The organism is Collinsella aerofaciens, from assembly GCF_015560135.1.
GTDB lineage: Bacteria > Actinomycetota > Coriobacteriia > Coriobacteriales > Coriobacteriaceae > Collinsella > Collinsella aerofaciens_AN.
In genome coordinates this window covers 115,343-173,013 of record NZ_JADMRH010000002.1, presented here as the reverse complement: position 1 = coordinate 173,013, position 57,671 = coordinate 115,343, and the positions used below count along the sequence as shown (strand labels likewise).

Below are 57,671 nucleotides of genomic sequence, written 5' to 3'. Positions count from 1 at the left end.
CACGTTGGTGCGGCGGCTGGAGCCGGACTTGTGGCCGGCAAGACCGCCAGGGCCGAGTGCGGACAGACGACGCTTGTGGGTCAGACCGGTCAGGGGGTTCGCCTGGTCCATGAACTGCGAGAGCTGCGAGGAACCGAAGAACTCCTTGATGGAGGCCACGATCGGGCGGATGTTGATGAGCGACTGCGGGGTGATCTCGTCGATGTCCTGGGAGCTCATGCGCTCACGGACGACGCGCTCCATACGGCTCATGCCGATACGGAACTGGTTGGCGACGAGCTCGCCGACGGTGCGGATACGGCGGTTGCCAAAGTGGTCGATGTCGTCGACCTTGAAGCCCTGCTCGCCGGCAGCGAGGGACAGCAGGTAGCGCAGCGTCGCGACGATATCCTCGTCGGTGAGCACCGTGACCTCTTCCTCGGTGGTGAGGTTAAGCTTCTTGTTGACCTTGTAACGACCGACGCGGGCCAGATCGTAGCGCTGCGGGTTGAAGAGCAGACCCTCGAGCAGGCTGCGGGAAGCATCCACGGTGGGAGGCTCGCCCGGGCGCAGGCGACGGTAGATCTCGATAAGGGCATCCTCGCGGGTGAGGGCGGTGTCGCGCTCCAGGGTGCGCTTGATCACATCGGAGTTGCCGAGCAGCTCGATGATGTCGTCGTTGGTGACGGCAATGCCAAGGGCGCGCAGGAACATCGTGGCGCTCTGCTTTCGCTTACGGTCGATGGAGACCATGAGCTGGTCGCGCTTGTCGACCTCAAACTCAAGCCAGGCACCGCGGGACGGGATGATCTGGGCCTTGTAGATCTGCTTGCCCGAATCCATCTCGGAGCTGTAGTACACACCCGGGGAACGGACGAGCTGCGAGACGACGATACGCTCGGTACCGTTGATGATGAAGGTGCCCTGATCGGTCATCATGGGGAAGTCGCCCATAAAGACGAGCTGCTCCTTGATCTCGCCGGTCTCCTTGTTGGTGAGACGGACGTCGGTCAGAAGCGGGGCCTGATAGGTCATGTCCTTCTCGCGGCACTCCTCGACGGTGTGCGCGGGGTCGCCGAACTGATGCTCGCCGAAGGTAACCTCGAGAACATGGTTCTGGCTCTGGATGGGGCTGGATTCCTTGAACGCCTCACGAAGGCCCTCGTCCTTAAAACGCTCAAAGGATTCCCTTTGAACAGAGATAAGGTTGGGGAGCTCCATGGCCTCCGGGATTTTCCCGAAGCTGACGCGCTTGCGCTCAGTGGCAGTGTATGCGTAGGTCACCAGGTTTTTCCTCCTTCACGGAAATGCTCGGTGGGTTGGCGAGGCATAGCTTCGCCAGTTATCGCAACCTAATAGTTTATCAGGTAGCGACCGTTGGGCAAGAAAAGCCTTGACGCGATTGAGTTTTTGGAGTAGCAAAGTTTTTCGACAGAAAACACGCAGGTAGATGTATGTGTATCGAACATCTGTTCATATATTTTCTGTGAACAGAGAGCCGGCAATCGCAGCTCTTATAAAAAACGGGCGCGAACCGAGGTCCGCGCCCGTAAATGTCGATGTCCGAAGGCTTACTTGCGCATCAATCCGCCGCGCTCGTCGATGGCGTCCCAGAAGGCATCGGCAAAGCGGGGATCGCTTGCAGCCATGAGGGCGTTGGTGGCCATCCAGCCAGAGGGAGTGCCGGTGTCGTAGCCCGACAGCGGGTCGATGACGACGGCATACATGGCCTCACGGTCGAGCGAACGGGCCATGGCGTCGGTGAGCTGGATCTCGCCGCCCTTGCCGGCCTGCTGATCTGCCAGCAGGTCCATGACCAGCGGGCTCAGCAGGTAGCGACCGACGATGTACAGGTTGGACGGAGCCGCCTCGGGAGCGGGTTTCTCGACCAGACCGCCGATACGCCAGACAGCGCCCGGCTCTGCATCGGCAACGTCCTCGGCGCCCTCGAGCGAACCGACGCGCTCGCCGGCGATAACGCCGTAGCGGCTGACTTCCTCGGGCGAGCAAGCAGCGACGGCGATAACCGAAGCTCCACCGTGCTCCTTGGAAACGGCGAGCATCTTGTCGCAGATGTCGCGATTAGGCACAACGTAGTCGCCCAGAAGAACCAGGAAGTTCTCCCCTGCCACGGCGTCGGCAGCAGAGCGAATAGCATGGCCGAGGCCCTTGGGCTCGTACTGATAACGGAAGTCGACCGGCATACCGCCAGCGTGGGCGACGGCGTCGGCATAGGCGTTCTTGCCGCGCTCGCGCAGCAGGTTCTCGAGCGAGCGATCGGGCTGGAAGTAGTTCAGTAGCTCGGGCTTACCGGGAGAAGTAACGATGATAGCATCGTCGACTTCCTCGGGGTCGAGCGCCTCCTCGACGACGTACTGAATGACGGGCTTGTCGAGCACCGGCAGCATCTCTTTGGGCGTGCACTTGGTGCCAGGCAGAAAACGCGTGCCAAGACCGGCGGCGGGGATGATTGCCTTCATGTTATTCAAAGATCCTTTCGCAGGCGCAAAAGCGCCCCATGCGTGCGGCACACAGCCGCAGACCAAATTGCGATACCCAAGCATCTTACCGCTGGAACTATATGTCGCTACAAGGCAGAGACAATTCTTCAGCAGGTCAACGCAAATTATTGCTCGAATGGTGCAATTTTATTGCCCAACGGTAGGGCACCCGATACGACGCAAATCACAGAACATGGCAGTTTGAGCTACCGATGTCGAGGGACCGAAAAACAAAAAAGACGGGGCTCGCAATGCGAACCCCGTCTGCAAAGAAATCTGGCGAGAAAGCCTGATTACTTGAGAGTGACAGCAGCGCCAGCAGCCTCGAGCTTCTCCTTGGCAGCCTCGGCGTCCTCCTTCTTGGCACCCTCGAGAACAGCCTTGGGAGCGCCCTCGACGACCTCCTTGGCCTCCTTCAGGCCAAGGTTGGTGAGCTCACGGACGGCCTTGATGACCTGGATCTTGTTGTCGCCGAAGCCCTCGAGCACGACGTCAAACTCGGTCTTCTCCTCGGCCTCAGCAGCGCCAGCAGCGGGAGCGGCGACAACAGCGGCAGGAGCAGCGGCGGAAACGCCGAAGGTGTCCTCGATAGCCTTGACGAGCTCGGAAGCCTCGAGAAGGGTCATTTCCTTAAGAGCATCGATGATCTCATCGGTGGTAAGCTTAGCCATTTCTAAGTCCTTTCGGTTTCCGTGTCTGTGCACGGAGATCAGTTAAAACACGACGCGAATGCGCCAGGGGTGCGGCGTTGCCGCCGCGGGTGAAAACAGCAACTAGGCTGCCTTCTGCTCGGAGACCTGCTGGATCGAACGAGCGAGACCAGAGGAAACGCCGTTGACGCAGACAGCGATGTCGCGAGCGAAACCGGAGATGAGACCGGCGATCTGGCCGAGAAGCTGATCCTTGGTGGGCAGCTCGGCGATAGCCTTAACATCATCAGCGGAAACGGCCTTGCCGTCGGAGATACCGCCCTTGATCTCAAGGACGCCCTTGGACTTAGCGGAGAAGTCCTTAAGGGTCTTAGCGGCCTCGACCGGCTCGGTCTCGTAGAACACATAAGCGACGGGGCCGGCGAGGATCTCGTCGAGCTCGGGCTGCTCCTGGTTCTTGAGAGCGATCTTGACCAGGTTGTTCTTGTAGACCTTCATCTCGGCGCCGCACTCGCGAAGCTGATGACGCAGCTCCTGAGCCTGCTTAACCGTCAGACCGTTGTAGTTGACGACGAACAGACCGGCGTTCTCGGCGATACGGGACTCGATCTCTGCAACCTTGTCGATTTTGTACTGCTGGGGCATGAATTACACCTCCTCGAATTCTTTCCGGGCACGGTCCGCCACAAGGACGTGACGGGGGCATGTCCAAAAAGAAAGCCCCCGCGCTGCATGAGCGACGGGGGCGAGAAGACATATCTACTCGACCACCTCGGCTGGCGGGAAGTCCCATTAAGCTCGCGGGCGATGCCCGGTTGCGCCGGCTGTCTCTGGCAGCGGATTCGTGCGTGAACCGAAAGTATTATGGCGGGGACCCCGGCGTCGGTCAACGGGAAACCGGGCTGCACACAATTCCACCATCCGGCCGCGCCGCCGAAGGCCAGGCGCAAGGTTTTCGCTCGGTCAGGTCCTGGGCTCGCACGAAGAGCACATTAAGTGCTCTTCGGCTCGTGCGGAATCTACGAAAACCTTGCGCCTGGCCTTCGGCGGCGCGGCCTGCGGTGACTTTGGGGCAGCCCGGTTTCCCGTTGGCCGACGCCCCCACTCATAAGCCTTAAGTCGGTGGGCTGATGTGTTGCATCCCTGAGGGCTACAAGGTTGAAATGAAGGTGGACAGGCGGCGGAGGCCTTCGTCCAAATCTTGGTCGGAGACGCAGTAGCTGAGGCGGACGTGGCCTTCGGTGCCGAAGCAGTCGCCTGGGACTAGGGCTACGTTTGCCTCTTTGATGGCTTTGATGCAGAAGTCTTCGCTGGTTAGGTCGAACTTTTTGATGCTCGGGAAGGCGTAGAAGGCTCCCGCCGGTTCAACTACGTCGAGGCCCATGGCGTCTAAGGCTGCGAGCACGCGTTTGCGACGGGTTCGGTAGACTTCGAGCATGGGGGTGGGGTCGACGGTCAGGGCTCGAGCTGCGGCGTCCATTTCGAAGGAGACGGCACTCGATACTAAGTATTGGTGAGCTTTTGCGATCTCGGCGATGACGGGGGCTGCGGCTGCGAGCCAGCCCAAGCGCCAGCCGGTCATGGCCCAGGGCTTGGAGAAGCTCTCGATGACTACCGTCTGCTCACGCAGCTCCGGGTGGCGCTGGGCAAAGCGCTCGTAGCCATCCACATAAACCAGGCGGTTGTATACGTCGTCGCAGACCACGTAGATGCCCGCCTGCTCTGCCACGCGCGCCACGGCGTCGAGTGACGCCGTGTTGAGGATGCAACCCGTAGGATTGTTGGGCGAGCAGATGACGATGGCCTTGGTCGCCGGCGTCACGCAAGTACGAAGTGCGTCCTCGTCAATCTGGAATTGCGCAGGCTCCGTATCCAAAAAGACCGCTTTGGCGTGATTGGCCACGACGATGCTCTCGTACAGGCCAAAGGCCGGCGTGGGGATAATGACCTCGTCGCCGGGGTTGAGCATAGCCATGAATGTTGCCGACAGTGCCTCGGTCGCACCGTCGGTCAGGATGACCTCATCGGCGGAAAACGCCAGGCCCGCGTCATCCATATATTTGGACAGTGCCTCACGCAGGGCGGGGCGACCGTTGTTGGGCGGATAGTGCGTGTCACCGCGGTCCAGTGCGGCGGTCACCTCGGCGCTAATCACATCGGGCGTGGGAAAATCGGGCTCGCCAAGCGCAAGCGCGATGCACCCCGGGTGCTGGACGGCGAGCGCGTTGATTCGGCGGATACCGGAGGGCTTGAGCGTGGCAAGCGAGGTATTCATGAGCAGTCGCATGGCGTTCCTTTCGTAAGGGTTGCACTAGGATAGCGCGGCGGAGCGCCACCAGACGGTGTAACCTAAACGGAAACCAACCGGAAAGGAGGCGGCATGGAGACGACCGCACGCGGCGATGTACCAAAAACGTTGCAAACCATTGCGTATATCAGCATTCCCAATAGCGCCGATCTTGAGTTTTTGCTCTGGGACCTGCAGGATGCCATCGCCGCCTATGCTCAGCTTTCTGGCACCGCGCTCCCCCGCCCGGTTGACTTGGAGGCGGATGACGCCGGTGTAGTCGATGGCATGGTGCTCGCTGTTGATGATGCATTTGACGATGAGGCTATGATCGCTGTCGAGGAGATACTCAATCGCTTTGGAAATACAGAGACACGCATCTATGTCGTCGTCCAGGCCGCGTCCAAAAACAACAAGCAGGCGGACGAAGTCCTCGACCGCCTATACCGGGCATGTATTCTACGTGACCTACCATGGTGTGACGGTGTTGTCATCTGTGCCGGCAGCGGCATCGCAGCGCTTCGCCATTCCCCACGCATGGGTCTCTTACGCCGGCCTTTTTCGGAAGCGATGGATAAGCTTGTGGGCGCTGTGCGCATGGGCTGCTCCATTGAGCATGCGCAGCTGCTTGGCGGTGGCAATGCCGAAAGCGTCGATGCCGACGGCATGGTGCGCGCCAAGCCCGCGCTGCCCGCACCGATCTGGCATGCCATCATGAAACGCCTCGGCACCCGCGCCCAATCAGATATCTAAATTACAGCGCGCCCCAATCAACGGCCTCACGCCAGCGCTCTACAAGGCGTTCCAGGCGCCATGCCGCATTGGCGGGACTTGTCGACGGCAGAACGATGGCCGGCAGCCCGGTGCGCTCTTGTAGATAGCGCTTGTAGAGCCGGCCTGCCGTGCCGCCGTTACAGACAACGACCTCGATAGGAGCTGCGCCGGCAATGCGCTCGACATGCGCCGGAACGACGTTTTTGATGCTGGCGTCACTCGAACCCTTAATGTCGCAGCTCTCGATCACATCCCACAGGGCTACGCCGCTGTTAAGCAGCATGGAGCGCTTGGCGGCAATCGAGGCGTCGAGCGTCGCAGGCTCGCTGCCTGCCAAAGGGTCGCCCTCGTTGGGCGGCACGGGCACACCGAGGCACGCAGCCATCACGCGCCAAAAGCGGTTCTGGGGGTTGCCGTAATAAAAGGCATTGGCGCGCGAAAGCACCGAGGGAAACGACCCAAGCACCAAAACGCGCGAGCGCTGGTCGAACACGGGCTCAAACCCATGCTCAATATGTTGATAGCCCTCGTCGGACGCAGCCATGGCCTAGGCCCTCAGCAGATAACGCACCTCGTAGGGCGCAAGCTCAAGGGCACCCGTCAGCTCGACCGTGGGCGCATCGTCGGCAAGCAGGTCGACGAAGGAGCCGTTGAGCTCGCCGGCTCCAAAGGTATAGGGCTCGTTCACGGCGTTGACCGCCACGAGCACCGTCGCGTCATCGCAGGCGCGCTCGAACAGCAGCTGCTTGTTCTGGATCACCACGTTGCGATAGGCACCGTAGTTGAGAGCACGGGCGGCCGCGTCGTCGGCCGAGCGAAGGTGCGTGAGCTGCGTGATGAAGGCCGTCAGCTCGTTGGGCGCAGGCTCATCGAGCGCAGGGCGCAGCGCCCAGTCGCCATCGGGGCCGCCCTTTTCGCCAGCAATTCCCCACTCGCTGCCGTAGTAGACGCACGGGATGCCCGGCATGCCAAAGAGCATGCCGTAGGCGGGACGCAGGCAGAACTTGTCGGTAAGGATGCTCGCCAGGCGCGGCACATCGTGGTTGTCGACAAACGACAGCAGGTGCTTGCCGCGGTAGATGCACCACGGATCGCCGCCAAACTGGCGATGCAGCGAGTGGGCGATCTCGAACATGTTGACCGAATTAAAGCTGGAGTAAAGGCCTTTGTAACACTCGTAGTTGGTGCAGGAATCGAGCATCTCGTCGTTGACGATCTGGTTGTAGTCGCCGTGGAGCGTCTCGCCGATGAGCGCAAAGTCGGGCTTGAGCTCACGGGCAAAGCTATGCAGACGACGCATGAAATCGCGGTCGAGCATGTAGGCGACGTCCAGGCGCAGACCGTCGACGCCAAAGACATCGGCCCAACGGCGCACGGACTCGAGCAGGTAATCGACCACGGCGGGGTTTTGCAGGTTGAGCTTCACAAGCTCAAAATGGCCTTCCCAGCCCTCGTACCAAAAGCCGTCGCCATAGCACGAGTCGCCGTCAAAGCTGATGTGGAACCAATCCTTGTAGGGCGAGTCCCACTTGCGCTCCTGCACATCGCGGAAGGCCCAAAAGCCGCGACCGACGTGGTTGAAGACGGCGTCGAGCACCACGCGGATGCCGTGGGCATGCAGTGTGTCGCATACGGCGGCAAAGTCGGCGTCCCCACCCAGGCGGCGGTCGATGTGGCGCAGGCTGCGCGTATCGTAGCCGTGGCTATCAGACTCGAGCGGCGGGTTGATGAGCACAGCGCCAACGCCGAGTTCCTGCAGGTAGTCTGCCCATTGGGCGATTTTCATGATGGGCGCATCGGGGTTGGGCGCGGCGTTGGCAGCCTGGGCGAGCTCATCCTCGGCAACGGGCGCGGCGTTTTCGCGCGGAGCTCCGCAGAAGCCCAGCGGATAGATCTGATAGAACGTCGTCTCGTATACCCACATAGCAACCTCCCGGTAAGCTCAACACAACGACATCCATTGTATGCCCGGCGTGCACCCCCCCTTCCCCAAAATAAGTTGCGGTGGAATAGTTCCTGTCTGGGCCTTCAGAAGCCTTAAACAGGAACTATTCCACCGCAACTGATGAGGGGACGTGATTAGGCGACGGGCTTGGCGCGGCGGATGGCCGGAAACAGCACGGTGATGGCGAGGATGACGCCCACGACGGCAATCGCCCCGCCCGCGAAGCCGATCCAAGCGATACCGGGACCCGAAACCACGGCGCCGCCGATTGCGGTGCCCGTGCCAATACCGAGGTTAAACAGGCCCGAGAAGATCGACATGGCGACGGCTGACGAATCTGCCGGCGTGTGCTTGATGAGCTCGGCCTGGAACGCCACGTTAAAGGCCGTGGCGCAGCAACCCCACAGTGCGCACACAGCGAGAACCGCAGCGAGTGACGATGCGGCCGGACCCATGAGCAGCAGGGCCACCGGCACGCCGGAGAGCGTGATAGCCAAGAACGGGAAGCGATGCCCATCGAACAGGCGGCCAAACAGCCAGCTTCCGAGCAAACCAGAGCAGCCAAACGCCGTCAGCGTCATGGTAATGGCGCCCGCATCGACGTGCGCGACCTGCGCCAGGAAGGGCTCGATATAGCTGTAGCTTGCGTAATAGCCGGTCGCCATGAAGACCGTGACTGCGTAGAGCGCGATGAGGAGCGGGTTCTTGAGCAGCTCGGGCAGCTGTTTGACGGTAAAGCGCTCACCCGCCGGCATGGCCGGGAACACCGCTACCTGGTAGACGACCGCGATGGCTGAGAGGCCCCCGACCACGGCAAACGTCATGCGCCAGCCCACGGCCAAGCCAATGGCGCGACCGAGAGGCAGGCCAAAGATCTGCGCGATGGACGAGCCCGTAGCGATCATGCTGATGGCGAGCGCGCCGTGGCGAGTGTCGACCAGGCGCGAGGCCATAATCGAGGCGACTGACCAGAACACGGCATGTGCGCAAGCGACCACCAGGCGCGCGCAGACCAGGATGGGATAGGTCGGCGCCACAGCGGACAGAAACTGGCCCAACGAAAACACGGCCAGCACGCCCAGCAGCATCCGCTTGAACTCAAAGCGCGAGGCAAACACCATAAGCGGCAGCGACAGCAGCATGACGCCCCAGGCATAGACCGAGATCATGATGCCCGCCTGGGCCTCGGTGAGCGAGAACGACGCGGCGATATCAGCCAAAAGGCCGATGGGCATAAACTCCGACGTGTTGAACACGAACGCACAGCAGGTGAGCCCGACGAGTGGGAGCCACTGCCTGAGCGTGATGCCGTCTTGCTTTGTTTGAGCCATATAGGAAAACCTCTCCGATTATCTTGAGCGGTGGGCGATTATAGCAATGAGAAGTCTATAAAATGAGCAACAAAAGAATTCCTGGAAAACGATCGTTAACAGACGGCGCGCCAATTCTGCTTAGAAAGCAAGGTACGCAGGAACTCAATGTCGAAAACGCGGCTTCATCTTCGGGCTATCGCGCCTGCTCGGATACGCACAAGGACACCCCCATGAGCACGTCAATTTCGAGCCAACTCGCAACCGCACAATGAACTAGCAAAAGCAGCATATAAGCAAACGCCCCATAATAAAGTCCCTCATGCACAAGCGCCGTCACTGAAAGTGCCGACGGCAGCGCTGCACTCGAAACTACCCATCCAACAAGAACCTGGATAGCGCAACTTGCAACCAGGTTCCATGCCACCAGCAGCGTTGCGGGACGCGCGATTTCTCTCCAGGAGGAACGAAGCACCGTGACCGAACGCATGATGTAGCGTGGTGCAAACCGAATGCCTCGTAGTCCCCTCTGCTCCACGTCCGCATCTTCAATTAACACGAATACGAACGACGCGGAAAGAAGCGTCACGATTACTGCCACCACAAGCGAGCACAACACCCCGAGCTGACTGCTCGCAAGCGAGGCAAAGACTACAATTGCCGATAAAACCAAGTGAACCAAATAAATTAGCAGCGCCCCAGAAATCTGGAGGGGAACCGTCGAGGCCAAGAGATAAACCGGAGGGGTTCGAGCAGGTTGCACCGTCTCTTTGGACCGGTCGACGGCAAATAATGAAAAAGCCACATTCGATAGAAGCAGGTTTAAAAAGGCCGCGACCACAGTGCAAATAAGCGTAATGGACGGATTGATATAGGCGAGCTCAGTTGCAACGTTTGATACACCAATTTGAAGCGCGCTCATAACAAACAAGGGGATATATAACGCCATCGTGCAGCCACTCCGGCATTCCTTCGCCCGATCGCCCGATTCCAGAAAGACATTGAAGTTCTCTCGCAAGTTCACTCTATACCCGTTTTCTTACTAAGCAGGGCGAACGGGCGCCAATATAAACGCCGGTCCGCCCATCCATAATTTCTAGTTTTAACGTCCAGACTAGTCTGTCCAGCCGTCGATGTAGTCGCGGTTAAGCTCAAAGTACTGCGCGGCGATATCTTTCGCCAAGGAGTACGAATTAACGAGCGGGTGCATCGCGAGGCTCTCGACAATGTCGCGCTTCGATCGGTTAACGATGCCACGCGCCACGGTGCGCTCGTAGTACTTGACGCGACGAATCAATTCGAGGTTTCCCGCGGGCACAGAATCGGCTTCGACGCGATGCGGCACGCAGCCATCGGTGGAGATATCGCACGTTGACTCAATGACATCTGTATCGAGAAGGCCGGGGATGGCGCCATTGTTGGGGGTGCACAGGATCATCTGCTGCGTCTTGCCAGAGCGAGCAATATCCATGAAGCGGAGCGCGACACCTGCGTATCCGCCAGCATCTTTGCCGTACACGTCAAACGTCCACGGCTTGTCGCGATGAATACCCGTCTCGGCCGCCATGTAGTTGTTTTCGCGCATTCCGTACCACTTCTCAAAGCACGCGAGGCCTTTTTCGAAGTCGTTCTCAATATCGATAGATGCAAGCTCGCTCGTCATTTCTCGATTAATTTCTTCGATTAGTTCGCCGCGCGTCTGGGGCGAAGAGAGAACGTTGGCAACGGCGCGCTCGCGATAGTAGAAATAGTATAGGTACTCATTTGGCACGCATCCGCGATTTAGGACGAGGTCCTTCTCGAAGAACCTAAGATCTGTATGAGCATATGCCCCGTCGTCGTGGATCAAGTCGGACATGATGTCCTCGCCGTCAACCGTCACATTGCGGAAGAACGAGAGGTGGTTGAGTCCATAGCACTCGCCCTGAACCGATGCGGGATCAACGCCTTTATACTCGGCAAACTGATGCAACATGCCCGAGGGGGCATCGCAAATGCCATAAGTAAAATCATAGCCCATATCGCGCAGGGCCTGAGATACGACGCCAGCGGGATTAGTAAAGTTAAACACCTTGACGTCCGGCTTTGCGTACTTCTTGATTAACTCGCAATACGAAGCAAGCGCAGGGACGGAGCGCATGGCAAAAGACACGCCGGCTGCGCCAGTCGTCTCTTGGCCAAGAACCCCATGCGAAAGAGCAATGCGCTCATCGCGAACGCGCATATGGTCCCCACCGACGCGAATCGTCGTGATCACGTAATCGGCGTCCTTAACGGCTTCGACTGCATCGCCCGTCAGTGAAAAATTAAGCGTGGGGCAAAGCATGCCCGAGACATGGGCGGCAAGGCCACCGTAGATGCGCAGCTTCTCGGGATCATTGTCCATAAACACAAGTTCGTCGATTCCAAGCGATGACGCCTGCTGGGCTATGCTCTTTGCCAAAAACATGGAGCGGACGCCACCGCCACCTATGACCGTAAGTTTCATATCGAAACCCCCAATTAGCACATTCAATATTGCATGGTTCGCCTGTGTTTGGATATTGTATCCAGCATGGAGGGCCGCTTCCCGCCCCGGTTGCAAGGCGGGAAAGGAATTCCCCAAGGAGTTATTATTTACGCAACGGAAGCGGCCACACACGTCCGGCGGGAAGGAAGCACCGATGGTTGATAAAAAGCAGATTTCCAAGCTCTACTCAGCCGCAAAGCTATCCGAAACCGAGCAAAGCGTACTCGAATACCTACTCAACAATATCGACACCCTCGATGATATTGGCATAAAACCCGTCGCCATGGCATGCTTTACCAGCATGACGACAGTCATCAGGCTTTCGAAAAAGCTCGGCTACCGTGGCTACCGCGAAATGATGTACGATCTCAAGCACCTTCAGCATGTCTCCCGCGAAATGAATCAATCACTCAAAGACAGTAGCGTCCACTTCGTATGTCACACCGGAGATGTAGACGTATTCATCGCCGCACTGCATCGCAACAGAATGATCGGAGTAAACGGAGAGGGCTTCTCACGCATCGTTGCGCAGTACATGGCGACTAAGCTCGTTGGACTTGGCTTTTTGGCCGTCATACAGGACTTCCTAGAAACCGATCAGTTTGTCGAATCCAACCGAAATACGCTCAGCTGCATGATGCTCATATCCAAATCGGGCCAGACAGAAGCCATCCTGGAAACCGCAAGGGCATGCCACGACGCGGGCATTACGACCCTCGCGTTTACCGGCAACGAAGACAGCGAGCTCGCCAAGACGGCAGACGCGATCTTTACGATACATGACGATCACCCAATGGATCTTAAGAACGTTAAGCCTAACTGCTTTACCGGAAGTTGTATTCTCGCATTCGAAGAACTATTGAGTATCTGCCTTGACAATCTAAAACAAGAAGGCCTGGCCCCCTAAATCATGCGATAGGAAGCCAAGCCCTGGAATTGCGCTATGCAATTGAAAGCCACTTGCGCGTTTTACTCGTCACCGAGAACTTCGTGCACCTCAGAAGCGACTTCGCCGACACGAGGACCGTAAATGACCTGGATTGCCTTGTCGCTCAGGCGGATAACGCCCATAGCTTCAAGATTCTTGGTGAACACCTCGTCGTCTGCAACCTTAGAACCATCCTTGACAATCACGCGAAGACGTGAGATGCAGTTGTCAAGATCATCAATGATATCGGCTCCACCAAGCGCTTCGACAATGCCAACAGCAAGCGCGCTGTCCTTGGTCGCACGGCCCTGGACTGCCTTCTCGGGAGTGCTATCAGACTCGCCCTTTGCCTCAGCGGCCTTTGCCTCGAACTCGGCTCTGCTGTTGATCAACTCAATATCGTCACCATCGTCTCGACCGGGCGTCTTGATATCGAACTTAGTAATAAAGAACCGGAAGAGGAGGAAAGCTGCCAGGAAAAAGGCGGGGAGCAGGATAAGGTACGGAAGCAGATTAAGCTTCTCGGGGCGGAATAAGAATGGGATCAGGTCCTTGATATTTCCCTGGTACACCGAAACGCCCATTGCCTCCGAGAGAACTTCACCCAGTCCGGAAAGCGGAGCGTAAACACCAAAGTAGAGCCAGGGGGCGGCAAACAGGAACGTAAAGAGAATAGGCTCCGTAACGCCAAAGAAAACAGTCGAAATCACTGTGGGGATTAAAAGACCAGCAACCTTCTTGCGGTTCTGGGGCTTGGCACAAGACCACATAGCAAGGGCGATGCCCGGGAACAACGCGTAATCGTTAATGCCATAGCCAGCCATGAAGGCCCTAACCAAGAGCTTGTCACTGCTGGGAGAAGCGAGCTGTGCAAGCTGAATGGCGCTATTGCCCACCACGCGCGTTCCATCGACGACCATGGAGCCGCCAAGCTCAGTCCAATACATGGGCGTCTCGAGCAGCGGATGCAAGCCAAACGGCACAAGGCTCTCGAGCACCCAGCGATAGACAAACGTACCGACCAGACCGGAGCCTTTCACGAACGTCGCAATACCCGAGAAGCATCCACCGATGACGGGCCAGACGAAGTACATGATGCCGCCCAGGATGCCACCGGCGACCAGCGATACAATGGGGACCGTTCGACTGCCCGCAAAAAACGCCAGCGCCGTTGGAAGCTTGGTCTTGTAAAAACGGCCGGTGATCCAGGCGACCAGGCAGCCCACGATAATGCCGCCAAAGACACCAGAGCTGTAGCCAAAAAAGCCGAGCGAGGTAGTGTAGAGTGCGGACTGCTCACTCGCCTGAATGGACGTAAGGCCGACCTTCTGAAGAGCTTCCACCGTTGTATTGTCGGCAGCCAAGCCAGCTGCTCCAAGCAGAATCTCAACCGTCTTGAGCATGGTGAGATAGCAGACAAGGGCAGAAAAGGCAGCCCAGCCCTTCTCTTTGCGAGACAAGGAGAAGGCGCAGCCGACGGCAAACAAAACACCGAGGTTTCCAATGATTACCTCGCCGAGACCCTTAAATACCGAGAAGAACGTAAAGAGCGGCGAAGCGGCATACCAGTCCCAATTAACGCCAAGGGACACAAGGGTCAGTTCGGTCGTAAAAACGCTACCGATACCTAAAAAGAGACCGGAAATGGCAATGAGCGTAATCGGAACGAGCATTGCCTTTCCGAACGATTGGAATTTTTCTTTCATCAATTCCCTCCTCAATGAGCCTCTACAAACGACTATTGCACCCCACGTCCCCACACAGGCGAAACGGAAGACATGTTCGGCAATAGACACAAAGTGATTGTAGAAAGGGGCACAAAAAATGTGCATCGGCATCGCGTAATGCGGTTAAATCGACCGACGATTGCAAGTATTTACGAATCCGTAAACGGCAGTAAATAGGCAGCGAACGGCAACCTGCAGCGTAGGACAGTCCCCGCAGGCCGACAATTACCGGTATTTTGGCTCATATTTGTTGAATTGTTGCTCGCCCAAAAGCGCGGAGCATCAACGCGCCCCTAAGCCAACCCCAGCAATATGCCCGCCGAATGCACGACAAACGCCACGATCCAGGCGACCGTCACCTGAAACGCGAATACAGCCACGGCATAGCGCGCGCCCAACTCGCTCTTGACGGCGCCGATGGACGCCACGCAGGGCGGGTACAGCAGCGTAAAGACCAAGAACACGTAGGCGGTAAACGGCGAAAACATGGCTGACAGTGCCGCGGGAGAGGTTGCGCCCAAAAGCACCGTGAGCGTCGAGATGACGCTCTCTTTGGCAATAAGTCCGGTGACGAGCGCCGTCGATGCACGCCAGTCGCCAAAACCGAGCGGTGCCAGCACCGGCGCGATGATGCTACCCAGACCGGCAAGTAGACTCTGCGACTGATCGGCGACCACATTAAAGCGAATGTCGAACGTCTGAAGGAACCAGATGACCACGGTAGCGGCAAAGATAATGGTAAAAGCCTTGGTAATAAAGTCCTTGGCCTTATCCCATGCCAGCATCACCGTCGTCTTGACGCTCGGCAGGCGGTAATTGGGGAGCTCCATGATAAACGGCACCGGGTCGCCCTTAAATGCCGTGCGGTTGAGCACCAAAGCCGCGATGCAGCCGACCACGATACCGATCAGATAGAGTGAGACCATGGCAGGAACCGTCGCCTGCGGGAAAAACGCCCCGCACAGCAAGCCGTAAACCGGCAACTTGGCTGAGCAGCTCATAAACGGCGTGAGCATGACCGTCATCTTGCGGTCGTGCTCGGATGGGAGCGTACGGGTCGACATGATAGCCGGCACGGTGCAGCCAAAACCGACGAGCATGGGCACGAAGCTGCGGCCCGACAGGCCAAAGCGACGCAACACCTTATCCATGACAAAGGCTACGCGTGCCATGTAGCCGGAGTCTTCCAGAATGGAGAGGGACAAGAAGAGCACGACGATAATCGGCAGGAAGGTCAGCACACTGCCCACGCCCGTAAGCACGCCGTCGACAGCCAGCGAGCGCACCACGTCGTTGGTGCCGAACGCCTTGAGGCCTGCATCGGCCGAGGCGATGACGGCAGCGATACCGTCCTCCATAAGTCCCTGCAACGCCGCGCCGATCACGCCAAATGTCAGCCAAAAGACGAGGCCCATGATTACCAAAAACGCCGGAATGGCTGTGTAACGACCTGTCAGGATGCGGTCAATCTTGACGGAGCGCACGTGCTCGCGGCTCTCGTGCGGCTTGACGACGCAACGTCCGCACACGTCGCCGATAAAGCTAAAACGCATATCGGCCAGCGCAGATAGGCGGTCGGTGCCGGCCTCGCCCTCCATCTGGGTAATGATGTGCTCGATAGCGTCGAGCTCATTGCGATCCAGGTGAAGCGCCTCGGTTACCAGCTCATCGCCCTCGACCAGCTTGGTCGCCGCAAAGCGCACCGGGATGTGCGCCGTCACGGCATGGTCCTCGATCAGGTTAGCAATACCGTGGATGCAGCGATGCAGCGCACCGCCGTCCGGACCGTCGGGCGCACAGAAGTCCAGGCGACCGGGGCGCTCGCGGAACCGCGCCACGTGCAAGGCATGATCCACCAGCTCGCCGATGCCCTCGTTGCGGGCAGCGCTAATGGGGACAACAGGCACGCCCAACAGGCTCTCGAGCAGGTTGACGTCTACGGCGCCGCCGTTGGCCGTCACCTCGTCCATCATGTTGAGCGCGATGACCATGGGGCGGTCAAGCTCCATAAGCTGCAACGTCAGGTACAGATTGCGCTCGATGTTGGTTGCGTCGATGATATCGATGATGGCGTCGGGGTTTTCGTCCAAGATGAATTGACGGCTGACGATTTCTTCGCCCGTGTACGGAGACAGCGAATAAATGCCGGGCAGGTCGGTAACGCTCGCCTCGGGGTGGTTACGAATAGTGCCGTCCTTGCGATCGACCGTCACGCCGGGAAAGTTACCGACGTGCTGGTTGGAACCCGTCAGCTGGTTGAACAGCGTGGTCTTGCCGCAGTTTTGGTTGCCGGCGAGGGCAAAATGCAGTGGCGCGCCCTCGGGCACGGCCGTCTTCGCGGCGCGGGGCGAATACGTCCCCTCGCCAAGTGCCGGATGCTCCGTCGTGCCGATTGCGGCGTTAGCGCGCGGACCCGTATCGGTGTCGTGAATACCCACGAGCTCGATGCGGGCGGCATCGTCCTTGCGCAACGTCAACTCGTAGCCACGCAGGCGAATCTCGAGCGGGTCGCCCATGGGGGCGTACTTCATCATGGTGACTTCGGTGCCCGGCGTTAGACCCATGTCCAAAATATGCTGTCGGAGTGCCTGGTCGTCCGATGTCACCGATGCGACGACGGCGTCCTTTCCAATCTCGAGTGTATCGAGCCTCACGTCCGTGTTCCTCCCCCGGCGCCCGCAGGGCGTTGTATTTATGTTCACCATGGCTAACCGTTTGCCATGGCTAACCAATTGTAACCATGCATGATAGCGCGAACATGCAACGATGTTCAATCGACAGATCGGTGCGAGGGGGATTCTGGGCCATCGCTTCCCAGACAGGCCTGCTGCGGAAACCGAACCCCACTCCGGAACACCTAAACGGGATGGGCTTTCCGGTTGAGGCATCTAGCGGAAACTGCAGCCCGGAATCGGCGCTCAGACTGGGATGCAATTTCCCAATGGGGCCCTCGGGGAAACTGCGGCCCGGAATCTGCTCCCAAAACGGGACGCGGTTTCCCCGAGGACCGAAACAGCCGCCCGCTCCCTCGACAAAATGATCCATTTTCCTCCGTCTCCAACAGATCAAAACAAAGTTGCGGTGGAATAGTTCCTGTTTGGGGCTTTAACCAGCAAAAACAGGAACTATTTCACCGCAAGTTATGAGGGACGGGATGGGGCTGGCCCTCTTACTCTTACAGATGGCGCTCCAGGAAGCGGAAGGCTAGGCGGATCCAGGGACGGACCGCCACCTGCTTGTCCTCGTTGTCGACCGCGGTGTTGGCGTTGCCGAGCGAAAGGCCGTGACCACCCTGGTCGAAGACGTGCATCTCGCATGCAACGCCCTCCTCGGCCATGCGCTGCGCAAACGGGTAGACCTGCGCGATCGGCGCCGTCTTGTCGTCGGACACGCCCCACACAAAGGTCGGTGGCATCTGACGCGAAACATGCGTGGTGGGGCAGATGTCGGCCAGATGCTCGTCAGTTGCCTCGCCGCCCGTCACCATCGACAGGTAGTCGTTGAGCAAATCGCGCCCCGTCTTGCCGCCCGTCTTGGGCACACGCAAGTCAATGCGCGGATCGCGCGTCTGCATGTCGCGCACATAGGCAAAGTCGAGCAATGGATAGCCCAGCACCACGGCATCGGGACGAATGTCGTCCGGACGCGCCCCGGCAAGTGCCGCAAAGGGGCCGGTCTTCCACTGTGTTGCCAGCGAAGCGCAAATCATGCCGCCAGCAGAAAAGCCCACGACGCACACGCGCTTAGGATCGACATGCCACTCGTCGGCGTTGGCGCGCACCGTGGCGACCATCTTGGCAAGATCTGCCTGGGGGTGCGGAAAGCTCACGTCACCCGTAGAACTCGTGACATAGTTGAGCACAAAGGCCTGGTAACCGTGATCCAAAAACGCAAACGCCACAGGATCCTGCTCATGCGGAGCGATATGCGTAAACGCACCTCCGCCACAGATAATCACCGCGGGGCGGCGGCCATTCGGTTTATCGGGCAACGGCTCGGCACCCAAATACGTAAACGTCGCCGGATAATCCTCGGTCGGCTCCTCGCCCCACAGCGCATGGTTCTCGACAATCATATGTGCTCCCTTCGCGCAAATTATGCGCCCTTATTTTTCGCCTTCAAGCGTACCCCACTTGAACCCGTGGCGCAGAAACACTCCGGCAATAAGTTTCCCTTCAACTGATATATCACATAATCCCAGTTCAGAGGTATCGTTGAGCAGCGTAGAATAGGGGCGTTGACCAAGCCGCGAAACACATGTGAAACGTTTCCGGCAAACCAAACGCGCGATATGCGCCTATTTAAGTTGGAGGCAACTATGGGTCTGCTCGATTCGCTTAAGTCCACCTTCACCTCGACCGGCGAGGCGTCCGTTCCGCCCGCAGCAAGCTTCGCTACCCGCGAAGGCGTCATCTATGCCCCCGTCAACGGCGTGCTCGTCAACCTGAACGAGGTTCCCGACGAGACGATCGCCTCGGGCATGCTTGGCCAGGGCTATGGCATCGAGCCCATTACCGGCACCATCTATGCGCCCGCCAACGGCCGCATCGGTGCCACCACTGTCACCAACCACTCCATCGGCATGATCACCGAGGACGGCCTGCGCGTGTTCATCCATGTTGGCCTGGGCACCGTGGAAATGAACGGCAAGGGTTTTGCCCGCTTTGTCGAGATGGGTGATGTGGTCAAGGCAGGCCAGCCGCTCATCAGCTTCGACCGCGAGGCCATTAAGGCCGCTGGTCACGAGGACATCGTGACCGTCATCGTCTCCGAGCTCGATCGTCTTAAGAGCATCGACCATGTCGGCGAGTCTGGAACGCTTATCGGCGGCAACCCGCTCGTCAAGCTGGGCGACCCGCTGCTGGTTGCCAAGACCAAGTAGCCAGGCCCCACGCCACACAGCCAAAAGGCACCTCGTCAAGCGCCCGCGACCATTTGGCCGCGGGCGCTTTTCGTTTGAAAAACCATCCCGCCAATGCTTTATCTGTATAGCTCAAATGAGCCGAGCTGCTAGAATATCGAACTGTATGGATAACTATCATTCAACCGTTATGGGAGGATACGTGAACCGCACCAAAATCGCGCAGCTCTATGCCGATGCCGAGTCGCTCGGCGGCCAAACCGTCACCGTCGCCGGCTGGGTCAAGTCCGTCCGCGACATGAAGAACTTTGGCTTTGTTACGCTCAACGACGGCAGCTGCTTCCGCGACCTGCAGGTCGTCATGAACCGCGAGGCACTCGACAACTACGACGAGATCGCCCATCAAAACGTCTCGGCCGCACTCATTTGCACCGGCACCGTCAAGCTGACCCCCGATGCGCCCCAGCCTTTCGAGCTTTCTGCCACTTCCATCGAGGTCGAGGGCACGAGCGCCCCGGATTACCCGCTGCAGAAGAAGCGCGCAACCGTCGAGTTCCTGCGCACCCAGCAGCACCTGCGCCCGCGCACCAACCTGTTCCGCGCCGTGTTCCGCATTCGCTCTGTCGCGGCTGCCGCCATCCACCGCTTCTTCCAGGAGCAGGGCTTTGTCTACGTCAACACCCCCATCATCACCACGAGTGACTGCGAGGGCGCCGGCGAGATGTTCCGCGTGACCACGCTCGACCCCAAAAATCCGCCCCTCACCGAGTCCGGCGAGGTCGACTGGAGCCAGGACTTCTTTGGCAAGCATGCAAGCCTCACCGTGTCCGGCCAGCTCAATGCCGAGAACTTTGCCATGGCCTTTGGTGACGTGTACACCTTTGGCCCCACCTTCCGTGCCGAGAACTCCAACACCACGCGCCACGCCGCCGAGTTTTGGATGATCGAGCCCGAGATGGCCTTTGCCGACCTTAACGACTACATGGACAACGCCGAGGCCATGCTCAAGTACGTCCTTAAGGACGTTATGGCCACCTGCCCCGACGAGCTCAATATGCTCAACAAGTTTGTGGACAAGGGTCTGCTCGAGCGCCTGGACCATGTCGCCAACTCCGACTTTGCCCGCGTTACCTACACCGAGGCCGTCGAGATCCTGGAGCAGGCAGTCGCCGACGGCCACAAGTTCGACTACCCCGTGAGCTGGGGCATCGACCTGCAAACCGAGCACGAACGCTTCCTGACCGAGGAGCACTTTAAGCGCCCGACCTTCGTGACCGACTACCCGGCTGAGATCAAGGCATTCTACATGCGCATGAACGAGGACGGCAAGACCGTCGCCGCCGCCGACTGCCTGGTTCCCGGTATCGGCGAGATTATCGGCGGCTCCCAGCGCGAGGAGCGCCTGGATCTGCTCGAGGCCCGCATCAAGGACCTGGGCATGAATCCCGAGCAGTACAAGTACTACCTTGACCTGCGCCGCTACGGTTCCTGCAAGCACGCCGGCTACGGTCTGGGCTTCGAGCGCTTGGTCATGTATCTGACCGGCGTGGGCAACATCCGCGACGTCCTGCCGCACCCGCGCACCGTGGGCAACGCCGACTTCTAATCGTCGGACGCTAGCTCGCGTCGCCACACGCCAACGCTCATCGCACAAGCGTCTCTCGACATCGGTCGAGAGACGCTTTTTTTTCAACAGCATCCGTCAAGCTTTTGGCAAGTTTTTGGTCAGTTGAGTAGGGCTGTTGAAAACTCAACCCGCCGTTTGCCGACGACTACCGACCGCCCAGAGCGCCCTGCGCCCCTGGGAAAGCCCCGCGTCCTAGGCTCCATACCGTCGCCACCCAAAACGGAAAGGACGTGGGCACGATGACCGAAGCCGCTGTTGAAACCTACGACACCACGACGAGAGGTGCCGCCTCGATGGCAGCCTATCGCGCCGTTCGCATCCTGCAGCTCTTGAGCGAAAACACCGGCGAAGACAAGGCCATACTTTCCGATGAGCTGATCCGGCGCCTCTCCCATCCCGACGACCCCGCCCGCATGCCCATCTCGGCGGCGCGGCGCAGCATCTACACCGCCATCTCCGCGCTTCGCCATGCCGGATACGAAATTGAGTACAAACGCGGCGTGGGCTACAAACTTCTTACCCGCCCGCTCACCGATGAAGAGATCATCCGGCTCCACGGTATGGTCATGCGCAACCGCTCCACGCCTATCGCTATCCGCAAGAGCATGGCGCAGCACTTAGTTGCCATGGCGAGTGCCGACGTTCGCGGCTACCTCGATACACCCGAACCCGTTCCGAGCGCAGGCAGCAAGGCTACCAAGGCAACACGCACGCCCATCAAGCGCATCGACACGTGCGAGCTCGTCGAGCAGGCCATCGACCATGGAACCACGGTGAGTTTTGATATTTCGAGCGTCACGGCACGTGGCGAAACCGAAGTAGCACGGATGACACTCCGCCCCTTTGCCATCAGGCAGCGCGATGGCATCTCGTATTTGCTGGGAACGGTCTATGACGCCCGAGGTGCCGATGACACGCTGCGCACCGTAGAGATTGGCCGCATGAGAAACGTCACCACACGTCTCCTCGACGGCAAGAAGCTCTTCGCCGCCCTCGACGAGGAGGACGACGCCTCCTCCGCCGCATAAGACCCTCCGCCGCCCATTCGACTACCCGTACCGCCCATCCGATTCTGTATTAAAAAACCCGCCAGGCTGTTGTAAAAATGGACATCAGCGCTACTATAGTTCCACTTGCACTTTGTCCCAGTGCAGTGTTTCCAGCCATTTTTATACTGGGAGTAATGATATGAAGGACATCACCATCAGTCGCAGGAGCCTTCTGGTCTACGCCGGCCTGCTCGCGCTCGCCCCGCTCGCCGGATGCGGCGGCAACTCTGGTTCCGGCTCTGCTGCCGCCGGTTCCGACTACACCATCGGCGTTCTGCAACTCACCGAGCATTCCGCACTCGATGCCGCCAACGACGGCTTTGTCAAGGCCATCAAGGAGAGCGGCCTTAAGGTCAAGATCGACCAGAAGAACGCCCAGAACGACCAGTCCACGTGTAAGTCCATTGCCGACAAGTTTGTGGGCGACAACGTCAACCTGATTTATGCCATCGCCACGCCCGCCGCGCAGGCTGCCGCCGGCGCCACGGCCGATATCCCCATCGTGGGCTGCGCCATCACCGACTACGCCGCCTCCGGCCTGGTCCAGGACAACGACAAGCCCGGCACCAACGTCACGGGCGCTTCCGACCTCACCCCGGTCGCCGAGCAGCTCGAGATGATGCAGAAGGTCCTGCCCGACGTTAAAAAGGTCGGCCTGCTCTACTGCACCGCCGAGTCCAACTCCGACGTCCAGATCAAGGCCGCCAAGAAGGAGCTCGACAAGCTGGGCCTCGAGTACACTGACTTCACCGTCTCGAGCTCCAACGAGATTCAGTCCGTCGTCGAGTCTGCCGTGGGCAAGGTCGACGCGCTGTACTCCCCCACCGACAACACCATCGCCGCGGGTGCCTCGCAGGTCGGCCAGATCTGCAAGGAAAACAAGCTTCCCTTCGTGACTGGCGAGGAGGGTATGTGCATGGCCGGCGGCCTGTTCACCCTCTCCATCAACTATGAGGACCTGGGCTACGCCGCGGGCGAGATGGCCGTTAAGATCCTGAAGGGCGAGGCCAAGCCCGAGGATATGCCGATCAAGCACCTCTCGAGCAAGGACCTGGTCGTCGTCAAGAACGACGAAATGGCCGAGGCCCTGAGCATCGACCTTTCCGCCCTGGACGCGTAATGCCATACGCGGCATGCGTCTAGAGCCCGTGCTCGCGCTTTAGCCGCGTTATTCAATATCTGAGCCACAGGGGCGGGCGCTGTAGACCGGCGTCCGCCCTGCTTGTTTCAGGTAAAACAAAACGTCTGTCCGTAACTCTTCTATGCATTGTTACCGCTATTATGGTGAATCACGTGTCCACCCTATCCTAGGAGGTATGAAGCATGCTCATTGCATTGCAGGGCGCCGTTTCGCAGGGCGTCCTCTGGGGCATTATGGTGCTTGGCGTGTTTATCACGTTCCGCCTGCTCGACATTCCCGATATGACCTGCGACGGCAGCTTTGCCCTCGGCGGCTGCGTCTGCGCTGTGCTCATCGTCAATAACAACGTCGACCCGCTGTTCGCCGTGCTGGCCGGTATGTGCGCCGGCGCCATCGCGGGCGCCGTCACGGGCATTTTGACCACCGTCTTTGAGATTCCTGCGATCCTCGCCGGAATCCTCACCCAGATCAGCCTGTGGTCCATCAACCTGCGCATCATGGGCAAGTCCAATACGCCCATTCTTGCCAAGGGCACCGTGTTCTCCGCCGTCAGCAATATGACCGGTCTGCCGCAGTCCACCGTTGCCATCATCTTGGGCATCCTGCTCGCCGTGGCTATCGTTGCCATCCTGTATTGGTTCTTTGGCACCGAGATCGGCTCGGCGCTGCGAGCCACCGGCAACAACGAGTACATGATCCGCGCTCTGGGCGTCAACACCAACTCCACCAAGATGATCGCCCTCGTGCTCTCCAACGCCCTCATCGGCCTTTCGGGCGCGCTCATCTGCCAGAGCCAAAAGTATGCCGACATTGGTATGGGCACCGGTGCCATCGTTATCGGTCTTGCCGCCATTGTTATCGGCGAGGTGCTCGGCCGTCTGCTGCCCGGCGGCCTCACGCAGTTTAGCGTCCGTCTTGCCTCCGCCGTCTTTGGCTCCGTGGTGTACTTCCTTATCCGCGCCATCGTGCTGCAGTTGGGCATGGACGCCAACGACATGAAGCTGCTCTCCGCCGTGATTGTCGCTGTGGCCCTGTGCGTGCCCGTGGTTTGGGAGCGCTATAAGCTCCGCAGCTCCTACACGAAGGGGGATGAGGCAGATGCTTAAGCTCTCGCACGTCAAGAAGACCTTTAACAAGGGCACCGTCACCGAGAAGCGCGCGCTCACCGGCGTCGACCTCACCCTGAATGACGGCGACTTTGTAACCGTGATCGGCGGCAACGGCGCCGGCAAGTCCACGCTGCTCAACATGATCGCCGGCGTGTACCCGCTCGATTCGGGCGTTATTGAGCTCGACGGCACCGACATCTCGCGCCTGAGCGAGTCGCAGCGCGCCAAGTACCTGGGCCGCGTGTTTCAGGACCCCATGCGCGGTACCGCTGCCGACATGCAGATCGCCGAGAACCTGGCCCTCGCCAAGCGTCGCGGCCAGCGTCGCGGCCTTTCGTGGGGCGTCACCAAGGCCGAGAAAGATGAGTACGTCGAGCTGCTCAAGCGCCTGGACCTTGGTCTGGACACGCGTCTCAACGCCAAGGTCGGCCTGCTCTCGGGTGGCCAGCGCCAGGCACTCACCCTGCTGATGGCCACGCTCACCAGGCCGCGCCTGCTGCTGCTCGACGAGCACACCGCTGCCCTCGACCCCAAGACGGCCTCTAAGGTGCTTAACCTGACCGAGGAGATCGTCGACGAGAACCACCTGACCACGCTCATGGTCACGCACAACATGAACGACGCCATCCGTCTGGGCAACCGTCTGATCATGATGCACGAAGGCCACGTGATCTACGACGTGGCGGGCGATGAGAAGAAGTCGCTCACCGTAGCCGACCTGCTGCAGAAGTTCGAGGAGGTCTCGGGAGGCGAGCTCGCCAACGACCGCATGCTGCTGAGCTAAAACCTGCCAAAAAGGGACAGGTTTATTTTGGTAGGTTTTATCTGCGCAAACGTCAAAACCGCCGCAAAGGGACAGACGCCCTTGCGGCGGTTTTCGCATATTATGTCGATAATCCGATATTCAACCAGACATTCTGGCTAAGGACTAAGGAAACTGCCATGAAAAGACTCCCCCGCTTTGCGTTGGCCGCCGCGTTGTTTGCCGGCGCGCTCGCAGGCATCCCAAGCCTCGCTTTCGCGAGAAACCTGCCCGCCGCTATTGACGGCTCCGTGGCCGTCATGCACACCAACGATATCCACGGCAGCTACAAGTACAGCTACAACGCAAGCAAGGGCACCGGCACTGTGGGCTTTGACGGACTGGCGGTTCTCTATAGCGCCCAAAGCAGCGTCCCCGATCTTTTGCTCGATGCGGGCGACACCTTCCACGGACAGTCCTTCGCCACCATGAGCGAGGGCAAGAGCATCGCCGAGCTCATGGACACCTTCTACGCCGACGGCTACGACGCGACCACGCCAGGCAACCACGACTGGAGCTACGGTGCGGACAAACTCCGCACCATGACCGGCTACAGCACCACCGGCACGCCCTTCGCCATGCTCTGCGCGAACGCGAAGTCCACGAGCGGCGTATGGAGCTCGAGCATCACGAAGACGCTCGATCGCACCTGGGAGGATACCGAGGATCACTCCACATTCGACTACAAAATCAAGGTCGGCGTCGTGGGTGCCATGGATGAGTCGCTAGGTTCCTCGCTGCGCGCGGACCTGGTCGCGGGCACCAGCTTCTCGAGTGCCGCGAACGCCATCAATACCGAGGCAGAGCAGCTGCGCAAGGAGGGCTGCGATGTTGTTGTGTGCATCGCGCACACGCTCGACGCCAAGACCTTTGCCACGCGACTCCGTGGCGTCGATGCCCTTATCGCAGGCCACGAGCACATCAACCTTAACGAGAAGGTGACGGGAGCCGACGGCAAGACAATCCACGTTGTCGAGGCGGGCAGTGCCTTTGCCGAGGTAGGACTGCTTTCCATTCCGTACAAATACGACACGAATGGCACCGAGACGACCGACGATGACACGGTCACGGTCCCTGCAGACGGCAGCAACGAGAAGCTCTACACCGCCAAGGACGTAAACGCTCTTTTGACCGACCCCAACAAGGGCTCCGCCTATCAGAGCATCCTTGATGAGGTCCACAACAACAAGATCAAGCCGCTCGACGATGCCTTTAGCGCCGCATCGAGCGAGGTGCTCGGCACGAGCTCTACCAACTATTTCTACGGCGAGGACGCCGCAGGCACGCATGGCTGGGAAATGGTGCGCACCACCGATTTCCGCCCCAGCAAGGAGGGCGACACCACCAAGGCCCAGACCATCGGCCACGTGATTTGCGGCTCCTATCTTGCCCTGACGGGCGCGGACCTCGCTATCGAAAACGCTGGCGGCATCCGCGGCGGCATCGCGGCGGGCAACGTGACCGCCGGCAACGTCATCGCCATCTCGCCCTACGGCAACACCGTGGAGACCTGGACCATGACCGGCGCGGACTTCCTCGCAGCGCTCGAGCACTCGCTACAAATCAGCGACGATTGCAACGACAGCTACGAGCTTCAGCAGGCTTATGTGGCGGCCGGTCACACCGAGCAGGAGGCGCAAGACAAGTACAAGTGGCGCGATGACTCTGGCAGCGTTCTCTCCTTTGGCGGCATCAACGTGACGATTGATTGGACGCAGCCCGAAGGCAAGCACATTGTGAGTGCCACACTCACCAAAGATGGCAGCACGCTCGACCCCGCCAAGACCTATACCGTCGCCACCAACAACTACATCATCACCAACACGACCGACTTCCCCACCTTCGCAAACGCCACCAAGCACACCGAGTGGGGTACCTGCGAGTCAGCGCTAAGGGCGCTGATCGGGCAGAACAGCTGGGAGAGCAAGATGGCCTCGCTCGCGGGCACCATCAGCTTTGGCTCCGCTGCCGTGGACCCCACGCCCACACCGGCCCCGACGCCTAAGCCCTCACCTAAGACGGACACGACGACCACGAAGGTCATCACCAAGAAGACGACCGGTAAGCTCGCTGCAACGGGAGACCGCACGCTGGCAGTAGTTGGCGCGTGCCTTATCGGCGGCATCATCGTCATCATCCTCGGCATTATCTGGAAGCGTCGACGCTAAGCTACACCGCCGGGCCTTACAGCCCCGCCGCGTAAACCTTATATCGAGCACAGAAGCCCGTCCGAATTTGATCGGACGGGCTTCTTGGTGGGTATCATGGTTGGACGATCATAAGGAGGTTTTCCCTACATGGAATTGTTTGAGCCGATTCTTCATTTCTTTGAGCAACGGTGGGTCCACAACATCATCTGGGCCGTCATCTTGGCGATAGGCACCGCCGTCGCCACCAAGGTCGTATCCAAGACCCTGCGTCACCTGCTCAATCGCGACGACAACCCGCTTCCGGCATCGAGCATCTTCATCAACATCGCACGCGCCGTCATCTGGATGATCGGCGGCAGCTTTATCCTCGACAACTGCTTTGGCATTAACGCAAACGCGCTCGTCGCCGCTCTTGGCGTCGGCGGCATCGCCATCTCGCTCGGCTTTCAGGACACGCTGTCAAACCTTATCGGCGGCATGCAGGTTACGTTTATGGGCATCATCAAGCCTGGCGACAATATCGAAGTCGGCGGCGTGTCGGGCGTGGTCCAGGACATCACCTGGCGCCACACGACCATCGAAGATGCCTGCGGGCAGACCATCATCGTCCCCAACTCCAACATCTCCAAGAACACGCTCGTGCATTTGATGCCCTTTGGGCGCGTGGCTGTGCCCGTTGCCGTAAAGGACACGTCCAAGTGGGCCTCGCTCGACGCGCTGGCAGACGAGCTGACCAGCGCCACCAAGGCCGCCGTGCTTCCCATCTCGGGCTTTGACAAGGAGCCGTATGTGCTCTTTAGCGAGATCGGCGACTTTGGCATCAAGGGCAAGATCATCTTTATCGTCAGCGACGACAGCACCACTTTCACCGCTGCCGACGCCTGCATCCGCGCCATCGCCCCCATCATTGCCTAAACCACCACAAAGGGGACAGGCACCTTTGTTGTGGTTTTCATTCGTGGTACCATGGTTTATATAGTTGTTTAAACGACTAAGGGAGCAACATCATGGAAGAGGCCTACCGTCAAGCACGCAAGCGCGGCGAGCAAGGACGTCGACGCGCCATTAGTCAAAGCGAGTATCCGTACCTCACGGACCTCGATAGCTTGGTTGCCCAGCTCCCCTTAGGCCAGCGAGAGAATGTCGGCCTGAGAGACATTCCGCTCGAAATGGTCGTCGGTACGGTTACCAAGGGCCGTCAGTCCGCCTTTTCATGCAACTTTATGCCCCTGCTGCCGTTTGGCACCGAGTTCGCCCGCAAGTGGTCCAACCTCTACGACATCCAGGTAACCGAGGGTTATCGCGACCCCATCATCGTCACCGAGTTCATGCATCGGTTCTATGTCCAGGAAGGCAACAAACGCGTCAGTGTCCTCAAATTCCTGGACGCTCCGACGGTTTCGGCCAAGGTCACCCGTCTCTACCCCGGCACATGGGATTCCGTCGAAAGCCGCCTGTACGGCGAGTTCTGCGCGTTTTGGCGCGTCTGCCCCCTATACGAGATCGAGTTCTCGCGTGAGGGAAGCTACGAGACGCTCGCCAAGATGCTCGGTCAGAACCTTATCGAAAAATGGCCGCAGAAAAAGGTCGACTACCTGCGCCACACCTTCCTGCTCTTTAAGCGCGCCTACCTTCGCGCAGGCGGCGACCACCTGGACATTACGCCCGCCGACGCCATGCTCGTCTACCTCAATGTGTACAACCAGGACCGCCTGCTGGATACGCCGACGGATATCGTCGTAAACCGCCTGTGCAAGATTTGGCGCGAGCTGGTCATTGCCGGCAAAAATGACGAGGACAAAGTCGATCTTGTCGAAGCACCGAGCGTCGACGAGGAGGAGACGCCCGCCAAGTCCACCTCCGGCGTGCTCAACCTCTTTATGGGCAAGACCGTCTATTCGGCGGCCAACCCCCTGCGCATCGCCTTTATCCATGAGTTCCCCTGTGCGACGTCGAGCTGGGACAGCCTGCACGACCAAGGGCGTCAGTATCTCGATGAGCACTTTGGCGGTATCGTGCGCACCGAGGCGTTCGAGGACTGTCACGATCCGGATGTGTTCTACGCCGCCGTGGAAACGGCTGTCAAACATGGAGCAAACGTCATCTTCTCGACCTCGCACCGCCTGATGGAATACACGCTCAGGGCTGCCGTTGAGTATCCCCGGGTTCGGTTCCTCAACTGCTCTATCGGCCTTCCCCATCAAAGCGTACGCTCGTACTTTGGCAAGATGTACGAGGCCAAGTTTCTCCTGGGCGCCCTTGCCGCCAGCATGGCGGACAACCACCGCATCGGTTACCACGCGTCGGTCTTCGCCTCGGGCGCACTCAGCGAGATCAACGCCTTTGCGATTGGCGCCTCGCTGCTCGACCCCCGTGCGCAAATCATCCTGACCTGGGGCGATGTGCCCGCCGGAGGCCTTGCCGAGGCCATGTGCCGCGAAGGCGTGAGCGTCATGACCGGCGCTGACATGTCAAAGTCGCTCGAAGACCCTACGGCCTACGGACTCCACCGCCTGGTCGATGGCAAGGTTTCCGGCATCGCCATGCCGGTATGGAACTGGGGCCGTTACTACGAGCTCATCGTTCGCAGCCTTCTTCACGGCACGTGGGACGAGACCAGCGACGACAACCAAGTGCGCGCTGTCAACTACTGGTATGGCATGAGCTCCGGCGTTATCGACATCCGTTACGCTCCGGGCCTACCCTACCAAACGCGCAAACTCGTGCAGTTGCTCCGCAACGGCATTGTTGAGGGATCCATCAACCCCTTTGGCGGCGAGCTCCACAGCCAGAACGGCGTGGTACAGATCGAAGGCTTCCCTCCGCTGCCGAGCACGCAGATTGTCGAGATGAATTGGCTGGCGGACAACGTGGTAGGCACCATTCCGCAGCTCGACGATGAGCCGAAAGTCCCTGCCCTATGAAAATCCTTGCCATAGCCGATACCGAAGAACGATGCCTTTGGGAGTGCTTTCGCAAGGAACGCTTTGAGGGAGTCGACCTGATTTTGTCCGCCGGCGATCTGGACCCGGACTATCTTGAGTTTTTGGTTACGGTCATCAACAAACCGCTCATCTACGTGCGCGGCAATCACGATGACCGCTACGCACGTCATGCACCGGGTGGATGTATCTGCGTAGAGGACAGCGTGTACACGTACCGAGGGATTCGCATTGCGGGCCTTGGCGGGTCCATGCGTTATCGCGACGGCGCCAACATGTACACCGAACGCGAGATGTCCAAGCGCATGCGTAAGCTGTCGCGTAAGGTTAGGATGGTCGGCGGGTGCGACATTCTGCTTACCCATGCACCCGCCGCCGGTATGGGTGATCTGGACGATCTGCCGCATCGAGGATTCGAGTGCTTTAACACAGCACTCGAATCCTGGAATCCCGACTACATGGTGCACGGGCATGTGCACCAAAGCTACGGTTGCGATTTTCAGCGCGAGCGTCAGCATGTGTGTGGAACGACGATCATCAACGCCTGCGGCTATACGCAGTTTGAGCTCGACCAGACGCACTACCCCATCCGCGGCTGGCAAGCAGCTTGGCTCAACTCACAAACCATACGCCGCGAGCTCAAACGCCACGAAGCCATCGAGCCCTCAACGGCCAGAACACTCTGGTAACCACCACAAAGAGGACACTGTCCCCTTTGAGGTGGTTTTGACGCGATAGCAAGAAACCCGGTCCTGCGCAAGGCAGAACCGGGTTTCTTTAGCAATGCTTGCTTTGCTCAAGCAGTAACTAGCAGTTACTCAGCCAGGAAGTCACGCTGGACAGCGGGATCGACCTTGACGCCAGGGCCCATGGTGGAAGACACGGAGATGGACTTGACGTACTTGCCCTTAGCAGAAGAGGGCTTGACGCGCAGGATCTCGGTGTACAGGGCAGCGTAGTTCTCGACGAGCTGCTGCTCAGAGAAGGACTTCTTGCCCAGGGGCACGTGGCAGATGCCGTAGCGGTCGGCGCGGTACTCAACGCGGCCAGCCTTGAGCTCGGAGACCATCTTGGCGACGTCCATGGTCACAGTGCCGAGCTTGGGGTTCGGCATGAGGCCACGGGGACCAAGGATCTTACCGATGCGGCCAACCTTGGCCATCATGTTCGGCGTAGCGATAGCGGCGTCGAAGTTGATCTCGCCCTTCTGAATCTGGGCGACGAGCTCGTCGGAACCGATGATGTCGGCGCCGGCAGCCTCAGCCTCGCGGGCCTTCTCGCCCTCGGCAAAGACGGCAACACGAACGGTCTTGCCGGTGCCGTGGGGCAGGGAGATGGAACCACGGATGTTCTGGTCAGCCTTACGAGTATCGATGCCCAGACGGAAGTGAGCCTCGACGGTCTCGTCGAACTTGGCGGTGTCGAGCTCCTTGATGAGCTTGGCAGCCTGAAGGGGGGTGTAGAGCGTGGCGCGGTCGATCTTCTCGGCAGCGGCGTTATAGCTCTTACCATGCTTAGCCATGTGCATTACCTCCTGTGGTTAAACGGGCGTGAGCCCTCCCACATCGTATCGTGTGCCCTATTGCACACATTTAACGGGCGCCCCGGTCGGAGCACCCGCCGTTACCATAAGAAATCGCTACTCAGCGATGGTGACGCCCATGGAACGGGCGGTACCGGCGATGATCTTCTTGGCGGCGTCAATGTCGTTGGCATTGAGGTCCGGCATCTTGATCTCGGCGATCTTGGTGAGCTGCTCCTGGGAGAGCTGACCAACCTTGTCAGCCTGGGGCTTAGCGGAACCAGACTTGAGGTTCAGCTCCTTCTTGATAAGGTGAGCCGCCGGCGGGGTCTTGGTGATGAAGGAGAAGGACTTGTCCTCGTAGACAGAGATCTCAACGGGGATGATGTCACCCTTCTTGTCCTGCGTCTCGGCGTTAAAGGCCTGGCAGAACTGCATGATGTTCACGCCAGCAGCGCCCAGGGCGGGGCCGACGGGAGGAGCAGGGTTTGCTGCACCAGCAGGAATCTGGAGCTTAATGACGTTGGCAACCTTCTTCTCAGCCATGGTCATTCCTTTCGAATCACGAGTGTGAAGTACTTGCTATATCGTAAGCACGCACGTGTTAGAAGCACTCCTGAGATGAGCAGTCACAGAAGAAGCACGCTCGCGCGAACGGACGAAAACTTAAGCGATGACAGCGACCTGGTTAAAGTCGAGCTCGACCGGCGTCTCGCGGCCAAAGATCATCAGCGTGACCTTGAGCTTGCCAGCCTCGGTGTTAACCTCGGAGACCTTGCCATCAAAGTCGGTAAGCGGGCCATCGGTGACGCGGACGGACGTACCGACCTCAATATCAACCGAGGTGCGCTTGGGCGAATCGCCCTTACCGGGACGACGAGTCATCTTGTTGTACTCGTCGCGGGAAAGCGGAGCGGGCTTGCCGTTGCCGCCTAGGAAACCGGTGACGCCAGGCGTGTTACGAACACACGTCCAAGCATCATCATCCATCTCCATGCGGACAAGGACATAACCCGGGAAAATCTTGGAATCCTTGGTCTCACGCTTGCCACCCTCTTTAATCTCGGTGACACGCTCCATAGGAATCTCGATATCAAAGATACGGTCCTGCATGCCCATAGTCTCGATTCGATGCTCGAGATCGGACTTAACACGGTTCTCGTATCCAGAGTAAGTGTGAACGACGTACCAACGCTTAGACATGGTTTAGCCCCTCAATCCAGAGAACAGAGCAAGAGCCTCGCCAAAGCCAGCATCGAGCAGAGCGATGACGACGCCGACGACGATCAGAGAAGCGCAAACGACGACCGAGTAGTTCACGAGCTCCTTCTTATCGGGCCACGTGACACGCTTCATCTCGGACTTGACCGAAGCGAAATACTTCTTGGTGCGGGCGAAGAAACCAGGCTTCTCGTTCTTCTTGGACTTCGCAGCCTTCTCGTTCTTCTTGGCAACGGCCTTCTTGGCCTCAACCTTGGAGTTGGCGGCAGCGTTGTTGGCAGGCGCCTGCTGCTGAGCCTTCTTCTTGTTCTTCTTGTTGGCCATTTGGGTTACCTCCGCGCAATGCGCTTATACATGAGTAAACCGTAAGCCCCCAATTGGGAGCTTACGGAATAATGACTGGCACGCCAGGAAGGACTCGAACCCTCAACACTCGGTTTTGGAGACCGATGCTCTACCAATTGAACTACTGGCGTATGTGACTAGAGACTAGCGAGTCTCTTTGTGCAGCGTGTGGTGACGGCACCAGGGGCAATACTTCTTGATCTCCATACGATCAGGCATGGTCGACTTGTTCTTGGTGGTCGTATAGTTGCGGCGCTTGCACTCAGTGCACGCAAGAGTAACTAGAGTACGCATGTATCCTGAACCTTTCATTTCCGCCCCGTACGGGCACGAGTTGTTACTTTATCAGCTCCACGTAAGTGCTGTCAATGAAAACCTCGAGTCAATTGGTTCTCGGTGGATCCATTCATATTTGGAACACATCAATGAAGCCATCGAGATCTAATCGACGGTGCATCCAGGACCATTGTCGATCCTCTCGACACCAGCAACGGCTCAATATCCATTGCAGAAAAGAACCCGGCACCCATATAAGTGCCGGGTTCTCTAAGTCAGCTATATCAAAGAGCTAATTTACTCAATGATCGTGGAGACGATGCCCGAACCGACGGTGTGGCCACCCTCGCGGATAGCGAAGCGCAGGCCCTCCTCCATGGCGATCGGGTGGATGAGGTCGCCCTCGATGGTGATGTGGTCACCAGGCATAGCCATCTCGGTGCCCTCGGGGAGCTTGACCGTACCGGTAACGTCGGTGGTACGGAAGTAGAACTGAGGACGATAACCATCGAAGAACGGGGTGTGACGGCCGCCCTCCTCCTTGGTCAGAACGTAGATCTCACCGGTGAACTTGGTGTGCGGGGTAACCGAACCGGGCTTGCAGAGAACCTGGCCGCGCTCGATGTCCTCGCGCTTGATGCCGCGGAGCAGCAGACCGACGTTGTCGCCAGCCTCGCAGAAGTCCATGGACTTACGGAACATCTCGATACCGGTAACGACGGTGTTCTGGGTATCCTTGATGCCGACGATCTCGACGGGCTCGTTGAGCTTGAGCTCACCGCGCTCGACACGGCCGGTAGCAACGGTACCACGGCCGGAGATGGTCATAACGTCCTCAACGGCCATCAGGAAGGGGAGGTCGTTGTTACGAGCAGGCGTCGGGATGTACTCGTCGACGGCCTTCATGAGCTCGCGGATAGCGTCCATCCACTTGGCGTCGCCCTCGAGAGCGCCCAGAGCGGAACCACGGATGACGGGAATGTCGTCGCCGGGGAAATCGTACTCGGAGAGGAGCTCACGGGTCTCCATCTCGACGAGGTCGATGAGCTCGTCATCGTCGACCATGTCGCACTTGTTCAGGAAGACGACGATGTAGGGAACGCCGACCTGACGGGCGAGCAGGATGTGCTCGCGGGTCTGAGCCATGGGGCCGTCGGTAGCGGCGATGACCAGGATAGCGCCGTCCATCTGAGCAGCACCGGAGATCATGTTCTTGACGTAGTCAGCGTGGCCCGGGCAGTCAACGTGAGCGTAGTGACGGGCAGCAGTCTCGTACTCGACGTGGGAGACGGAGATCGTAATGCCGCGCTCGCGCTCCTCGGGAGCCTTGTCGATGTTCTCGAACGCAGTGAAGTCAGCCTTGCAGCCCTCGGTCTCGGAGAGAACCTTGGTGATGGCAGCGGTCAGCGTGGTCTTGCCGTGGTCGACGTGACCAATGGTGCCGATGTTAACATGCGGCTTAGTGCGCTCAAACTTCTCTTTGGCCATAAAGCCCTCCTCTAAACAGGTCGTCCCCGGACGGGACTTTGCCTTTATACCATAGTGGCCTCTCAACATACTATTGAGAAGCCACCGTGTTACCTATGGTAGCGGTGACTGGATTCGAACCAGTGACGCCACGGGTATGAACCGTGTGCTCTAACCAACTGAGCTACACCGCCGGATGGAGCCTGCAACCAGACTTGAACTGGTGACCTCTTCGTTACCAACGAAGTGCTCTACCGACTGAGCTATACAGGCACTTGACGGGTGGGAGCTATAGGATTCGAACCTATGTAGGCAGAGCCAACGGGTTTACAGCCCGTCCCCATTAACCACTCGGGCAAACTCCCAATCGTTCAAGTATCCGCAGGTCCTTTGGTCTTTTGGACCGCCGCCCCCGCGAACGAAAAAGATAATACGATGCAACCTTGGGGGCTGTCAACGAAAACCTCTAGATACACGGTGCCGGGCGTATCTATATAGCTGTGACCTGCGGTTTTGTTGAGTTTGGATATGAAGGACGGTGGATTTGGCTACGCTTGTGACATTTCACGAGGGAACACTTTGTCACGGTGGAGTACATCTGCAGCATCGACCTTCGATACCAGCTTATTTGCACCTATTTATAGGTCGAGATCGGGGCTGCCCAGACAGAAGATTGCTCTTCCCAGGCAAAATCGAGCGTGGATTTTCTTCCGTTTGAAATCGAGCGTGGATAATCTCCCACTTTGCCGTGCCATCGAATCCAAAGTGGCAGATTATCCACGCTCATTCACTAGGCGGAAGATTTTCCACGCTCGTGTGTCCGATAATCCACGCTCGATGACGATGACCAACCTCGCCCCGGCCTATGTCTCGACCTGTAACAGTAAGAGGGTTATTCCTCCCCTATCTGTTACAGATCGAGATGTTTCGCAGAAACCCCCGCTTACGTCTCATTCTGTAACAGTAAGAACGGTTTTCAGCCTCTTCGTGTTACGGATCGAGATGTTATCGGCCTTCCCTTGGCAATGTTTCGATCTGTAACTATAAGGAGGGTCTTCAGCCCACTCGTGTTACGGATCGAGACAAACCTGAAGCTTGGTTGGCGCCAAACACGCTGACTTATCGACATAAATAGAAACGGGCCCTGTCCCACAAGGAAACAGAGCCCGAAACTCTCATGGAGCCAGTGACAGGAATCGAACCTGCAACCCACTGATTACAAATCAGTTGCGCTACCGTTGCGCCACACTGGCACACTTGGCGCTTTCACGCGAAGCGAGTTAAGAATAAAGGAATTGCGGACGGGGCGCAACAGGCCGCACGGCGTTATACAAATATGCAAAATCCAGCAACAACGCGTACCAGGCCCGTTCATTTCTGTCAGTGCGCCCTCAATCTTAAAACCATTCGCCAGAACGAATAGTTTTAATTACAATTGCTATATATAAAACTATTCGTTCTGGCGAAGGGTTTCGCGATGCTTACTACCAAAGAAGCCGCCGAGCTGCTCGGCATCACTCCGCGCAGGGTGCAGGAGCTCATAAAAAACGGAGCACTTGAGGCCCGCAAGGCTTCTGGTGTATGGCTCATCGACAAAGACAGCGTCGACACGCGACTCCGCTCCGTGACCAAAACGGGGGGACGTCCCCGCCGCGGCCACGGTAAGAGCGAGATCGCGTTCACCCTCATGAATCGCACGCACGAAGTCGCTCAGCTGGTCTACAGTACATCGCGAAAAGACTTTACCCACATCGGTGCCGACATCGATTACGCCCACGCCCCTATTGGAGTATTTGGCCCTAATAGCCCCATATCGCTAGACTCCTTCCGCATCTGGTGGCGCGGCCGCGGTATCCCGCTCGCACGCATTGGGCTAGCCTCCCTGCTTGCAGAAGCCGCAGTCGATGTTCCCGATGAACTCGTCCAGCGAAATCTCGGCCTCTCCTTATCCGACCAGTATTGGATTAGGCCCCAAGGTTCCGGTCTCACCTGGGAGGATATCAACTTCTTCAATAACGCCTTTGATGACGTCTCGCTGTCCATTGCACCCTTTGCCCCAGAGGGAAAAGCGGCTGCCGCAAAGCCCGATAACACCTCGGACGGCAATCTTCAAAAGTACTGGACGTGCGAGGACGAACGTCGAATTCTGCATAAGGCAGGAGCGCACCTGGACCAGGAACCTTATAACGAGCTGGTGGCGACCGCGCTCCACCGTCGCATCCTAAACGCCTGCGATTATGTGCCTTACTCGCTCGAGGGCACGGGCACTTCCGCCCTGAGCACATGCGATGTCTTCTTAACTGATGAAGAAGAGTATGTCCCTGCGTTCTATGTAAACCAGCACGCAAACGCAGATGAATGGCTAACCGACTACGAGCGATATGTAGCAAACTGCGAGGAGCTCGGGGTGACAGGCGTCAAGGATGCCCTTGACCGCATGATCGTATGTGACGACATCATTGCCAACTACGATCGTCATTGGCGCAACTTCGGCCTCGTGCGAAACGTAAACACGCAAGCTTGCAGACCTGCCCCCATCTTCGATTCGGGCTCATCGCTCTGGTGCAACATATCACTAGAGGAGCTTAGGGCGGGAGAGCACAGTTTTACCAGCGCACAATTTCATTCAAGCCCCGCCAAACAAATGTTGCTCGTCGAGGACATGGGCTGGTTTGACGGCGACAAACTCGAGGGCTTTGTCGACGAGGCGATCGAGATTCTGTCTAAAAACGATGCCCTAGCAGCGAGACTGCCTTATCTAAAAGAGGCGCTAACGTGGCGCCTCGAAAGAGTGATCGACATCGCTGAATGGAGTTAGCGAGGCAGCATTGCCCCGCCAACTCCCTTACCGCCCGCGCAGGGCCTTAAGCTTTGCCAGGGCATCGGGGCTCAGGCGGCTGCCCAGGGTCATCTTGATCTGGGGTGCTTCCTCGGCCTCATGCACGTCGTTATCGATCTGTTTGATCTCGTCCACCAGCATACGGCTCGAGATGCGTGTAACGCCCTTGCCCATGACGACGGCCTGGATCGTGCCGTCACTCGACACCACGGAGCACGCGCGGCCTTCCTCGCGTGCCTCGATGCAGAGCTTCTGCACCACGGTATCGGCCGATACGCCCGTCGGCGAGAACTCGATGCGCACGCCGCGAGCAGGCAGGTTGGGGCGCTCGCTGGAGATGTTTCCCGCGCCGTCAAAGACGATCACAGCCTCGTAGCGGCCTTGGGCAAACGCGGCAACGTCGTTGATGAGGGCGGTGCGCGCCATATCGTGAACGTCGCTGGAATACGGATCGTCGGAATGGTCGTAGACGAGCTTTTCGTAGCGTGGCGTGCAGTGGATCACGTTGTAGCCGTCGACCACCAGCAGCTCGGGCTTGTTGGAGTGCACCGTCGAGACCGGGTCGGCGATAGCCTGCGCAAACGCATTGCCGCCCACGCCGTAGGTCGCGGCCGAAACAATCGGCTTGGCCGAACCCTCGCCAAAGCGCTTGGCCTTGGACTTGGCACGGTTCTTTTTGGACATGCTCTACTCCTCCCCCATGAGCTCGCCGGCGTTGCGGCGCAGCCACTCAAAGCACAACGCCGTGGTCGCCTGGGCAACATTGAGGCTCTCGGTCATGCCGCGCTGGGGAAGCTTGGTCAAAAAGTCGCATTTCTCGAGCACCAGGCGCGAGATGCCGTCGCCCTCGGAGCCCATGACGAGCGCCACGCGGCCCTCGAAGGGAGCATCCCAGCAACTGCCTTCGGCGTGCTCGGAGGCACCGCCCACCCAAAAGCCAGCGCCCTTAAGATCGTCGAGCGCACGGGCGATGTTGGGCACCTGCACGATAGGCAGATGCATGACGGCGCCGGCTGAAGTTTTGTAGCTGCCCACGGTCACGCCGGCGGCACGCTTGTTGGCGATGATGACGCCCGCTGCGCCCACAACCTCGGCAGAGCGCACGATGGCGCCAAAGTTACCGTCGTCGGTCACATGGTCGAGCACAACGACAAGCGCCGGACCGTCGCCCGCGCGATCGAGGATGTCGGCGACATCGGCATAGGGGAAGTTGCCAACCTCGAGCGCAATGCCCTGGTGAGCGCCATGGCTCGACAGCGCATCGAGCTGCGCGCGTGGAACGAACTTAATGCGGACACCTGCGGCGTTGAGGTCATCGACCAGGCGCGACAAGGCGGCATCGCGCTCCCCGCCCTCGGCAATGAGCGCGCACTTGATGGGAAAACCAGTGCGTAGCGCCTCGGCGGCAGCACGACGACCTTCGATAAACTCGCCCTTGGGAGCCTGGACAGCGTCGCGGTTGCGATCGCGCTGCGGACGTGCGGCCTGGGTGCGATCGCGCTGGCCCTTGGGAGCGGCAGCGCGATCATTGCGGCGAATCGGACGCGAGCCAGAAGCAGCCTGCTTGCCGCCACGAGGCGCACGCTTGCGATTGTCGGCCATAGGACGGCCTCCTTAAATAGATAACGAACAAGAATCGACCGTCCGAGCCACGGCACCTTGCCTTTCAATCGTCGGGCATGACCACCAGGTCTATGCCCTCCTCTTTCAAGGCAATCTGCCGCACCTCGAACGGTCGAAAAATACTAGAGACTCTTAATACGAGTGCCCGCGGCCGTATCCTCAATGGTGAGGCCCAGGTCCTTGAGCTGGTCGCGGATGGCATCTGCCAGATCCCAGTTCTTGGCGGCACGAGCCTCGGCACGAGCCTCGAGAATCTTGGCAGCGGCCTCGTCCACGTCGTCGCCCGTGTAGGCAACCAAACCGGCGGCAACGCCCAGCAGGCCCAGCGGCAACTCGACCTTGGGCTCGGGAAGCTCAACGCCAAACGTATCGAGCAGCTCGGCCAGTGTATCGGCGGCAGCCAGGACTGCGGCCTTGTCGGCAGCATCGCCCGCCTGCTCCAGATACTGATTGCACTCGGTGACAAAGCCAAAGACAGCACCCATGGCACCGGCGGTGTTAAAGTCGTCGTCCATGCACTCCTTAAAGGCGGCGCGGGTCTCGGCGGCCTTGGCGGCAAACGCCTCGGCGGCAGCCGCATCGGCATCGGCCGTCGCATGGTTCGCAGCCCAACGAAGGTTCTCGACCGTACCGGCAATACGCGTGAGCGAATTCTCGGCACCCTCCAGGCGCTCCCAGGAGAAGTCGAGCGGCGAGCGATAGCTCGTCTGCAGCATCAACAGGCGCAGGGCCGCGGCAGAGTGCTGCTCGAGCACCTCGGCCAGCGTAAAGAAGTTTCCGAGCGATTTGGACATCTTCTCGCCGTCAACCAGCAGCATGCCCGTGTGCATCCAGGTGTTGGAGAAGCCCTGGTGCCAGGCGCAGGTGGCCTGGGCGCACTCGTTCTCGTGATGCGGGAAGGCAAGGTCGGAGCCGCCGCCGTGGATGTCGATCGGGGTGCCCAGGTAGCGATGCACCATGGCAGCGCACTCGGTGTGCCAACCGGGACGGCCCTCGCCCCAGGGACTCGGCCAGCTGGGCTCGCCGGGCTTGGCGGCCTTCCACAGGGCAAAGTCGAGCGGGTCGTTCTTGTCCTCGTTCTCCTCGATACGCGCACCAACCATAAGGTCATCGATGTTGCGGCCCGAGACCTGGCCATAGTTGGGATCGCTGCGCACAGCAAAGTACACGTCGCCGTTATCGGCGGCGTAAGCATGGCCCTGCTCGATGAGCGTCTTGATCATGGCGATCATGGGGCCGATTTCCTTGGTGGCGCGGGGGCGCACATCGGGATCGAGCACGTTGGCGGCGCGCATGACGCCGATGAACTTGTCGGAGAACTCCGTCGCGACCTCGGCGGCCGTACGGCCCTGCTCGTTGGCGCGCTTGATGATCTTGTCATCGACATCGGTGAGGTTCTGGGCGAATGTGACCTCGTAGCCGCTCGCGATGAGCCAGCGACGAATCACGTCAAAGCTGATGAACGTGCGGGCATTGCCGATGTGGATGTTGTCGTAGACCGTGGGGCCGCACACGTACATGCGGACCTTGCCGGACTCGATGGGCTGGAACTCTTCCTTTTTATGGGTAGCGCTGTTGTAGATACGCATTCGTTACTCCTTAACGGTTTTCTGTAGCAGGCAGACGGCCCAGGCGCCGATTCCCTCGCCCTGGCCTTCCCAACCGAGCTTTTCGGTCGTAGTGGCGGCGACGCCCACGTTTTCGACGTCAACGCCCAGGGCATGGGCAAGGTTGGCACGCATGGCATCGCGGTGCGGGGTGATCTTAGGCTGCTGGCAGGCAATGGTGCAATCGGCATCGACAAACTCGAAGCCCAGCTCGCGCGCGTAGTCCATCACGCGAGCGAGCAGCACCATCGAATCGGCACCCTCATAGGCGGGGTCGGTATCGGGGAATAGCTTGCCAATGTCTCCCCCACGGCAGGCGCCCAGAATGGCGTCGGCCAAGGCGTGCGCGAGCACATCGGCATCCGAGTGGCCCAGCAGGCCGCGCTCGTAGGGAATGTCGACACCGCCGATGATACATCGACGCCCCTCCACCAGACGGTGAACGTCGTAGCCATGGCCAATGCGCAGGTTACTGAACATGGGGAAGGTCCTCTCCCTCGGCCATACGGCCAAGCAGAATCGCGGTTACGGGACGCAAGTCCTCGGGCACCGTCACCTTAAGGTTATCGCGCGGGCTCTGGACGCAGCGGACGCGCCCACCCATGCGCTCGACCAGCGACGAATCATCGGTGCCGATAAAGCCCTCGGCAATGGCTGCAGCGTGGGCGCGCTTCATAGCATCGACGCTAAAGATCTGCGGCGTCTGCGCAGCCCAATAAAGCTCACGCGGCGGCGTCTCGACGATGTTATCGCCGTCGACGATCTTGAGTGTGTCGATCGCGGGTTGACCGCACACGACACCGTCGAGCGAGCGGTCGCCCACAAGCACGTCGATCGCATGATCGATGGCCTCGGTCGTGATGAGCGGACGAGCGCCATCGTGAATGGCGACGAATTCAAAGCCCGCCGGCACCGCGTGCACGCCGGCACGGGTGGAATCCTGACGGGTATCGCCGGCATCGGCAAAGCTGATGGGCGTGTCATAGTCAAACGGGTCGATGGCCAGGCGGCGCATCTCGGCACGGCGCTCGGCAGGACAAACCACGACGATGTGGCCGACCTTATCGCTACGATCGAACGCGCGGATGGACCAGCTCATGAGCGGACGGCCCGCCACGTTAACGAGCTGCTTGCCGCCGGGATTTCCAAAGCGCTGGCCGCTGCCGCCGGCAACGACCACGGCGCATACGGGCGCCATTATGCGTTCCCCTGTTTGGTGCCCTTCATGCGGTACAGCGAGTCCGCAAGAATGGCAGGGTTGTTGACGCCAAAGTCGCCCAAGCGCTCCGGATCCTCGCTGATGTCGTCCATGAGCTCCTGCAGCGAGCCATACTCGTCGACGATCTTCTCGGCCACGCCGTCGCGCACGACGGACACGCGCGAAAGCGTGCGCAGGCCCAGCGGTGTCATGACGGAGTCCTCGTCCAGGTCGTCATAGCCCAGAACCGCCGCCACATGCTGCGGGTCGGACAGGTCCTTAGGCGTCATGCGGCTCAGCTCGGCACGAATCTTCTCGGCGTTTGCCTCGGAGGAATCGCTTGCGTAGTCGCGGATCATCAAGTCGTATTCGGTATCCATGCTGGAGCCCGCGAGCTGCTCGAGCTGCATCTGCACGAGCTTGCCCTGGTTACCCAGCTTGACGATGCAATCCTTAAGCTCGGTCTTTGCCTGTTGCATGATCTCGAAACTCGAGAAGATGCCGGTGATGTCGGCGAGCGTGACGTAGTCGTCGAGCTCAAGGGCCGTCAGGCGCAGCAGGGAGCGATCGAGCGACTGACGGGTAGTCTGGAGCGTGGCGACGAGCTGGTTGACCGAGCTCATGATGGTGGTGACGGGCTGGATCTCGTAGCTCTTGCCGTGAACGTACACGTTAACGACGGCGCGACGGGCCGAGACCGAGATCACGATGGCATCGGTGAGTACCGACATGCGAGCGGCAGTACGGTGACGCATGCCCGTCTCACTCGTGGCGAGCGAGGGATCGGGATTGAGGTGGAAGTTGGCGCGCAGGATCTGGGTGAGGTCGCCATCGATAACGATGGCGCCGTCCATCTTGGAAAGCTCGAACAGGCGGTTCGAGGTAAACGAAATGTTGAGCGGGAAGCCGTCGTTACCGGCAGCGAGCACGTTTTCGGTGTCGCCGACGCAGATAAGGGCGCCCAGGTGACCGGCGATGATCATGTCGAGGGCGGTGCGGATCGGCTGACCAGGTGCCGTCAGGCGGATGGCCTGTTCCATACGCTTTTGCAGCTCGTTCTTATCCAAGGCATCGCTCCCATCATATACGCTCCATAAACGCTAAATAGTTTCTCACGGTTTGTCCCTGCGGCGCTTGCGAAATCCGATGCTTACAGAATGAGCGAACACAGCTGAGAGCCCAACCCAAATCAGCTGTTCATGTGGTAGCATCGGGATTCGCATAAATGAGGGAGTAGTCGCGTGACCGGATTCGCCTCCGGTGGCGCGGTAAGTCAACACACTGGCCGATGCGGCCTGGCTTGCCTTAATGAACGAGACTCGTGGCTGTGCGCGCAACGCGTACGCCACGGGTCTTTTTTATTACTCCCTCAAGAGGTACACGCGGGCCCGCCCGCAGAGAGGGAGCCAGACTATGGGACTCGCAGAGCTCGTGTTGCTCGCCGTTGGCCTTTCGATGGACGCCTTTGCCGTTTCCATCTGCAAAGGTCTCGGCATGAAAAAGATCAACCTTAAAGTCGCCGTGGTGCTCGGCCTGTTCTTTGGCGGCTTTCAGGCCGGCATGCCCGTAATCGGATGGGCGCTTGGCAGCCAGTTTATGGGCATCATCGGCCCCATCGACCACTGGATCGCCTTTATCCTGCTCGCCTTCATCGGCGGCAAAATGCTGTGGGAAGCCTTTACCGAAGACGAGGATGAAGACGACGGCAAGGATGCCGAAAAGATTGACCTGGTCGAGTACCTGATCCTCGCTATCGCCACCTCAATCGACGCCCTAGCCGTGGGCATCTCATTTGCCGCGCTCTCGGTCGACATCGTGCCCGCTGTATCGCTTATAGGCATCACAACGTTTATCTTCTCCGTCGCCGGCGTGGCGATTGGCCACACCTTTGGCGCGCGCTACGAAAAACCCGCCACCATCGTGGGTGGCGTCGTACTCGTTCTCATCGGGCTTAAGATCTTGCTTGAGCATCTGGGGATCCTCGCACTGTAACGAATAACGGCCGCCCGGCATTACGCCAGGCGGCCGTTTTCATAGCCAGCCGTTTTAGAGCGGCTTAACCAAGGCAACCTTTACGCAGCGAGGCGCTTGAGGACGTCGATGAGCAGCTCGTAGAAGCGCTCGGCAGAAGCGAGCTCCATGCTCTCGTCCGGGGTATGGACATCGGAGAGCGTCGGGCCCACGGCGATGGCGTCCAGGCCGTGCAGAGCCTCGGCAAACAGGCCGCACTCAAGGCCGGCGTGAATGGACTCGATGCGCAGCTCGGAGCCAAAGAGCTCTCGATAGCTCTCGACAAAGACTTCGCGGACCGGCGAATGCTCGGCATAGCTCCAGCCGGGATACTCAAACTCAAACTTGGCGTCGAAGCCCAGGACATCGGCCAGCGTCTGCAGACGGTCCTTGAACTCGTTCTGCAGCGAGGTGATCGAAGAGCGCGGGGACAGCATAATCTTGACCTCGTCATCGGAGGTGGCGACCACGCCGATGTTGGAGGAAACCTCGACGGAGCCGTCGGTGGCGACGTTGCGGCGAATCACGCCGTTAGGGGCAAGGCGCAGGGCGCGGATGAGGGCAAGCGCGGACTTCTGGTCCATGGCCTCAACCTCGGCGTCGTCGGCAATCTCGACGGTGCAAGTAAAGCCGGGGTCGAAGACCTCGAGCTCGGCAGTGACGTCGGCGATGATGCCCTTTGCGATCTGGGCCGCGGCCTCGGCGGCAGCGTGGTCGGCGTAGACCAGAACAGCCTTGCACTCACGGTTGATGGCGTTGTCCTTGGTGCCGCCGTTAAAGCTAACGATGGCGGGCTCGCCGGCAACCATCAGGCGGTCGATGATGCGGGCCATGATGAGGTTGCCGTTGCCGCGCTCCAGGTTGATATCGCTGCCGGAGTGGCCGCCCAGCAGGCCGGAGATGTCGAGCGTGAGGGTGCTACCGGTCTTGTGCTCGCGCGCGATCGGGCAGGTGTAGGTAACGACGACGCCGCCGGCACAGCTGACGGTGGCAACGCCCTCTTCCTCGGAGTCAAGGTTGATCATGGTGCGGGCGCTAATCTGGGACTTGTCGAGCGTCTCGGCGCCGACCAGGCCAGTCTCCTCGTCGGTGGTGAACACGCACTCGAGGGCCGGATGGGTAATCGAATCGTCGTTGAGCACGGTAAGCATAAGCGCGACGGCAATACCGTTGTCGGCGCCCAGAGTGGTGCCGTTAGCGGTGAGGACGCCGTCCTTGACGACCAGGTCGATACCATCGGTCGTAAAGTCGTGCTCAACGGAGCCCAACTTGTCGCACACCATATCGATGTGGCCCTGCAGCATCACGGTCGGGGCATTCTCGGCACCGGCAGATGCGGGCTTGCGAATGATGACGTTGTAGACCTCGTCCTGATACACATCGAGACCGCGCTCCTTGGCAAACGCAACCAGGAAATCGCTGATGCCCTTCTCGTTGCCAGACCCACGGGGGATCGCGCTGACCTCCTCAAAGAAATGGAACAGCTGGGCGGGCTCGTAGCCGGTAATCTTGTAGTCCATGGTGCCTCCTTGGCGCAACTGGTTAGACAGTAAGACATGCGACTTGTATATTCCCAGACTTTGCGTGCATAAACCAGTCGAAAACGCCGAGCGCCCTCGCATCATCGGCTAACGGTGGACCGTATAGCGTAACGGTCACAACTTCCGCAGCTCTACAAATCGAGGCGCCCTTTCCGGAGCGCCTCGATTGCGCGTATCAAATTGTCGCCACGCCCTACAGCGCGCCGGAACCGGCTTGCATCATGCCGCCGGGGCCCGAGGTCACGCCGCCGCTCACGGGCGCGGCGTTGCCGGTGTGCGGTACCGCCGGGGCGGTATCGCCACCAAGCGTGCCCGCCGGACGCGGTGCCGGGATCTCGCCCGTGCCGCGGCTAAAGACAAACTTGCCATCGGCCACGTCGCACAGGACGGTATCGCCCTCGCCCCACTCGCCAGCCAGCAGTTCCTCGGACAGCGGATCCTCGATGAGCTTTTGGATGGCACGACGCAGCGGACGCGCGCCGTTGGTGAGGTCGGTACCCTCCGCCACAATCTTGTCGTAGGCCGCATCGGTAAGCTTGATGTTCATGCCGTTTGCGATCAGGCGCTGGCGCAGATCGTCCACCAGCAGGTGCGCAATCTTGGTCAGGTTCTCGCCCGAGAGCTTCTGGAACACCACGATGTCGTCGATACGGTTGAGCAGCTCGGGGCGGAACAGGCGCTTGAGCTCGCCCATCGCGCGGCCGCGGATCTCACTCGAGGTGAGGCCCTGCTCGCCGGTGGTGCCAAAGCCAACGCTCGCATCCTGCGCGATCTCGCGGGCGCCCACGTTTGACGTCATGATGATCACCGTATTGCGGAAGTCGACCGTCTTGCCCTGGCTATCGGTCAGACGGCCCTCCTCCAACACCTGCAGCAGGATATTGAAGATGTCGGGGTGCGCCTTCTCGATCTCGTCGAACAGCACGACCGAGTACGGGTGACGGCGAACAGCCTTGGTGAGCTGGCCGCCCTCGTCGTGGCCCACATAGCCCGGGGGGCTACCGATGAGCTTGGAGACCTCGAACTCACTGCCAAACTCCGACATATCGAAGCTGATGAGCGCGTCCTTGCTGCCAAAGAGATACTCGGCGAGCGTCTTGGCGAGCTCGGTTTTGCCCGTGCCGGTGGGGCCCAGGAAGATAAAGCTGCCGCCGGGGCGACGCGGGTCCTTGAGCGGCGAGCGGCTGCGGCGCACGGCCTTGGCAACGGCCTCGACGGCCTCGTCCTGACCGATGATGCGCGTCTTGAGCACGCTTTCGGCCTGCAGCAGGCGGCGGCTCTCGCTCTCGGTGAGCGAGGACACCGGCACGCCCGAGGTCACGGACACGATGTCGGCAATCTGGGAGACATCGATGGTGAGCGGGCTGGCGTCGAGCTCGGCCGTCCAGGCAGCCTTGGCCTCGGCGAGCTCAATCTCGGCAGCCTTTTGCTGCTCGGTGATCTCGGCGGCCTTGTTCATGTCGTCGCTCTCGGTGGCCTCCTGCGCGGCGGCCTTAAGCTCCTCCACGCGATGCTCGGCCTCGCGCACCGGCTCGGGCGCGCGGTTGGCGGCGATGCGGGCGCGGGCGCCGGCCTCGTCAATGAGGTCGATGGCCTTATCGGGCAGGAAGCGATCCTGGATGTAGCGGTCGGAGAGGTTCGCGGCGGCCTCGATAGCACCCTGCGTATAGCGCACATGGTGGTGCTCCTCGTAGCGCGGCTTGAGCGCGGTCAGGATCTTGACCGTGTCCTCGACGCTCGGCTCCTCGACATCGATGGTCTGGAAGCGACGCTCGAAGGCCGGGTCCTTGGTGAGGTACTTGCGGAATTCCTCGGCCGTGGTGGCGCCGATAATCTGGAAGGCACCGCGCGCGAGCACGGGCTTGAGCATGGAGCTCGCGTCGATGGAGCCCTCGGCAGAGCCGGCACCGATGATGGTGTGCATCTCGTCAATAAACAGGATGACGTCGTCAGCTTCGGTGGCCTCCTGGATCACGTTCTTGAGGCGCTCCTCAAACTCACCGCGATACTTGGCGCCCGCAACGAGGCCCGGCAGGTCGAGCGTCCAGATGTTCTGGTTCATAAGGTTCTCGGGCACGTTGCCAGCTGCAATCTGCTGAGCCAGACCCTCGACGATGGCCGTCTTGCCCACGCCGGGGTCGCCCAAGATAAGCGGATTGTTCTTGGTGCGACGCGAAAGGATCTCCATCATACGCTGGACTTCCTTTTCGCGACCAATTACAGGGTCGAGCTCGCCGTCGCGCGCCTTCTGCGTAAGGTTGGTGGCGAACTGCTTAAGCGTATCGGTGCCGCTCCCCTTTTGCTGCGACGCGTCCGAGCCGCTAAAGAACGGCAGGCCCGCACCGGGACGCCCGGCACCGGCGCCGGCGAGCGGACGCTTCTTGTCCTGGTCCTTGGCGGTAAGTTTCTCGATAGCCTTTTTGATGGAGGCGGACGACACACCCAGGCGCATGAGGATGTCCATGGCCATGCCGTTACCCTCTTCGACGATGCCAATCAGCAAGTGCTCGGTCGACACGTAGGTCTGGTTGTTCTCACGCGCCACGCGGAATGAACGCTCCATCACGCTAATGACGAGCGGCGTAAAGGCGAGCTTGGCCGCCTCGGTCTCCTCACTGGGCTCGGGAACCGTGGTCTGGACCTCTTTGAGGGTGTCCATGATGTCGTCGTAGGAGATATCGAGCGAGCGCAGCGCCTCGGCGGCAATGCCCTCGTCCTCCTTGGCAAGCGCGAGCAGCAGATGCTCGGTGCCCACCTTATTTGAATGAAGATCGAGCGCCTCTTGCTTGGCCATGGACATGACCTTACGCGCGCGATCGGTAAAACGGTCTAACATGCTAGTTCCTCTTAGACGAGCTAGTTTTTTCAAACGCAAAGCGCCGCCCCGCGGCAGCGCTTTGGTCTCTTTACCCATATGGAGTATATGTTAACAGCTGGAGGAATATCTATAAACCCGGCTCACATGAATGCAGGTTATGACCGCATCGCGGGACTCACCGCGCGATGCGCGACAGGCGCCCCGCAAGAGAAACCCTAGGCGTCTTTCACCACGTCGGGACTCGTCGCACGCGATGCGCGATAGGCATCGGCCTCCTTGGAGACGCGTTCGAGCAGCTCGGATGTATCGACGCCCTCGACTTGCGCGACCGTTTCCACCGTCTGCATGGCGACCGCCCTCAGGTACGCGCACGCGCTGTCCCCCGGCTGCTCGAGGTCTATCTCCTCGCCGCCCTCCCGGGCAAAGCCGACCGCCATCACAAAGCCCATGATGCCCGAGACCAGAAAGCCCACCGCAAAGCTCGAATCTGCCTTGAGCTCTTCTCCGTCGGGGTGGACGATCTCTCTCACGCGGTCGATGATGATCGTATGGATGCCCTGCACGACCTGCTCGGCGGCACCCGCCCTCATGGTGATGACGATGCGCCGCAGCAGGCAGCGGACGTCGCGCCGGTCGAACGCCGAAAGGTCGCCCTCGCTCGAAAAATGCCAGAGGGCATCGGTGATGAGCTCGTTATCCTGCAGCAGCTGGGCTATGGCGATGGCGACGAGTTCATCGAAATCGTGAAAATAGTAGTAAAACGTTCCGCGATTGCACTGGGCGGCGCGGGTCACCTCGCCAACCGACAGCTCGAAGATGCTGTTGTTCTCGATGAGCTCCCAAAACGCCTCGATGATACGGGTGCGTGCATCGGGCGCATCGGCGTCCTTACGCGGTCTCGCCATGCGCCTCACCGCACCCCTGCGCCTTGGCGTTCATGATGAGCATCTGAAGACGGTTCTCCACGTTGGCGAAGCTCACGTCGGGATCGTAGTCGAGCGGCAGGAACTGCGCCGTGGGATACTGCTCCTTGAGCGCATGGATGAGCCCGCGCCCCACGACATGGTTGGGCAGACACCCGAACGGCTGCAGGATCACGAAGTTGCGGCAGCCGCGCTTGGCGTGCTCGAGAATCTCCGCCGGAATCAGCACGCCCTCGCCCGCATCGAACGTATGGTGCAGGATCTTATCGCTCGCGCGCACGAGCTCGGGCATGCGCGTCGGCGGCTCGTAGAGCGGGCTCGCCGCGCCCAGGCGGTCGCAACGGTCGTGCGCGAGCTCGAACAGGTTGTCCGCCGTGGCGTACCAGGCCTTTTCGGGCAGCGACAGGTCGACGTGGAACTCGCGCGACTGCGCATGCTTGTAGAAATAGGTCTTGCGGATCACGTCGGTCATGCGCGCCTCGATGACCTCGAGCCCGTTGTCCTCGAGGTAGCGCTCGATCTCGTGGTTGGCGCCGAGATGGAAATTGAGCAGGTACTCGCCCACGATGAGAACGGTCGGATGCGGGTTCGAGCGGTCGTACGGAACGGCGTCCATGATCGCAAGCGCGCGTTTGAAGCCCGTCGCCTGGCCTCTCAGCCCGGAGCGCTCCATGCCCTCGATAACCTCATCGAGCGCGCGGTCGAACGCAGCGTCCGCCGCGCCCTTCTCGAGCTCGTAGGGACGGATGCGCCTAAGCATGGCCTCGAGGGCATCGATCATGGGAAGACCGTAGGCGATCTGGATGCTCGGGCCAAGGCCGAGCTTGAAGCCCGGATGCGCATTGTGGGCATCGACGTCGTCGTTGGTGAGCACCGGGACATAGTCGTATCCCGCGTCGTCGAGCGCGCGGCGCAGCAGGGGCATGTAGTGCGTCAGGCGGCAGTCGCCGATATACTTGCCAGTCACCACGGCGACGTCGTGCGGGTCGTACTTACCGCTCTCGAGTGCCGCGAGCGCCTCGCCGATCACGATTTGCGCGGGGAAGCAGATGTCGTTGTGCACATAGCGTTTGCCCAGGCGGATGGCATCCTCGCGCCCGATATCAAGGGCCTCGGCGCGCACGCCCTGATTGCGCATCGCCGCGGTCATGAGCCTGCAGAACGCATGGGAGGTGTTGGGGACCAGCGCGATCTTGTCGTGCCGGTCGCGCTTGGTGTACTTGACCTTATACGGGTCGTCGAGCGGATGGACCGCGTGCACCCGGGCGCCCTCGGCACGCTCCTCCGCGCGACGACGGTTGACCGACTCGATAAACGAACGCACGCGAATGCCCATGGGACCGGCGACGTCGCTCTCATCGAGCTTGATCATCATCGGAACCTTGGAGCCCATCTCGCCCATCATGCGCGCGATCTCGTCGGTGAGATACGCATCGTGGCCGCAGCCGAAGCTGCCCATCTGCACGAGCTCGAGCTCGGGCGTCGATGCGACGATGACCGCGCACGACAGCATGCGCGCATGGTAGTTGTTCACGATGTCGATGCGGCTGTTGGAAAGATCGACGTTGCAGACCCCCGGCACCGCATCGGGCGTCAGCACGGGGATGCCGCGCTCAGAGAAGAGCTTGGGCAGCCCGTGGTTGACCAGCGGGTCGTTGTGGTACGGGCGCGAAGCGATCACCACCGCGTAGCCGCCGTCCTCGCGCACGTTCTCGAGCACCTGCCTGCCGCGCAGCTGCAGCTGGTTCTCAAACGTCTCCTGCGCGCGGTCCGCCTGCTCGGTCGCCTTGGCAACCAGGTCGGCATCGATATCGAAGGTCTCCTTGCACCACGCCTTGAGCTGGCGGTTTCGGTCGCCCTCGTCGTACCAGTGGAACAGCGGCGTATCGAACGGAACGCCGAAACGCTCCTCCGGGTTATCGGAATTGCGCATCACGTAGGGGTATCCCTTTACGACGGCGCACATCCACTCGCTGGTAGAGGCGGTGTTTTCGGTGGGCACCGTCGTGATGATGGGCATGAAGATGCGGTCGACGCCGGCGTCGACGAGATTGCGGATGTGCCCGTGGACGAGCTTGGCCGGGAAGCACACGGTGTCGGATGTGACGTGCGCCAGACCGCGCTCGTACATCGCCTTGGTGCTGCGCCCCGAGACGCGCACCTTAAAGCCGAGCGTGCTGAAGAACGTCGACCAGAACGGCATGGTGTCCCAGAACTCGAGCACACGGGGAATGCCGATCGTGACATCGCGCCCCCCGCTGACGGGAACCGTGGGGTACGACTCGAACAGCAGCTTCTCGCGGTCGACAAAGAGATTGGGGGCAGCCGCGGTCCGGTCGCGCCCCGTGCCGGGTGCCTGTGCCTCGCAAGCACCCTGCGGACGCAGCTCCTCCGCCGCGGGAACCTCGCGCACGAGCTCATCCCATGAGATGGCGCCGCCGCGCGGGCAGCGATTGCCCGTGACGTAAAGCGAGCCGTCGCCAAATGCCACGACCGCGCGCTGGCAGCGGTTGTTGCACCGACGGCAGGTAACGCCGCCGAACTCGCGATGCTCGAAGCGCTCCACGGCATCGAGCCCGATAAACGACGTGCCGGCGTCGCCCTTGCGGCATTCCTCGCGCGCGAGCAGGGCGATACCGATAGCGCCCATCAGCCCCGGGTGGGGCGCACGCGTGACGGGTTTGCCCAGATACTGCTCGAATGCGCGCAGCACCGCGTCGTTTCGGAACGTGCCGCCCTGGACAACGACTTTGTCGCCCAGACGGTTGAGATTTGAAACGCGAATGACCTTGGTGAACACGTTCTCGATAATCGAACGGCAGAGACCGGCCATGATGTCGCCCGGACCCTTACCGCGCCGCTGCTCGGAAACGACGCTGCTGTTCATGAACACCGTGCAGCGGCTGCCGAGAACGGCGGGGGCTTTGGACGAAAATGCCTCGGTCGCGATATCCTCAACGGCTATTCCAAGGTTTTTGGCAAAACCCTCGAGGAACGAGCCGCAGCCCGCAGAGCACGCCTCGTTGACGACGATATCGGTCAGCACGCCGTGGTTGAGCCAGATGGCCTTCATATCCTGTCCGCCGATGTCGAGCACGAAGGTCGCATCGGGAACGCATACGCACGCGGCGCGGGCGTGCGCGACCGTCTCGACCGTATGGTAGTCGGCGTGGAACGCGCGCGCGAAAAGCTCCTCGCCGTATCCCGTGGTGCCCACGGCATCGATCGCAAGCGTGACTCCCGCTGTCTCCCAGCGGTTCTTCAAGCTGACAAGACCCTGTTGGGCGACGTCGAGCGGTCTGCCGTTATTAGACGCGTAGAACGAATCGACAAGCTCACCCGCCTCATCGACCAGGGCGAACTTGGTCGTCGTGCTCCCCGAATCGATACCGAGCGCCACACGCACCGTCTCTCCGGGCGCATACGCATCCGGACCCTTTGCCGGCATCTCTTTGCCATGGCGTGCCGTAAAATCCGCCTGCTCGGCAGGTGTGGCAAAAAAGGGCTGGGCAAGACGTCCCTCCCCGCTTGCGGGCGCGACCGTCTCGAGCTTATCCAGCCGGACAAAAGCGTCGGGAAGGTCGATCGGTTGGGACGATGCGAACATGTCGGTCAGCGACAGGGCGGCACCGCGCGCGACCATGATCTGCGGATCGCGCGGGACGATAACCTGATCGTCCGATAGATTCAGTTGCTCCCGGAACACGCGGACCAGTGTGGGGTTGTAGGCGAGCGTACCGCCCTCGAAGATTACCGGTGGCTCGATGTCGATACCCTGGGCCAGACCGCCGATCGTTTGGCGGGCGACCGCGTGAAGCGCCGAAAGCGCCAGGTCGGTGGTAGGAATGCCCTCGTTGAGCAGCGGCTGGATATCGGTCTTTGCGTACACGCCGCAGCGGCCCGAGACCTCGTGGACGGTCGTTCCCCGGCTTGCGAGCTGCTCGAACTCGCCCGATTCGGTGCCGACCCCCATGAGCTTTGCCATCTCGTCGATAAATGCACCGGTACCGCCTGCGCACGAGCCGTTCATGCGCATGTCGGCAACCTCGATGTCTCCCTTATCGTTGGTGCGGAAGAAGATCATCTTGGCGTCTTGGCCGCCCAGCTCGATGGCGCAGCGCGTCTGCGGATAGAACCTGCTGATCGCGAGCGCGTTGGCGACCACCTCCTGAACGTACGAGGCGCCCAGCGCGGTCGCGATATCGCGCGCACCCGAGCCGGTCACCGCAACGCGCAGTGACTCATGGGGAAAGCGCTCGGCGAGCTCGCCGAGCATGGCGCGCACGCTCGCTGTCTGACACGCCCCGTGGCGGCGATATCCCCACCACGCCTCGGTCATATCCTCGTGCATCGCGTAAACTTTGGTCGTCGTCGACCCTACGTCCAATCCTACTAGCAACGCCATAATGCTCCGTCTCTCGCATTTTTCCCGCTAGAGATATACCACTCTACGTAATACAACAGACTGTTGTATTTAAACTCCGTATAAAAAGCGGCTGCCGAAACGCTTCAGCAGCCGCCGAATGCACCAACAGATTGTTCTGCGCGCTAGCACGTCGGGCAACGGAGCAGCACGGGCCCTCCGGTCATGCGCACCGCTCACGCCCGCGATGTCGCCGAGAGAGCTATCCACGCTTAGGGCTCCAACCAAGCAAGTCGCCCGCGCTCAGCAGATCCCTAAGCGAGCTACTCGCACTCAGGAGCCATAGCCTGCTCCAAGAGCTCGGCATGCTCCTCCTCGAAAACCGTCCCCACAGGGAAGGCGCGACGGAAGACGAAGTGGGAAATCGGACCGGCTACCAAAAGGTTCCACGGCAGCGCCATCACAAAATTATGCGGGATGTTGATCATCCAGATCGCGGGCACGGAATACAGGTTCGCAAGGATGCCGCCGGGCATGTGCGTCAGACCCTCGCAGGCACCGTACAGCGACATGATGATAACCATGGGAACGACCATGCAGGAGCTGACGGCGAGCGTCATGGCAAGCGGCGAGCTCTTGCCCGGCGTGACCAAGTACTTAAAGGCGAAACCCTTGGCGAGCGGGCTGGCGACGAACCAGTCGCAGCACATGGCAAAAATGTAGGCAACGGGGAAGCCGAGCCACGCGGCGGCAACAACCTCGCCGTTGATGGCCCCATGCTGCAGGGCAACGTTGTAGATGCTCATCCAGAGCACCATGCAAAAGCACATGATAAAGGTGAACAGCAGGCTCTCTCGTTTGTTGATAGGCATATAGGGCATTGTCCTTTCTGTGTTACGCCGCGGCACCACGCAACAAAAACGGGCGGGCAAGATGGAGCTGTTGGGACTTCATCTCGCCCGCCCGTGGTACGTGCGTCTGCGACTACTTATGTGGTGGAACTACCCTAACACGAACGGCGCGCGCTTCGTAAGCGTTGAGTTTATGGAGATGCAGGGCACCAATAATCCCCCCCCCCGACCCCATAAGTTGCGGTGGAATACGGACTGTTTTGACCCTTTAAGCAGCAATTCAGTCCCTATTTCACCGCAACTCATTGGGGGTGCAAAGTAACCTGTCCCCTTTGCACCAATTAGCTGGTGTGGCGCCAGCGAGGGTCGGTGAGTGTACGTGCCACACCCAGACCAACGGGCAAAAACGCCACGATGAGCACTGCACGCACAAACCAACCGAGCATATTGACTGTGTCGAAGGTGCACATGTAATACATCGAGCGATACAGATACAAACCCGGCACCATAATGACAATCGAAGGCACCGTGAGAGCGATACGCGGGTAGGTGAGCTTGACTTCGGCCAAGCTTGCCAGCAGACCCGATACCAGCGCGCCGATAAACGCTGCTGCCTCGGGAGGCATTCCCGTGCTGAGGCCCAGGAAGGGAATCATCGTCGGCGCATCGACGAGCGTAAGGCGCAGGGTATTGGAAACGGCGCCGATCAACCCAGCTGCCGCGGCCATCTTTACCGGGCTGTTGAACATCACCGAGAAGCCGAATACGCCAACGAAGCTCATCACCACGCGCAGGAGCGTAAGGGCAAGCGGCGAAAGGCCGAGCGGGGCAAAATCATCCGGTGCCAGCCCCACACACTCGGCAACCATCCAGCCCACAAGGGTCGCCATCACAATAATCGACACGGCATACGAAAGACGCTCAATGCCGCTTCGCATATCGAGCTTAGCGATGTCGAGGCCTGCCGTAATGAGGGGAAAGCCGGGAATCACGAAGAGCATGGCGCCGATATAGCCTTCTTGGTGCGACATTGCCCCCGGTACGACCTGGCCAAGGCCGAGCAATGCCAGCAGATACGAAACGCAAGCGAGCGCAACGCCCGTCGTCAGCGCGCTAAACTGGCCAAGACCCTGCTTGAGAATATGGGAGCGAGCAAAGTTACCGACACCAGCGCCTACGAATGCGCAGGCCATCTCGATAGGGCCGCCGCCGAGCAAAAAGACGAAGGCGCCGCAAGCACAGGCTGCCGCAAGGCCCTGTTGCCAGGGAGAGTAATCGGGTTTTGAGCTCTCAACGGTCCTGAGCATCTCGTGGTACTCGTGTACCGTGAAGCGACGACCATAGGTCTCGATTTCCTTGAGGAAACTCTCCATCATCCAAATGCGATGGGTATTGACTCCCGTTGTGGGCAGGCTGACAACCTCGTTAAAGCAGTGGCCATCTTCGATGCAAGTACACTCAAACGACAGAAGGCTCAGGTCGACGTGAATCGTGACGCCGAGTACGGCAGCAACACGATTCATGGTATCGCGCACGCGCCAGGCACCTGTTCCGCTTGCCAGCATAAGCATGCCGGTGCGGCAGATGATGGATGACTTATCGGTGAGCGGCGCATCGACGGCAAGCTCATCGCCTGCCGTCACGATCTGGTGCCAGTCAGTTTTCATATGGAGCGCGCCGGCACGAACGCCGTGGTGCATGGGAGCTCTCGAAAGCAGCGAGTCAAGGCGCGAAGGCTGTGGGGGCTCCACTGATTCACCCTCAACCTCATCAGCCTCTTCATCGACCAAATCAAAGGAATCAAGCGGCGCTGGCTCGCGACGGTCGATTAGCTCCTCATCCTCATCATCAAAGTAATTGAACTGATCGAGCATGTCCTCTTCGATTGCACGCTCGCTCGCGTCGTCCATATAGACGCTCCCTTCCTGCCGACTAACCCCCATCCTAGGCAGCAACGGCTAAAGGAAACATAAAAGAGACGACTATCAAAACAAGGACTGTCCCCAACTGCCGGCAGAAAAGGAACGTCCCCAAGTGCCAACCACGGCAATGCCGATGCTTTGGTAACGACAGCGAGCGGGTCGCATTTGTGACAAGGTGACGTGAAACGAAAGGGCGCTGACCTTCTGGTCGCGCCCTTGAAGTTGAACGTCAGATTGTCCAAATGCGGCCCGCGCAGCGTCGAGCCATTACGCGGTTCGTAGAACCGCGTAACAAGTTAGTACATCTTTGCGCCAGCGGGGATGGAGGCGTCGAGCTGGATCAGGTTGAGGCGCTCCTCGCCCTCCTCCTCGTGGACAGCGCTGATCAGCATGCCGCAGCTGGGAATACCCATCATCTTGCGCGGAGGCAGGTTGGTGATGGCGAGCAAGGTCTTGCCGACCAGGTCCTCGGGCTCGTAATAAGCGTGAATACCGGAGAGGATGGTGCGGTCGGTACCGGTACCGTCGTCGAGCGTAAAGTTCAGCAGCTTCTTGGACTTCTTGACGGCCTCGCATGCCTTGACCTTCACAGCGCGGAAATCGCTCTTGGAGAAGGTATCAAAGTCGACGAACTCCTCAAACAGCGGCTCAACGGCGATCTTGGAGTAATCGAGCGTGGGCTTAAGCGACTTAACGAATGGGCTCGCGGCGTTGCCGGCCTCGGCAGCCTTGGCGGCAGCGGCACCGGACTGGAAACCCTTCTCGGGCTTCATGTGCGGGAACAGCAGGACGTCACGGATAGAAGCCTGGTTAGTAAGCAGCATGACCACGCGGTCGATACCAATGCCAATGCC

46 protein-coding genes and 5 tRNA genes (2 of these 51 running past the window's edge) are annotated in these 57,671 nt (G+C 59.8%); 14 read left to right on the top strand and 37 right to left on the bottom strand.

Translation table 11 applies throughout. The features are described 5' to 3' along the window. From rpoB to I2H19_RS01735, 5 genes are all read right to left on the bottom strand, one after another. A protein-coding gene (gene rpoB, locus I2H19_RS01755) for a DNA-directed RNA polymerase subunit beta (protein WP_271745422.1) crosses the window boundary here: on the bottom strand, nucleotides 1–1,263 show its 5' portion. Its footprint begins 2,229 nt before the window's first position; 1,263 of the gene's 3,492 nt are visible here — the first part of the coding sequence; the start codon lies at nucleotides 1,261–1,263; its stop codon lies off the left edge, out of view. Between the two features lie 287 nt (nucleotides 1,264–1,550). Next, nucleotides 1,551–2,459: a UTP--glucose-1-phosphate uridylyltransferase gene (locus I2H19_RS01750; RefSeq protein ID WP_055250255.1), complete on the bottom strand. Its 909-nt coding sequence runs from the start codon at nucleotides 2,457–2,459 to the stop codon at nucleotides 1,551–1,553. 314 nt (nucleotides 2,460–2,773) lie between these two features. Further along, entirely contained in the window at nucleotides 2,774–3,151 is a 378-nt protein-coding gene (gene rplL / locus I2H19_RS01745) for a 50S ribosomal protein L7/L12 (protein WP_006235005.1), read from the bottom strand. Nucleotides 3,152–3,253: 102 nt separating this feature from the next. Next, nucleotides 3,254–3,775, bottom strand: a complete 522-nt coding sequence (gene rplJ / locus I2H19_RS01740; RefSeq protein ID WP_117646079.1) for a 50S ribosomal protein L10 — start codon at nucleotides 3,773–3,775, stop codon at nucleotides 3,254–3,256. Nucleotides 3,776–4,280: 505 nt separating this feature from the next. Continuing rightward, entirely contained in the window at nucleotides 4,281–5,417 is a 1,137-nt protein-coding gene (locus tag I2H19_RS01735; RefSeq protein WP_195620902.1) for a pyridoxal phosphate-dependent aminotransferase, read from the bottom strand. Between the two features lie 93 nt (nucleotides 5,418–5,510). Between I2H19_RS01735 and I2H19_RS01730 the strand changes: the two genes are divergently transcribed. Next, complete coding sequence (locus I2H19_RS01730; RefSeq protein WP_195620897.1) at nucleotides 5,511–6,170, top strand: hypothetical protein; 660 nt, start codon at nucleotides 5,511–5,513, stop codon at nucleotides 6,168–6,170. A gap of 1 nt (nucleotide 6,171) precedes the next feature. Here the strand turns inward: I2H19_RS01730 and I2H19_RS01725 are convergent, their stop codons facing one another. The 5 genes from I2H19_RS01725 to I2H19_RS01705 all read right to left on the bottom strand — a co-directional run bounded on the left by I2H19_RS01725 (nucleotide 6,172) and on the right by I2H19_RS01705 (nucleotide 11,934). Beyond that, on the bottom strand, nucleotides 6,172–6,735 hold the full coding sequence (locus tag I2H19_RS01725) for a uracil-DNA glycosylase family protein (protein ID WP_195620895.1): 564 nt from the start codon (nucleotides 6,733–6,735) through the stop codon (nucleotides 6,172–6,174). Nucleotides 6,736–6,738: 3 nt separating this feature from the next. Next, nucleotides 6,739–8,115 carry an alpha-amylase family glycosyl hydrolase gene (locus I2H19_RS01720; protein WP_195620894.1) on the bottom strand — a complete coding sequence of 459 codons (1,377 nt, stop codon included), beginning with the start codon at nucleotides 8,113–8,115 and terminating at the stop codon, nucleotides 6,739–6,741. 155 nt (nucleotides 8,116–8,270) lie between these two features. Continuing rightward, nucleotides 8,271–9,467, bottom strand: coding sequence for an MFS transporter (locus I2H19_RS01715; RefSeq protein WP_195620893.1), 1,197 nt, complete (start codon nucleotides 9,465–9,467; stop codon nucleotides 8,271–8,273). A gap of 175 nt (nucleotides 9,468–9,642) precedes the next feature. Further along, the gene (locus I2H19_RS01710; protein ID WP_195919894.1) at nucleotides 9,643–10,464 is read right to left on the bottom strand and encodes a hypothetical protein; all 822 of its coding nucleotides are present in this window, start codon (nucleotides 10,462–10,464) and stop codon (nucleotides 9,643–9,645) included. A 96-nt stretch (nucleotides 10,465–10,560) separates the two neighbouring features. Further along, nucleotides 10,561–11,934 carry a family 4 glycosyl hydrolase gene (locus tag I2H19_RS01705; RefSeq protein ID WP_117646072.1) on the bottom strand — a complete coding sequence of 458 codons (1,374 nt, stop codon included), beginning with the start codon at nucleotides 11,932–11,934 and terminating at the stop codon, nucleotides 10,561–10,563. 175 nt (nucleotides 11,935–12,109) lie between these two features. Between I2H19_RS01705 and I2H19_RS01700 the strand changes: the two genes are divergently transcribed. Beyond that, a complete protein-coding gene (locus I2H19_RS01700) occupies nucleotides 12,110–12,862 on the top strand; it encodes a MurR/RpiR family transcriptional regulator (RefSeq protein ID WP_158550125.1) in 753 nt (250 codons plus the stop codon). 62 nt (nucleotides 12,863–12,924) lie between these two features. Here I2H19_RS01700 and I2H19_RS01695 read toward each other — a convergent pair whose 3' ends face one another. The 3 genes from I2H19_RS01695 to I2H19_RS01685 all read right to left on the bottom strand — a co-directional run bounded on the left by I2H19_RS01695 (nucleotide 12,925) and on the right by I2H19_RS01685 (nucleotide 18,685). Continuing rightward, nucleotides 12,925–14,589, bottom strand: coding sequence for a PTS transporter subunit EIIC (locus I2H19_RS01695; RefSeq protein ID WP_195620891.1), 1,665 nt, complete (start codon nucleotides 14,587–14,589; stop codon nucleotides 12,925–12,927). Nucleotides 14,590–14,903: 314 nt separating this feature from the next. Further along, the gene (feoB, locus tag I2H19_RS01690) at nucleotides 14,904–17,315 is read right to left on the bottom strand and encodes a ferrous iron transport protein B (protein ID WP_195620890.1); all 2,412 of its coding nucleotides are present in this window, start codon (nucleotides 17,313–17,315) and stop codon (nucleotides 14,904–14,906) included. A 470-nt stretch (nucleotides 17,316–17,785) separates the two neighbouring features. Continuing rightward, on the bottom strand, nucleotides 17,786–18,685 hold the full coding sequence (locus I2H19_RS01685) for an alpha/beta hydrolase (RefSeq protein ID WP_195232357.1): 900 nt from the start codon (nucleotides 18,683–18,685) through the stop codon (nucleotides 17,786–17,788). A 243-nt stretch (nucleotides 18,686–18,928) separates the two neighbouring features. Between I2H19_RS01685 and I2H19_RS01680 the strand changes: the two genes are divergently transcribed. The 10 genes from I2H19_RS01680 to I2H19_RS01635 all read left to right on the top strand — a co-directional run bounded on the left by I2H19_RS01680 (nucleotide 18,929) and on the right by I2H19_RS01635 (nucleotide 30,980). Beyond that, entirely contained in the window at nucleotides 18,929–19,492 is a 564-nt protein-coding gene (locus tag I2H19_RS01680) for a PTS sugar transporter subunit IIA (protein WP_040359007.1), read from the top strand. Between the two features lie 181 nt (nucleotides 19,493–19,673). Next, complete coding sequence (gene asnS / locus I2H19_RS01675) at nucleotides 19,674–21,077, top strand: asparagine--tRNA ligase (RefSeq protein WP_271745414.1); 1,404 nt, start codon at nucleotides 19,674–19,676, stop codon at nucleotides 21,075–21,077. 260 nt (nucleotides 21,078–21,337) lie between these two features. Then, nucleotides 21,338–22,126, top strand: a complete 789-nt coding sequence (locus tag I2H19_RS01670) for a hypothetical protein (RefSeq protein ID WP_195568935.1) — start codon at nucleotides 21,338–21,340, stop codon at nucleotides 22,124–22,126. Between the two features lie 160 nt (nucleotides 22,127–22,286). Beyond that, nucleotides 22,287–23,267, top strand: a complete 981-nt coding sequence (locus tag I2H19_RS01665) for an ABC transporter substrate-binding protein (protein ID WP_195620889.1) — start codon at nucleotides 22,287–22,289, stop codon at nucleotides 23,265–23,267. Between the two features lie 203 nt (nucleotides 23,268–23,470). After that, the gene (locus tag I2H19_RS01660; RefSeq protein ID WP_055309412.1) at nucleotides 23,471–24,394 is read left to right on the top strand and encodes an ABC transporter permease; all 924 of its coding nucleotides are present in this window, start codon (nucleotides 23,471–23,473) and stop codon (nucleotides 24,392–24,394) included. After that, the gene (locus I2H19_RS01655; protein ID WP_055250279.1) at nucleotides 24,387–25,181 is read left to right on the top strand and encodes an ABC transporter ATP-binding protein; all 795 of its coding nucleotides are present in this window, start codon (nucleotides 24,387–24,389) and stop codon (nucleotides 25,179–25,181) included. Before I2H19_RS01660 ends, I2H19_RS01655 begins: the two co-directional genes overlap by 8 nt. Nucleotides 25,182–25,339: 158 nt before the next feature. After that, nucleotides 25,340–27,367 carry a bifunctional metallophosphatase/5'-nucleotidase gene (locus I2H19_RS01650; protein ID WP_195620888.1) on the top strand — a complete coding sequence of 676 codons (2,028 nt, stop codon included), beginning with the start codon at nucleotides 25,340–25,342 and terminating at the stop codon, nucleotides 27,365–27,367. A gap of 129 nt (nucleotides 27,368–27,496) precedes the next feature. Further along, nucleotides 27,497–28,264 carry a mechanosensitive ion channel family protein gene (locus I2H19_RS01645; RefSeq protein WP_195568938.1) on the top strand — a complete coding sequence of 256 codons (768 nt, stop codon included), beginning with the start codon at nucleotides 27,497–27,499 and terminating at the stop codon, nucleotides 28,262–28,264. Between the two features lie 92 nt (nucleotides 28,265–28,356). Next, nucleotides 28,357–30,273 (top strand): BMP family ABC transporter substrate-binding protein, encoded by a 1,917-nt coding sequence (locus I2H19_RS01640; RefSeq protein WP_195620884.1) that lies wholly within the window; start codon nucleotides 28,357–28,359, stop codon nucleotides 30,271–30,273. Further along, nucleotides 30,270–30,980 (top strand): metallophosphoesterase family protein, encoded by a 711-nt coding sequence (locus I2H19_RS01635; RefSeq protein WP_195620875.1) that lies wholly within the window; start codon nucleotides 30,270–30,272, stop codon nucleotides 30,978–30,980. The genes I2H19_RS01640 and I2H19_RS01635 overlap by 4 nt, the downstream gene beginning before the upstream one ends. 125 nt (nucleotides 30,981–31,105) lie before the next feature. Here the strand turns inward: I2H19_RS01635 and rplA are convergent, their stop codons facing one another. The 11 genes from rplA to I2H19_RS01580 form a co-directional block, all read right to left on the bottom strand. Further along, nucleotides 31,106–31,813: a 50S ribosomal protein L1 gene (rplA, locus tag I2H19_RS01630; RefSeq protein ID WP_022093892.1), complete on the bottom strand. Its 708-nt coding sequence runs from the start codon at nucleotides 31,811–31,813 to the stop codon at nucleotides 31,106–31,108. 117 nt (nucleotides 31,814–31,930) lie between these two features. Then, complete coding sequence (gene rplK / locus I2H19_RS01625) at nucleotides 31,931–32,359, bottom strand: 50S ribosomal protein L11 (protein ID WP_022093893.1); 429 nt, start codon at nucleotides 32,357–32,359, stop codon at nucleotides 31,931–31,933. Nucleotides 32,360–32,479: 120 nt separating this feature from the next. Next, complete coding sequence (gene nusG / locus I2H19_RS01620; protein ID WP_099432095.1) at nucleotides 32,480–33,016, bottom strand: transcription termination/antitermination protein NusG; 537 nt, start codon at nucleotides 33,014–33,016, stop codon at nucleotides 32,480–32,482. Nucleotides 33,017–33,019: 3 nt separating this feature from the next. After that, entirely contained in the window at nucleotides 33,020–33,358 is a 339-nt protein-coding gene (gene secE, locus I2H19_RS01615) for a preprotein translocase subunit SecE (RefSeq protein ID WP_006234983.1), read from the bottom strand. A gap of 76 nt (nucleotides 33,359–33,434) precedes the next feature. After that, a tRNA-Trp gene (locus I2H19_RS01610) sits at nucleotides 33,435–33,510 on the bottom strand. 13 nt (nucleotides 33,511–33,523) lie between these two features. Further along, nucleotides 33,524–33,673: a 50S ribosomal protein L33 gene (gene rpmG, locus I2H19_RS01605; RefSeq protein WP_022093895.1), complete on the bottom strand. Its 150-nt coding sequence runs from the start codon at nucleotides 33,671–33,673 to the stop codon at nucleotides 33,524–33,526. Between the two features lie 279 nt (nucleotides 33,674–33,952). Beyond that, nucleotides 33,953–35,143: an elongation factor Tu gene (gene tuf, locus I2H19_RS01600; protein ID WP_035137538.1), complete on the bottom strand. Its 1,191-nt coding sequence runs from the start codon at nucleotides 35,141–35,143 to the stop codon at nucleotides 33,953–33,955. 96 nt (nucleotides 35,144–35,239) lie between these two features. Next, nucleotides 35,240–35,316 (bottom strand) — tRNA-Met (locus tag I2H19_RS01595). Nucleotides 35,317–35,319: 3 nt separating this feature from the next. Beyond that, a tRNA-Thr gene (locus I2H19_RS01590) sits at nucleotides 35,320–35,395 on the bottom strand. A gap of 10 nt (nucleotides 35,396–35,405) precedes the next feature. Beyond that, nucleotides 35,406–35,487: transfer RNA gene (locus I2H19_RS01585), tRNA-Tyr, on the bottom strand. Between the two features lie 813 nt (nucleotides 35,488–36,300). Further along, nucleotides 36,301–36,375, bottom strand: a tRNA-Thr gene (locus tag I2H19_RS01580). Nucleotides 36,376–36,599: 224 nt separating this feature from the next. Between I2H19_RS01580 and I2H19_RS01575 the strand changes: the two genes are divergently transcribed. Further along, nucleotides 36,600–37,940 carry a DNA-binding protein gene (locus I2H19_RS01575; protein WP_195620874.1) on the top strand — a complete coding sequence of 447 codons (1,341 nt, stop codon included), beginning with the start codon at nucleotides 36,600–36,602 and terminating at the stop codon, nucleotides 37,938–37,940. Between the two features lie 27 nt (nucleotides 37,941–37,967). On the opposite strand, the gene I2H19_RS01570 is transcribed toward I2H19_RS01575, so the two are convergent. From I2H19_RS01570 to disA, 6 genes are all read right to left on the bottom strand, one after another. Continuing rightward, a complete protein-coding gene (locus I2H19_RS01570) occupies nucleotides 37,968–38,645 on the bottom strand; it encodes an NYN domain-containing protein (RefSeq protein WP_006234978.1) in 678 nt (225 codons plus the stop codon). A gap of 3 nt (nucleotides 38,646–38,648) precedes the next feature. Beyond that, nucleotides 38,649–39,563: a 23S rRNA (guanosine(2251)-2'-O)-methyltransferase RlmB gene (gene rlmB / locus I2H19_RS01565; protein WP_195620873.1), complete on the bottom strand. Its 915-nt coding sequence runs from the start codon at nucleotides 39,561–39,563 to the stop codon at nucleotides 38,649–38,651. A 143-nt stretch (nucleotides 39,564–39,706) separates the two neighbouring features. Next, nucleotides 39,707–41,173, bottom strand: a complete 1,467-nt coding sequence (gene cysS, locus I2H19_RS01560) for a cysteine--tRNA ligase (RefSeq protein ID WP_195620872.1) — start codon at nucleotides 41,171–41,173, stop codon at nucleotides 39,707–39,709. A gap of 3 nt (nucleotides 41,174–41,176) precedes the next feature. Next, nucleotides 41,177–41,671: a 2-C-methyl-D-erythritol 2,4-cyclodiphosphate synthase gene (gene ispF / locus I2H19_RS01555; protein ID WP_006234975.1), complete on the bottom strand. Its 495-nt coding sequence runs from the start codon at nucleotides 41,669–41,671 to the stop codon at nucleotides 41,177–41,179. After that, nucleotides 41,661–42,389: a 2-C-methyl-D-erythritol 4-phosphate cytidylyltransferase gene (gene ispD / locus I2H19_RS01550; RefSeq protein WP_195620871.1), complete on the bottom strand. Its 729-nt coding sequence runs from the start codon at nucleotides 42,387–42,389 to the stop codon at nucleotides 41,661–41,663. Before ispD ends, ispF begins: the two co-directional genes overlap by 11 nt. Beyond that, on the bottom strand, nucleotides 42,389–43,429 hold the full coding sequence (disA, locus tag I2H19_RS01545) for a DNA integrity scanning diadenylate cyclase DisA (RefSeq protein ID WP_369796797.1): 1,041 nt from the start codon (nucleotides 43,427–43,429) through the stop codon (nucleotides 42,389–42,391). Before disA ends, ispD begins: the two co-directional genes overlap by 1 nt. Before the next feature lie 373 nt (nucleotides 43,430–43,802). Between disA and I2H19_RS01540 the strand changes: the two genes are divergently transcribed. Further along, nucleotides 43,803–44,381: a manganese efflux pump MntP gene (locus I2H19_RS01540; protein ID WP_195620870.1), complete on the top strand. Its 579-nt coding sequence runs from the start codon at nucleotides 43,803–43,805 to the stop codon at nucleotides 44,379–44,381. Between the two features lie 80 nt (nucleotides 44,382–44,461). Here I2H19_RS01540 and I2H19_RS01535 read toward each other — a convergent pair whose 3' ends face one another. The 7 genes from I2H19_RS01535 to lysS form a co-directional block, all read right to left on the bottom strand. Continuing rightward, entirely contained in the window at nucleotides 44,462–45,919 is a 1,458-nt protein-coding gene (locus I2H19_RS01535; RefSeq protein ID WP_195232412.1) for an aminoacyl-histidine dipeptidase, read from the bottom strand. A gap of 214 nt (nucleotides 45,920–46,133) precedes the next feature. Further along, complete coding sequence (locus tag I2H19_RS01530) at nucleotides 46,134–48,776, bottom strand: ATP-dependent Clp protease ATP-binding subunit (RefSeq protein WP_195520834.1); 2,643 nt, start codon at nucleotides 48,774–48,776, stop codon at nucleotides 46,134–46,136. 197 nt (nucleotides 48,777–48,973) lie between these two features. Then, entirely contained in the window at nucleotides 48,974–49,663 is a 690-nt protein-coding gene (locus I2H19_RS01525; RefSeq protein ID WP_055309426.1) for a TetR/AcrR family transcriptional regulator, read from the bottom strand. After that, the gene (locus tag I2H19_RS01520; RefSeq protein ID WP_195620869.1) at nucleotides 49,647–54,086 is read right to left on the bottom strand and encodes an acyl-CoA dehydratase activase; all 4,440 of its coding nucleotides are present in this window, start codon (nucleotides 54,084–54,086) and stop codon (nucleotides 49,647–49,649) included. Before I2H19_RS01520 ends, I2H19_RS01525 begins: the two co-directional genes overlap by 17 nt. Nucleotides 54,087–54,367: 281 nt before the next feature. Further along, nucleotides 54,368–54,916: a hypothetical protein gene (locus I2H19_RS01515; protein WP_055285230.1), complete on the bottom strand. Its 549-nt coding sequence runs from the start codon at nucleotides 54,914–54,916 to the stop codon at nucleotides 54,368–54,370. 320 nt (nucleotides 54,917–55,236) lie between these two features. Continuing rightward, nucleotides 55,237–56,805 carry a threonine/serine exporter family protein gene (locus I2H19_RS01510; protein WP_229089725.1) on the bottom strand — a complete coding sequence of 523 codons (1,569 nt, stop codon included), beginning with the start codon at nucleotides 56,803–56,805 and terminating at the stop codon, nucleotides 55,237–55,239. Nucleotides 56,806–57,113: 308 nt separating this feature from the next. Beyond that, on the bottom strand, nucleotides 57,114–57,671 hold the 3' end of the coding sequence (gene lysS, locus I2H19_RS01505; RefSeq protein WP_195620865.1) for a lysine--tRNA ligase. The gene runs 1,407 nt beyond the window's last position; 558 of the gene's 1,965 nt are visible here — the last part of the coding sequence; its start codon lies beyond the right edge, outside the window — the gene reads right to left on this strand; it ends in the stop codon at nucleotides 57,114–57,116.

Bases quoted from the DNA above. Each gene is read 5' to 3' on its own strand.
- I2H19_RS01715 (WP_195620893.1), bottom strand. From the start codon at position 9,467: ATGGCTCAAACAAAGCAAGACGGCATCACGCTCAGGCAGTGGCTCCCA.
- I2H19_RS01665 (WP_195620889.1), top strand. From the start codon at position 22,287: ATGAAGGACATCACCATCAGTCGCAGGAGCCTTCTGGTCTACGCCGGC.
- I2H19_RS01750 (WP_055250255.1), bottom strand. From the start codon at position 2,459: ATGAAGGCAATCATCCCCGCCGCCGGTCTTGGCACGCGTTTTCTGCCT.
- rplA (WP_022093892.1), bottom strand. From the start codon at position 31,813: ATGGCTAAGCATGGTAAGAGCTATAACGCCGCTGCCGAGAAGATCGAC.
- I2H19_RS01655 (WP_055250279.1), top strand. From the start codon at position 24,387: ATGCTTAAGCTCTCGCACGTCAAGAAGACCTTTAACAAGGGCACCGTC.
- I2H19_RS01640 (WP_195620884.1), top strand. From the start codon at position 28,357: ATGGAAGAGGCCTACCGTCAAGCACGCAAGCGCGGCGAGCAAGGACGT.
- I2H19_RS01535 (WP_195232412.1), bottom strand. From the start codon at position 45,919: ATGGACTACAAGATTACCGGCTACGAGCCCGCCCAGCTGTTCCATTTC.
- I2H19_RS01650 (WP_195620888.1), top strand. From the start codon at position 25,340: ATGAAAAGACTCCCCCGCTTTGCGTTGGCCGCCGCGTTGTTTGCCGGC.
- disA (WP_369796797.1), bottom strand. From the start codon at position 43,429: ATGGAACAGGCCATCCGCCTGACGGCACCTGGTCAGCCGATCCGCACC.
- rplL (WP_006235005.1), bottom strand. From the start codon at position 3,151: ATGGCTAAGCTTACCACCGATGAGATCATCGATGCTCTTAAGGAAATG.
- secE (WP_006234983.1), bottom strand. From the start codon at position 33,358: ATGGCCAACAAGAAGAACAAGAAGAAGGCTCAGCAGCAGGCGCCTGCC.
- rlmB (WP_195620873.1), bottom strand. From the start codon at position 39,563: ATGGCCGACAATCGCAAGCGTGCGCCTCGTGGCGGCAAGCAGGCTGCT.
- I2H19_RS01680 (WP_040359007.1), top strand. From the start codon at position 18,929: ATGGGTCTGCTCGATTCGCTTAAGTCCACCTTCACCTCGACCGGCGAG.
- rpmG (WP_022093895.1), bottom strand. From the start codon at position 33,673: ATGCGTACTCTAGTTACTCTTGCGTGCACTGAGTGCAAGCGCCGCAAC.
- I2H19_RS01570 (WP_006234978.1), bottom strand. From the start codon at position 38,645: ATGTCCAAAAAGAACCGTGCCAAGTCCAAGGCCAAGCGCTTTGGCGAG.
- tuf (WP_035137538.1), bottom strand. From the start codon at position 35,143: ATGGCCAAAGAGAAGTTTGAGCGCACTAAGCCGCATGTTAACATCGGC.
- I2H19_RS01575 (WP_195620874.1), top strand. From the start codon at position 36,600: ATGCTTACTACCAAAGAAGCCGCCGAGCTGCTCGGCATCACTCCGCGC.
- I2H19_RS01525 (WP_055309426.1), bottom strand. From the start codon at position 49,663: ATGGCGAGACCGCGTAAGGACGCCGATGCGCCCGATGCACGCACCCGT.
- rplJ (WP_117646079.1), bottom strand. From the start codon at position 3,775: ATGCCCCAGCAGTACAAAATCGACAAGGTTGCAGAGATCGAGTCCCGT.
- ispD (WP_195620871.1), bottom strand. From the start codon at position 42,389: ATGGCGCCCGTATGCGCCGTGGTCGTTGCCGGCGGCAGCGGCCAGCGC.
- I2H19_RS01735 (WP_195620902.1), bottom strand. From the start codon at position 5,417: ATGCGACTGCTCATGAATACCTCGCTTGCCACGCTCAAGCCCTCCGGT.
- nusG (WP_099432095.1), bottom strand. From the start codon at position 33,016: ATGTCTAAGCGTTGGTACGTCGTTCACACTTACTCTGGATACGAGAAC.
- rplK (WP_022093893.1), bottom strand. From the start codon at position 32,359: ATGGCTGAGAAGAAGGTTGCCAACGTCATTAAGCTCCAGATTCCTGCT.
- ispF (WP_006234975.1), bottom strand. From the start codon at position 41,671: ATGTTCAGTAACCTGCGCATTGGCCATGGCTACGACGTTCACCGTCTG.
- I2H19_RS01520 (WP_195620869.1), bottom strand. From the start codon at position 54,086: ATGGCGTTGCTAGTAGGATTGGACGTAGGGTCGACGACGACCAAAGTT.
- I2H19_RS01635 (WP_195620875.1), top strand. From the start codon at position 30,270: ATGAAAATCCTTGCCATAGCCGATACCGAAGAACGATGCCTTTGGGAG.
- I2H19_RS01645 (WP_195568938.1), top strand. From the start codon at position 27,497: ATGGAATTGTTTGAGCCGATTCTTCATTTCTTTGAGCAACGGTGGGTC.
- I2H19_RS01685 (WP_195232357.1), bottom strand. From the start codon at position 18,685: ATGATTGTCGAGAACCATGCGCTGTGGGGCGAGGAGCCGACCGAGGAT.
- I2H19_RS01705 (WP_117646072.1), bottom strand. From the start codon at position 11,934: ATGAAACTTACGGTCATAGGTGGCGGTGGCGTCCGCTCCATGTTTTTG.
- I2H19_RS01540 (WP_195620870.1), top strand. From the start codon at position 43,803: ATGGGACTCGCAGAGCTCGTGTTGCTCGCCGTTGGCCTTTCGATGGAC.
- cysS (WP_195620872.1), bottom strand. From the start codon at position 41,173: ATGCGTATCTACAACAGCGCTACCCATAAAAAGGAAGAGTTCCAGCCC.
- feoB (WP_195620890.1), bottom strand. From the start codon at position 17,315: ATGGTGAACATAAATACAACGCCCTGCGGGCGCCGGGGGAGGAACACG.
- I2H19_RS01725 (WP_195620895.1), bottom strand. From the start codon at position 6,735: ATGGCTGCGTCCGACGAGGGCTATCAACATATTGAGCATGGGTTTGAG.
- I2H19_RS01700 (WP_158550125.1), top strand. From the start codon at position 12,110: ATGGTTGATAAAAAGCAGATTTCCAAGCTCTACTCAGCCGCAAAGCTA.
- I2H19_RS01720 (WP_195620894.1), bottom strand. From the start codon at position 8,115: ATGTGGGTATACGAGACGACGTTCTATCAGATCTATCCGCTGGGCTTC.
- I2H19_RS01510 (WP_229089725.1), bottom strand. From the start codon at position 56,805: ATGGACGACGCGAGCGAGCGTGCAATCGAAGAGGACATGCTCGATCAG.
- I2H19_RS01695 (WP_195620891.1), bottom strand. From the start codon at position 14,589: ATGAAAGAAAAATTCCAATCGTTCGGAAAGGCAATGCTCGTTCCGATT.
- I2H19_RS01730 (WP_195620897.1), top strand. From the start codon at position 5,511: ATGGAGACGACCGCACGCGGCGATGTACCAAAAACGTTGCAAACCATT.
- I2H19_RS01660 (WP_055309412.1), top strand. From the start codon at position 23,471: ATGCTCATTGCATTGCAGGGCGCCGTTTCGCAGGGCGTCCTCTGGGGC.
- I2H19_RS01530 (WP_195520834.1), bottom strand. From the start codon at position 48,776: ATGTTAGACCGTTTTACCGATCGCGCGCGTAAGGTCATGTCCATGGCC.
- I2H19_RS01515 (WP_055285230.1), bottom strand. From the start codon at position 54,916: ATGCCTATCAACAAACGAGAGAGCCTGCTGTTCACCTTTATCATGTGC.
- I2H19_RS01670 (WP_195568935.1), top strand. From the start codon at position 21,338: ATGACCGAAGCCGCTGTTGAAACCTACGACACCACGACGAGAGGTGCC.